The 40,845-nt window shown below is 64.3% G+C and carries 35 protein-coding genes and 1 pseudogene; 8 read left to right on the top strand and 28 right to left on the bottom strand.

What is annotated here, in order from left to right; all coding sequences use genetic code 11:
* Positions 1 to 125: 125 nt before the first annotated feature.
* The 6 genes from VGN46_RS08895 to VGN46_RS08870 all read right to left on the bottom strand — a co-directional run bounded on the left by VGN46_RS08895 (position 126) and on the right by VGN46_RS08870 (position 5,264).
* Positions 126 to 980, bottom strand: a complete 855-nt coding sequence (locus VGN46_RS08895) for a hypothetical protein (RefSeq protein ID WP_331642830.1) — start codon at positions 978 to 980, stop codon at positions 126 to 128.
* 275 nt (positions 981 to 1,255) lie between these two features.
* Positions 1,256 to 2,656 (bottom strand): acetate kinase, encoded by a 1,401-nt coding sequence (locus VGN46_RS08890; protein WP_331642829.1) that lies wholly within the window; start codon positions 2,654 to 2,656, stop codon positions 1,256 to 1,258.
* A gap of 3 nt (positions 2,657 to 2,659) precedes the next feature.
* Entirely contained in the window at positions 2,660 to 3,211 is a 552-nt protein-coding gene (locus tag VGN46_RS08885; protein WP_331642828.1) for a hypothetical protein, read from the bottom strand.
* Complete coding sequence (locus VGN46_RS08880; protein WP_331642827.1) at positions 3,208 to 3,891, bottom strand: C39 family peptidase; 684 nt, start codon at positions 3,889 to 3,891, stop codon at positions 3,208 to 3,210. Before VGN46_RS08880 ends, VGN46_RS08885 begins: the two co-directional genes overlap by 4 nt.
* Positions 3,891 to 4,256, bottom strand: a complete 366-nt coding sequence (locus tag VGN46_RS08875) for a hypothetical protein (protein ID WP_331642825.1) — start codon at positions 4,254 to 4,256, stop codon at positions 3,891 to 3,893. Before VGN46_RS08875 ends, VGN46_RS08880 begins: the two co-directional genes overlap by 1 nt.
* An 87-nt stretch (positions 4,257 to 4,343) precedes the next feature.
* The gene (locus VGN46_RS08870) at positions 4,344 to 5,264 is read right to left on the bottom strand and encodes a hypothetical protein (protein ID WP_331642823.1); all 921 of its coding nucleotides are present in this window, start codon (positions 5,262 to 5,264) and stop codon (positions 4,344 to 4,346) included.
* 322 nt (positions 5,265 to 5,586) lie between these two features.
* Between VGN46_RS08870 and VGN46_RS08865 the strand changes: the two genes are divergently transcribed.
* Positions 5,587 to 7,605: an NADPH-dependent 2,4-dienoyl-CoA reductase gene (locus tag VGN46_RS08865; RefSeq protein WP_331642822.1), complete on the top strand. Its 2,019-nt coding sequence runs from the start codon at positions 5,587 to 5,589 to the stop codon at positions 7,603 to 7,605.
* 186 nt (positions 7,606 to 7,791) lie between these two features.
* Here VGN46_RS08865 and prpC read toward each other — a convergent pair whose 3' ends face one another.
* The 4 genes from prpC to VGN46_RS08845 all read right to left on the bottom strand — a co-directional run bounded on the left by prpC (position 7,792) and on the right by VGN46_RS08845 (position 13,588).
* Positions 7,792 to 8,952, bottom strand: a complete 1,161-nt coding sequence (gene prpC / locus VGN46_RS08860) for a bifunctional 2-methylcitrate synthase/citrate synthase (protein ID WP_331642821.1) — start codon at positions 8,950 to 8,952, stop codon at positions 7,792 to 7,794.
* Between the two features lie 12 nt (positions 8,953 to 8,964).
* Positions 8,965 to 9,852: a methylisocitrate lyase gene (gene prpB / locus VGN46_RS08855; RefSeq protein WP_331642820.1), complete on the bottom strand. Its 888-nt coding sequence runs from the start codon at positions 9,850 to 9,852 to the stop codon at positions 8,965 to 8,967.
* Between the two features lie 155 nt (positions 9,853 to 10,007).
* Complete coding sequence (prpE, locus tag VGN46_RS08850; protein ID WP_331642818.1) at positions 10,008 to 11,912, bottom strand: propionate--CoA ligase; 1,905 nt, start codon at positions 11,910 to 11,912, stop codon at positions 10,008 to 10,010.
* Between the two features lie 68 nt (positions 11,913 to 11,980).
* Positions 11,981 to 13,588, bottom strand: coding sequence for an alpha/beta hydrolase (locus VGN46_RS08845; RefSeq protein WP_331642832.1), 1,608 nt, complete (start codon positions 13,586 to 13,588; stop codon positions 11,981 to 11,983).
* Positions 13,589 to 13,716: 128 nt separating this feature from the next.
* On the opposite strand from VGN46_RS08845, the gene VGN46_RS08840 reads away from it, so the two are divergent.
* Genes VGN46_RS08840 through VGN46_RS08830 form a run of 3 tightly spaced genes read left to right on the top strand, consistent with a single transcriptional unit; the run spans position 13,717 to position 16,359 of the window.
* Positions 13,717 to 14,541, top strand: coding sequence for a phosphatase PAP2 family protein (locus VGN46_RS08840; protein ID WP_331642815.1), 825 nt, complete (start codon positions 13,717 to 13,719; stop codon positions 14,539 to 14,541).
* Positions 14,542 to 14,581: 40 nt separating this feature from the next.
* Positions 14,582 to 15,529, top strand: coding sequence for a diacylglycerol/lipid kinase family protein (locus tag VGN46_RS08835; RefSeq protein ID WP_331642813.1), 948 nt, complete (start codon positions 14,582 to 14,584; stop codon positions 15,527 to 15,529).
* Entirely contained in the window at positions 15,526 to 16,359 is an 834-nt protein-coding gene (locus VGN46_RS08830) for a metallophosphoesterase family protein (protein ID WP_331642811.1), read from the top strand. The genes VGN46_RS08835 and VGN46_RS08830 overlap by 4 nt, the downstream gene beginning before the upstream one ends.
* Before the next feature lie 115 nt (positions 16,360 to 16,474).
* Here VGN46_RS08830 and VGN46_RS08825 read toward each other — a convergent pair whose 3' ends face one another.
* Entirely contained in the window at positions 16,475 to 18,034 is a 1,560-nt protein-coding gene (locus VGN46_RS08825; protein WP_331642809.1) for an oligopeptide:H+ symporter, read from the bottom strand.
* A 97-nt stretch (positions 18,035 to 18,131) separates the two neighbouring features.
* Between VGN46_RS08825 and VGN46_RS08820 the strand changes: the two genes are divergently transcribed.
* Positions 18,132 to 19,163 (top strand): oxidoreductase, encoded by a 1,032-nt coding sequence (locus VGN46_RS08820; protein WP_331642807.1) that lies wholly within the window; start codon positions 18,132 to 18,134, stop codon positions 19,161 to 19,163.
* A gap of 83 nt (positions 19,164 to 19,246) precedes the next feature.
* On the opposite strand, the gene VGN46_RS08815 is transcribed toward VGN46_RS08820, so the two are convergent.
* The 4 genes from VGN46_RS08815 to VGN46_RS08800 are packed head-to-tail and all read right to left on the bottom strand — an operon-like array spanning position 19,247 to position 21,641.
* Positions 19,247 to 20,107, bottom strand: coding sequence for a sulfurtransferase (locus VGN46_RS08815; protein WP_331642804.1), 861 nt, complete (start codon positions 20,105 to 20,107; stop codon positions 19,247 to 19,249).
* Positions 20,108 to 20,109: 2 nt separating this feature from the next.
* Positions 20,110 to 20,709, bottom strand: a complete 600-nt coding sequence (locus VGN46_RS08810; protein ID WP_331642802.1) for a CoA pyrophosphatase — start codon at positions 20,707 to 20,709, stop codon at positions 20,110 to 20,112.
* Complete coding sequence (locus VGN46_RS08805; RefSeq protein WP_331642800.1) at positions 20,709 to 20,900, bottom strand: DUF1289 domain-containing protein; 192 nt, start codon at positions 20,898 to 20,900, stop codon at positions 20,709 to 20,711. Before VGN46_RS08805 ends, VGN46_RS08810 begins: the two co-directional genes overlap by 1 nt.
* Before the next feature lie 27 nt (positions 20,901 to 20,927).
* The gene (locus tag VGN46_RS08800; protein ID WP_331642799.1) at positions 20,928 to 21,641 is read right to left on the bottom strand and encodes an FKBP-type peptidyl-prolyl cis-trans isomerase; all 714 of its coding nucleotides are present in this window, start codon (positions 21,639 to 21,641) and stop codon (positions 20,928 to 20,930) included.
* A 145-nt stretch (positions 21,642 to 21,786) separates the two neighbouring features.
* Between VGN46_RS08800 and VGN46_RS08795 the strand changes: the two genes are divergently transcribed.
* Positions 21,787 to 22,569, top strand: a complete 783-nt coding sequence (locus tag VGN46_RS08795) for an enoyl-CoA hydratase-related protein (RefSeq protein ID WP_331642796.1) — start codon at positions 21,787 to 21,789, stop codon at positions 22,567 to 22,569.
* 29 nt (positions 22,570 to 22,598) lie between these two features.
* Here the strand turns inward: VGN46_RS08795 and VGN46_RS08790 are convergent, their stop codons facing one another.
* From VGN46_RS08790 to VGN46_RS08770, 5 genes are all read right to left on the bottom strand, one after another.
* Positions 22,599 to 23,480 carry a DUF1684 domain-containing protein gene (locus tag VGN46_RS08790; protein ID WP_331642793.1) on the bottom strand — a complete coding sequence of 294 codons (882 nt, stop codon included), beginning with the start codon at positions 23,478 to 23,480 and terminating at the stop codon, positions 22,599 to 22,601.
* A gap of 75 nt (positions 23,481 to 23,555) precedes the next feature.
* Positions 23,556 to 25,409, bottom strand: coding sequence for a DNA mismatch repair endonuclease MutL (gene mutL, locus VGN46_RS08785; protein ID WP_331642791.1), 1,854 nt, complete (start codon positions 25,407 to 25,409; stop codon positions 23,556 to 23,558).
* Positions 25,410 to 25,479: 70 nt separating this feature from the next.
* The gene (locus VGN46_RS08780; RefSeq protein WP_331642789.1) at positions 25,480 to 27,114 is read right to left on the bottom strand and encodes an N-acetylmuramoyl-L-alanine amidase; all 1,635 of its coding nucleotides are present in this window, start codon (positions 27,112 to 27,114) and stop codon (positions 25,480 to 25,482) included.
* Positions 27,115 to 27,313: 199 nt separating this feature from the next.
* Positions 27,314 to 27,769, bottom strand: a complete 456-nt coding sequence (tsaE, locus tag VGN46_RS08775; RefSeq protein ID WP_331642787.1) for a tRNA (adenosine(37)-N6)-threonylcarbamoyltransferase complex ATPase subunit type 1 TsaE — start codon at positions 27,767 to 27,769, stop codon at positions 27,314 to 27,316.
* Positions 27,769 to 29,244 carry an NAD(P)H-hydrate dehydratase gene (locus VGN46_RS08770; protein WP_331642785.1) on the bottom strand — a complete coding sequence of 492 codons (1,476 nt, stop codon included), beginning with the start codon at positions 29,242 to 29,244 and terminating at the stop codon, positions 27,769 to 27,771. The genes tsaE and VGN46_RS08770 overlap by 1 nt, the downstream gene beginning before the upstream one ends.
* 36 nt (positions 29,245 to 29,280) lie before the next feature.
* Here VGN46_RS08770 and queG point away from each other — a divergent pair, with 36 nt between their 5' ends.
* Positions 29,281 to 30,345 carry a tRNA epoxyqueuosine(34) reductase QueG gene (gene queG / locus VGN46_RS08765; protein WP_331642783.1) on the top strand — a complete coding sequence of 355 codons (1,065 nt, stop codon included), beginning with the start codon at positions 29,281 to 29,283 and terminating at the stop codon, positions 30,343 to 30,345.
* A 29-nt stretch (positions 30,346 to 30,374) separates the two neighbouring features.
* Here queG and VGN46_RS08760 read toward each other — a convergent pair whose 3' ends face one another.
* Positions 30,375 to 31,820 carry an XVIPCD domain-containing protein gene (locus VGN46_RS08760; RefSeq protein ID WP_331642781.1) on the bottom strand — a complete coding sequence of 482 codons (1,446 nt, stop codon included), beginning with the start codon at positions 31,818 to 31,820 and terminating at the stop codon, positions 30,375 to 30,377.
* Positions 31,821 to 31,832: 12 nt separating this feature from the next.
* On the bottom strand, positions 31,833 to 32,432 hold the full coding sequence (locus VGN46_RS08755) for a hypothetical protein (RefSeq protein WP_331642779.1): 600 nt from the start codon (positions 32,430 to 32,432) through the stop codon (positions 31,833 to 31,835).
* 199 nt (positions 32,433 to 32,631) lie between these two features.
* On the opposite strand from VGN46_RS08755, the pseudogene VGN46_RS08750 reads away from it, so the two are divergent.
* Positions 32,632 to 34,157: pseudogene (locus tag VGN46_RS08750) on the top strand (acetyl-CoA hydrolase/transferase family protein).
* A 91-nt stretch (positions 34,158 to 34,248) separates the two neighbouring features.
* Here the strand turns inward: VGN46_RS08750 and VGN46_RS08745 are convergent.
* The 6 genes from VGN46_RS08745 to rpsD form a co-directional block, all read right to left on the bottom strand.
* Positions 34,249 to 35,844 (bottom strand): AAA family ATPase, encoded by a 1,596-nt coding sequence (locus tag VGN46_RS08745; RefSeq protein WP_331642777.1) that lies wholly within the window; start codon positions 35,842 to 35,844, stop codon positions 34,249 to 34,251.
* A 583-nt stretch (positions 35,845 to 36,427) separates the two neighbouring features.
* The gene (locus VGN46_RS08740; RefSeq protein ID WP_331642775.1) at positions 36,428 to 37,801 is read right to left on the bottom strand and encodes a class II 3-deoxy-7-phosphoheptulonate synthase; all 1,374 of its coding nucleotides are present in this window, start codon (positions 37,799 to 37,801) and stop codon (positions 36,428 to 36,430) included.
* Between the two features lie 11 nt (positions 37,802 to 37,812).
* Positions 37,813 to 38,349, bottom strand: coding sequence for a disulfide bond formation protein B (locus VGN46_RS08735; RefSeq protein WP_331642773.1), 537 nt, complete (start codon positions 38,347 to 38,349; stop codon positions 37,813 to 37,815).
* A gap of 221 nt (positions 38,350 to 38,570) precedes the next feature.
* Positions 38,571 to 38,957 carry a 50S ribosomal protein L17 gene (gene rplQ, locus VGN46_RS08730; RefSeq protein WP_331642771.1) on the bottom strand — a complete coding sequence of 129 codons (387 nt, stop codon included), beginning with the start codon at positions 38,955 to 38,957 and terminating at the stop codon, positions 38,571 to 38,573.
* A gap of 209 nt (positions 38,958 to 39,166) precedes the next feature.
* A complete protein-coding gene (locus tag VGN46_RS08725; protein ID WP_331642769.1) occupies positions 39,167 to 40,165 on the bottom strand; it encodes a DNA-directed RNA polymerase subunit alpha in 999 nt (332 codons plus the stop codon).
* Between the two features lie 16 nt (positions 40,166 to 40,181).
* Entirely contained in the window at positions 40,182 to 40,808 is a 627-nt protein-coding gene (gene rpsD, locus VGN46_RS08720) for a 30S ribosomal protein S4 (RefSeq protein WP_029213873.1), read from the bottom strand.
* Between the last annotated feature and the right edge of the window lie 37 nt (positions 40,809 to 40,845).

The following is a 40,845-nucleotide window of genomic DNA, read 5'->3' as shown; positions in this document are numbered from 1 at the left end:
CGCGATGGGGGCCGCCGCGAGCACCCATCGCGCGCACGCGCGCTCCTACAAAAAAAGGCCGCCCTTGGGCGGCCTTGGATTCCCCCGGCAAGGGCGGCAGGCAAGGCCTGCCGCCAACCGGCTGGTCAGAACCGGAAGCGCACGTAGGCAGCCGGTCCGTTGAGCTTCATGTCCAGGTCCAGATCGTACCGGCTCTTGTCCTGGTGCAGCTTGATCCGGGTGTAGGCGTATTCGGCACCGAAACCCACGTTCTGCCACGGGAACCATTCCAGGCCGATCGCCGTGTCGTAGATGTGCCCATTGAGCTGACCGCCATTCTTCTTCACGCCCGAGGCGTTGATATACATGCGCCACTGGTCGTTGAACGCGTGGCGCCAACCGAGCTGGAGGTTGGGCGCCCAGGCGTCGATATCGGTCGATGACCCCGCCGACTGGGTCTGGCCGAGCGCGGTGATCGACGCATCGATGCTGCCGCGAACCTTGTAGTACGCGGCACCCAGGCCGACACCGAACACGTCATTGCCGGTACCGAACCACCACTTGTAGGCGGCGCTGCCGAAGCTGAACTTCAGATCGCCCCTGGCGAACGCCGATGCGGTAATCGGCTGACCCAGCACATTGACCGACTCATTGAACGTCTTCGAGTGCGAACGATCGACTTCATACCAATCGAAAGCGAAGCCCTGATGCTCACCGATCAGGAAATCCAGGCGCACGCGCGGCACTGTCTTGTGCTTCTTGAAGTCCAGGTCGTCCTCGAGATTCACATCACCGTTGCTGTTCAGCAAACGAGTCTGCCCGCCGAGCGTGGTGTCGTTGGATGTGTAGTAGCCACCCACCCACACGCTGATGTTGTCGAGCGCGGGCGACTGCGATTTCTTCTCGCTGTCCTGCGCATGCGCAGCGGCACCGAAGAAGGCGAGCGACGCAAGGGCAAGTCCCGAGGTCACTTTGCCAAGCTGTTTTTTGCGAATGCGCATGTAAAAAATCCCTGCCAGTTTTTGAAAGTGATCGAACCCCCGGCAGAAATCTTAACGATGCGTTATGTATGTACCGCGTGCATAGGTCACGAGAACACGAACGTTCCCGCACCGCGTTCATGTGCGGTGCTGTAAGTGCATCGTGCCGTGAATGCGTCGTGAAAAGAGCATCGCCGACAGGATCGAACCCACCAGTCAAAAAGGCCAGGATTCGAGGATCCTGGCCTTTCCGTGCTCTCCCCTGGTGGGAGCGATCCTGTCGGCGATGCTCTTGCCTACAGGGTGATCGGTACGCGCACCGTCACTGTGGTATCCGGCGTGTCGCGTGTGACGCCCACGCCCAGGGTGATGTTCATCGTCTCCTTGTCGTTGAAGCGATATGAGCCACCGATGAGCAGCGAACCCAATGTCGAGCGCGCCGAACCCGGTAACGAATGACTGTTCTGCTGCGTGCGGCCGACGAACGCCTGGTCGTAGCCAATACTGATCGACGCCTTCTCGTTCAACGACAGACCCATACCGACGCTGATATCAGCGATGTCGCCCGCCTTGATGTCACCCAGGAACTGCTTGCCCGAACCAAGCACGTTACGACTTACGTCCTTGCGTTCGAAGTTGTGCAGGTAGCTGAAGTTGCCGAAGAAGACCACGGGGTCGGACGGATACAACCACGTCAGGCCCAACTGCGCCGAGTAGAAGCCCGAACCTGTCGGGCTACTCAGCGGCAGTCCCGTGCCGGTGACGTTCTGCAGGCAGCGGGTCACGCAATCGCTGGTCACTTCGAACGGATCCCTGCCCGTGCGTGACTTCGCACGGAACCAGCCGATGTAGTACGGCTTGTCTGCGCCGCCATCATTCAACTGGTAGCGCAAGGTGGCTTCGATATCACCAAGGCCCTTGCCACTCGTGGTGAACAGGTTGTCCTGCGCGGTACCCGTGAAGATCTCGCGACTGATCGTGTCGGTGTGCGTATCCACGTACGGGACGCGCACTTCGAGCTCCATGCGGTTGGTCAGGCCATAGCGGAAGGCTACCGCACCCGTCTGCGTCGTCGTCTTGACCTGTCGCACATCGACCAGGCCGATCAGGATCGCCGGGATCACCGTGTAACCGACCAGCGAGACGCGATCACTCGACGAATAGCCGTACTGATACGACGGCTCGACGATCAGCTTGTTGCGCGGCGTCAGCACGCCCGGCTGGTCGAAGATGGGCGCCACCTCGGGCGGCCGGTCGTCCTGTTCGGGGCGCTTACCGACGGGCTGCGTCGCCGCCACGGGTTGCGATACCGGGGCAACAGGCGCCCCAGGCGCGGGTGTTCCTGGCGGCACCTGGTCCTGCGTTGACGCCGCGCTCTGCGGCCCCGCGGCGGCAGGCACGCCGGTGGCGCGCGCTTCTTCCAGGGCCGTCATGCCGACCGCTTTGCGCAGATCGTTATAGGCGATTTCCTGCGAGTTGAGCTCGCGCTTCATCTGCTCCAGTTCGGCGAGCTGCTCCGCCATGCGGCTGCGCATCGCGTCGATCTTGCGACCCTGCGCTTCGATTTTCTCACGCAAGGCGGGATCAACGGTCGCGGACTCCTGCGCCAGGCACGCGCCGATCCACATGGGTAATACCGCGAACGACAATGCGCCCACGCATTTTTTTGCCTGCATCACCCTGCCATTGCGATACATGCGTTAGTTCCCCCGGAACTGGATCACCGCGTCCTTTATCGATTCGTCGATGCGCATGGTCTGCAACATCCGCGAGGTATTGACGGAAGCGTCGATCGTGGTGGTGGCCGTGATGGCCTGGTTATCCAGGGCGTTCTGCACGACCAGCCCCGGTGACGCGCCCGAGGGCAGGGTCACGCTTGAGAGGCTGGATGGTAGCGTGACCGCCTGGGTGTTGGTTGTCGTGCCAGCAGTGCCCGCCCCCGATGCGACGCCATTGACACCATTCGACACGAACGTGGTGCCCATGAAGTCGCGCATGGCGCTGGCCTGGTCCGCCGTGATCTTCGTGACATCGGGAATGTTGATCGACTGGCGAATCGCTTCCACGCCATTGATCATGACGGTGCGCTCCAGGCCAAGCGACGCCTGGAATGTCCCCACGTCGAAGCCACCGCGGATCGCATCCAGCCGCGCGTCCGGTACCGCATAGTTCACGGGAAAGTCGGCCGCATGCAGCGTTCCGCATGCGCCAAGGGTGACCGCCGCAGCGATCAGGAGTCGTCGGGTGCTCATATATCCCCCGGTCCGCGCTTGGGCATCACGATGGGTCCGAGGCCATTACGCTCGATGCCTTCGGAAATCGGTGCCGCGGGCGCGACTGCCCAGTCGCGCGGACTGTTGAAGATGGCGCGGTCGCGTTCGTTATGGATCACGAAGACGATGTGGCTCTTCCACATGTCATCGAAGCGCCGTTTGGACATGGACCGCGTACCTCGGGCGGGGTCGCCGATGAGGACGCGATCGTTCTTGTAGCCCTTCACTACGACGAAGTGATGGTAGCCACGCTCGTTGATCAGGACGATGGCAGGGATACCCTCCTCGTCCAGTTTCTCCAGCGGCACGGTAAAGCCATCGGCCTCGAAACCGCGGCTCGCCAGGAATCGCTTGATATCCAGCAACGAAAACCCTTCGTGCGCGATCTTGTTGCGATCGCCATTCGCATACATCACATCGAACGCTTGCTGCTCTTCGATCGGGTACGCGTACTGGTACGTGAGCAGGGTAGCGACGGCCGCGGAGCCGCAACTGAAATCGTACTTCTGGCGAATGGTGTTGCGAAACCTCGCTTCCTTCAGGCTCGTCAGCTTTATCGGATACGACACGCCCGGGCTGGTCTGCACCTCGGCCTTTCCTGCGATGGCGAAGGGACTCGCCACGACGAGGCAAACGGCAAGGGCGAAGGCGACTTTCATCACTGCATCCTTACCGTCACGATCGTGTTGTTCTGAATGAGGACGTTGTTACCTGAATTCTGGATGCCGGTGATGATGCCGGTACCACTCAGCGCAGAGTCGCCCATGTTGTTCGCGCCATTGCCTACACTGAAATTCGAGTTGTTACTGACGGTACCGTTCGATTCCTGGTTGGTGAGGTTGTTTTCCGTGACGTGCGTATCCGTGCCGCCCGTCATGTCCTGCAATTGATCCACCGGCGTGACCGAGCCGAAGGATGGCGGCGGCGGCTCGCCTGGAGGCGTGGCTTGCGCTGCCCCCGTCGCGAACGCCGTGGCTAGCAAAGCGAGCGCCACGTACGCGGTGTGGGGTCGGAACATCGACATGGGTGTTCTCCTGAGGCTGGGGATCCCCTTCGGGTGCCACGGGGCGCCACCTGGACGCCCCGTGGTTCCGTCGCTTCGTACTTGCTGTTACGGACCCACACTCAGGTTGGCCTGGACGTTCACGGCCTGCTGGATCAGCGAGTTCGCACCGGAGCTCTGTGCGAGGTTCAGCACGCCCGCCGCACCCGAGGCCGAGGCCGTCATGGTGTTGGACATGTTGAAGTCGCCCGTGCCGACGGTGTTCGTGCCGCCCGCGCCGCCCGCACCACCGGCACCGCCGGTGTTGGAGCCACCCGTGCCGCTACCGCCTGCGCCACCGGCGCCGCCCATACCGGCCGTTGCCGTCGCGGTCCCGCCTGCACCACCCGTAGCCGCACCGCCCGTCGAGGTCGGCGAGGAATCACCGGAGGTCGTTGCGCCGCCCGTGCTGGCGGATGCGCCGCCCGTGCTGGAGGTCGAGCCGCCCGTGGACGTATCGGCACCACGGCCGTTCGCACGCGAGTTCGCATTGCCGCGTCCGGCATTGCCGCCGTCGCCGTTGGTGTTGCCACCATCGGCATAGCTCATGCCGTACGAGCCGCCGTTGGAGCTGTCAGCGTCGCCGCCAACCGCGCCGTGAGCCGATGCGCGTCCACCGTGGCCGCCGTCACCGCCGCTTCCGCCGCGGCCATTGGCGCCCCAGGCGTCGCCGCCTGATCCACCACGCGCACCATTGGCATTGCCGGTGTTCGCGGCGATGTTGCCGAAGTTATAGGTCTCGTTACCTGAAACTTCACCGTTCAACGTAACGTTGTTGACCGCGTTGCTGGTACTGGTGTTGAAAGAGCTCGTGTTGGTGTCCGTTCGGCTATGCGTCGAGCTGTCGTTAAAGCTATCGGTATACGCTTTCGCTACCGAATGACGTTGTGCCGAGGGGCCTGCGCCTCCCGTCTGGGTATCGTCGGCCATGGCCGGCAGCGCGAATCCGATAGCGAAGCAGATCGCCGAAGCGATGAGGGTCTTACGCATGGGAGAGTCTCCTGTGAGCGAGCGACGTGAACCCCTGTTTTTTTCCGTACTCCGAAGGTCCTGCCAACGTCCGGGGTCACAGAAGGGAGCAATTAGCGTGCCTTCGGTCTTGCTAGCCGCGAGACCGCGCCGCAGCGGGGTTTGCGCGGTATTCGCAATCTGAATGGATCGATGCCGTTGTAAAGGGCTTGATACAGCCCGTAACGCCCGTGCGGCGGCCCAAAAGGGTCCTTGTCGCGGCAGCTTTTGCTGCGCCAGCCCTTGCCCTGCGGGCCATCAACACGGATGATTCGAACGATCGTTTGAACCGGAGCCGCCGCCCGTGTCCTACCCGCACCTCCTCGCCCCGCTCGACCTGGGATTCACCACCCTGCGCAACCGTGTGCTGATGGGCTCGATGCATACCGGGCTCGAGGACAAGGCCGCCGATTTCGACAAGCTCGCGGCGTACTTCGCCGAACGTGCCGCCGGAGGGGTCGGCCTGATCGTCACGGGCGGCATGGCTCCCAACTTGCGCGGCTGGCTGAAGCCCATGTCGGGGACCATGTCGATGCCCTGGCATGTCGCGCGGCACCGCAAGGTCACTCGGGCAGTCCACGCCGAGGGCGGTAAGATCTGCATGCAGATCCTCCATGCCGGCCGCTACAGCTACCACCCGTTCTCGGTCGCGCCCTCGGCGATCAAGTCGCCAATCACCCCGTTCTCCCCACGCGCGCTCAGCGCCGGCGGCGTCGAGCGCACCATCAACGCCTTCGTCCGCAGCGCGAAGCTCGCCCGCGAGGCAGGCTACGACGGTGTCGAGGTAATGGGTTCCGAGGGCTATCTGATCAACCAGTTCCTCACCACTCGCACCAACGCACGCACTGACACGTGGGGCGGCAGCGCGGAAAATCGCATGCGCTTTCCTATCGAGATCGTGCGGCGCATGCGCGAGACGGTCGGCCCCGACTTCATCATCATCTACCGCCTGTCCATGCTCGACCTGGTGGACAACGCGCAGCCGTGGGACGACATCGTCACCCTGGGCCAGAAGATCGAGGCCGCGGGCGCCACGATCATCAACACCGGCATCGGCTGGCACGAGGCGCGCGTTCCCACCATCGTTACCAGCGTGCCGCGCGGCGCCTTCACCTGGGTTACCCAGCGCATGAAGGGCAACGTGGGTATCCCGCTGGTCACGACGAACCGCATCAACATGCCGGATGTGGCCGAACGCATTCTTGCCCAGGGCGATGCCGACATGGTTTCGATGGCCCGCCCGCTGCTGGCTGATCCGCAATGGGTCAACAAGGCAAAGGCGAACCAGGCACAGACGATCAACACGTGCATCGCGTGCAACCAGGCCTGCCTGGACCATGTGTTCAAGAACCGGCTCGCCTCGTGCCTGGTGAACCCGCGCGCGTGCCACGAGACCGAACTGAAGATCCTCCCCGCCACCGCGAAAAAGCGCGTCGCCGTGGTGGGTGCCGGTCCCGCCGGCCTGGCCGCGGCGACGACACTGGCTGAACGAGGCCATACGGTCACCTTGTTCGATCGGGCTAGTGAGATCGGCGGCCAGTTCAACATGGCCAAGCGGATCCCGGGGAAGGAGGAGTTTCACGAGACGCTGCGTTACTTCGGACATCGGCTGGATGCCACGGGTGTCGAACAGCGGCTGGGCACTGACGTGTCGGTCGAATCACTGGCGGATAGCGGTTTCGATACCGTGTTGCTGGCGACCGGCGTTTTGCCTCGCGCACTCGGCATTGAAGGCGCGTCGCATCCGAAGGTGCTTTCGTACCTGGACGTACTGCACGGCAACCAGCCTGTCGGTGCGAAGGTGGCGATCATCGGCGCGGGCGGTATTGGTTTCGACGTCGCGGAATTCCTGACCGAAGCCGCCCCCTCCCCCACCACTGATGTCGCGCGCTGGTCGAAGGAATGGGGCGTGGATATGACCATGGCGACACCGGGCGGCCTGATGAAGGCTGCGCCTGAAGCGCCAGAACGCCAGGTGTGGTTGCTGCAGCGTTCGGAAGGCCGTCCCGGTGGTCGCCTGAACAAGACGTCGGGCTGGGTGCACCGCGCGACGCTGAAGAACAAGAAGGTGCAGATGTTCGGCGGCGTGTCGTACGAGCGCATTGATGACGAGGGCCTGCACGTGACGATGGATGGCAAGGCACACGTGCTGCCGGTCGACAACGTGATCGTCTGCGCCGGCCAGGAGCCGAACCGTGCGTTGCACGATGGGTTGCTCGCTCGCGGTGTCGACGTCCGCCTCATTGGCGGCGCCGATGTAGCCGCGGAGCTCGACGCGAAACGCGCGATCGACACGGCGACTCGTTTGGCCGCTGCGCTTTAGCAAGACGGCTTTTCCGGAAAATGCCCCTGGCGCCCACCCTCGCTACTCAGGCACGTTCTGTAGGAGCCCGCTTGCGGGCGATTCGGTGCGAGACAAGCTCCATCGCGCGCAAGCGCGCTCCTACAGGACCTTGCACAAAAAAGGCCGCGATGGCTCGCGGCCTTTTTCGCTACAACCCCAACGCGATCAGCGCTTCTCGATCGGAACGTACGTCTGGTCTTCCGGACCCGTGTAGTTCGCGCTCGGGCGGATGATCTTGCCATCCTGGCGCTGCTCGATCACGTGCGCGCTCCAGCCCGACGTACGCGCGATCACGAACAGCGGGGTGAACATCGCCGTCGGCACGCCCATCATGTGATACGCCGACGCCGAATACCAATCGAGATTCGGGAACATCTTCTTCTGCTCCCACATCAGCTTCTCGATCTTCTCCGACACCTCGAACAGACGCGGGTTGCCGCCATCGGTGCAAAGCTTCCGCGCGATCTCCTTGATGATCTCGTTACGCGGATCGGACACCGTATACACCGGGTGACCGAAACCAATGATGATTTCCTTACGCTCGACGCGAGCACGGATATCCGCCTCCGCCTCGGCCGCATCGCGGTAGCGCGCGATGATTTCCATCGCCACTTCGTTCGCACCACCATGCTTCGGGCCACGCAGCGCGCCGATCGCACCCGTGATGCACGAATACATATCCGAACCGGTACCGGCGATGACGCGCGCCGTGAACGTGCTCGCATTGAACTCATGCTCCGCGTACAGCACCAGTGAACGATCCAGCGAATGCGTATGCAGATCGCTCGGCTTCTTGCCGTGCAGCACATGCAGGAAGTGCCCGGCGATGGACTCGTCGTCGGTCTCCGTCTCGACGCGCTTGCCATTGTGGCTGAAGTGATACCAGTACAGCAGCATCGAACCGAAGCTGGCCATCAGGCGATCCGCGATATCGCGCGCGCCCGTGATGTTGTGATCATCCTTCTCCGGCAGCACGGTGCCGAGCACCGACGCGCCCGTGCGCATCACGTCCATCGGGTGCGTAGCCGCCGGCAGCAGTTCCAGCGCGCTCTTCACCGGCGCAGGCAGGCCGCGCAGGCGCTTGAGCTTGGCGCGGTAGGCGTTCAGCTCCATCCAGTTCGGCAGCACGCCGTGGACGAGAAGATAAGCGACTTCCTCGAACGAACCCTTCGCCGCCAGGTCATGGATGTCGTAGCCACGGTAATGCAGGTCGTTGCCGCTGCGGCCGACCGTGCAGAGCGCGGTGTTGCCCGCGGTGACGCCCGACAGGGCGACCGACTTCTTCGGCTTCGGGCCGGTCGGGGTGGTGGTTGCGGTATCGGTCATGCGTGACTCTCCTTAACCCTTCTGCGAGAACAGCGCGTCAAGACGACGCTCGTATTCGTGGTAGCCAATGCGGTCGTACAGCTCTTCGCGCGTCTGCATCGTATCGATGACGTTGCGCTGGTGGCCGTCGCGGCGAATGGCGGTATACACATTCTCGGCGGCCTTGTTCATGGCGCGGAAAGCGGAAAGCGGATACAGCACGATGCCGACGCCGACGCTGCCAAGCTCTTCGGTGCTGAACAGCGGCGTCTGGCCGAATTCGGTGATGTTGGCGAGCACCGGCACATCCAACGCATCGGTAAAGCGCTTATACGTCGGCAGGTCGTAAGCCGCCTCGGCGAAGATCGCATCGGCGCCGGCTTCGGCACAGGCGATGGCGCGCTCGATGGCGGCGTCGACACCGTCCACGGCGATGGCGTCGGTGCGGGCGATCAGGAAGAAGTCCGGATCGGTCTTCGCATCGGCGGCGGCCTTGACGCGGTCGGCCATTTCACCGGCGGTGACGATCTCCTTGCCCGGGCGATGACCGCAACGCTTCGCACCGACCTGGTCTTCGATGTGGCAGGCGGCCGCGCCGAACTTGATCAGGCTTTTGACCGTACGGGCGATATTGAACGCGCTGGGGCCGAAGCCGGTGTCGATATCGACCATCAACGGCAGGTCGCACACGTCGGTAATGCGACGGACGTCGGTCAGCACATCGTCCAGGGTGTTGATGCCCAGGTCGGGCAGGCCCAGGGAGCCCGCGGCCACGCCGCCGCCCGAGAGATAGATGGCGCGGAAACCGGCGCGCTTGGCCAGCAGGGCATGGTTGGCGTTGATCGCGCCGATGACCTGCAGGGGCTGTTCGGCCGCGAGGGCGGCCCGGAAGCGGCTGCCGGCCGAAGGGGGCAAGGGCATGGAAAGTCTCCGCGTAAAGACCGTTATTTTAGCGCGGCGTTGGCGTAAAGGATTGTTGCGGTGCGGTGGGGGCCGGGCCCATCGGCCCGGATCGCGCGCGAGCGCGCTCCTACACGGGAACGACCGGGTCTTTGTAGGAGCGCGCTTGCGCGCGATCAGCCCACCCGGTGGCCACAGTCGGGTCCTCGGGCGATAGCCTTGCGGATCTCCTCGAGGGCGTTGGGATCGTCCAGGGTGGATAGGTCGCCCGGATCGGTACCCTGCATCAAGGCCTGTAACGATCGGCGCAGCAGCTTGCCCGAGCGGGTCTTGGGCAGCGCGCCCACGACGTAGACGCAGCCGGGACGGGCCAGGGCGCCCAGCAGCTCAACCACGCGCCGCTCCATCGCTTTCGCGACATCACCCGGGTGGTCCGTAACACCCTGCTTCAACGTTGCAAACACCGCCGGCAACTGGCCCTTCAGCTCATCCGCGACACCGACCACGGCGACCTCGGCCACGGCGCCAAGCGTTGCAACCGATTCTTCGATCTCGCGCGTACCCAGGCGGTGGCCTGCCACGTTGATCACATCATCGGTGCGGCCGAGGATGAACAGGTAGCCATCCGCATCGCGTACGGCCCAGTCCAGCGAGCTATAGAGCAGTTCCTTGAAATGCCCGAAGTACCCGCGCTTGTAACGCTCATCGTCGCGCCAGATCGTGGTGAGGCAGCCCGGTGGCAGGGGCGGCTCGATCACAAGCACGCCCTTCTCCCCCGCCGGCTTATCCTCGCCGGTGGCGTCATCGATCACGCGCATGCGGTAGCCGAAGGTCGGAAAACCCGGCGAGCCTGGTTTTACCGGCTTCAGGTCGAGGCCGGGCATCAGCGACAACGCGGGCCAGCCGGTTTCCGTCTGCCAGTAATTGTCGATCACGGTCTTGCCGGTACCCCCTGACAACCAGTCGTAGGTCGGCTGGTCCAGCGGCTCGCCGGCGAGGAAGATCCACTTCAACGCGGAAAGGTCGTACGTTTTCAGCCACGCCTCATCCTGCTTTTTCAGGATACGGATACCCGTCGGCGACGAGAACAAGGTGCGCGCACCATACTGCTCGCACAACTTCCACCAGATGCCTGGATCAGGATTCGTGGGCGTACCCTCGTACAGGATGGCGGTGCATCCACCCAGCAGCGGGCCGTACACGTTGTAGGAATGGCCGACGGCCCAGCCGACATCGGAGGTACACAGGATCGTCTGCCCGGGCTGCAGATCGAAGATCGCGGTCATCGACAACGCCAGTGCCACGGCATAACCGCCGACATCGCGCTGCACGCCCTTGGGCTTGCCCGTGGTGCCCGAGGTATAGAGCAGATAGCTCGGTTCGTTGGATTCAAGCCAGGTCACCGGGACCACGTCGCCGAGATGCGCGTCACGACGCGCGGCATAGTCGATGTCACGCCCGTTCACGACCTGCATATCGGTATCGAGGCCACGGTTCACGACGAGCACGTGCGGTGGCGGTGATGTCGCTTCGCGCAGCGCGGCGTCGACCAGCGGCTTGTACGGAATCACCTTACCGCCGCGCATACCGGCGTCGGCACAGATGAGCAGCCTGGGCTCCGCATCATCGATGCGCAAAGCGAGGTTATGCGCGGCGAAACCGCCGAAGACAACCGAATGGATGGCGCCGATACGCGCGCATGCAAGCATGGCGAACACCGCCTCGGCGATGTTCGGGAGGTAGATGACGACGCGATCGCCCTTCCCCACACCCAGTTCCTGCAGCACGGCGGCAAGCGCGTTCACCTCGCGGTACAGCTCGGCGTAGGTGATTTCACGGGTGATCCCGGTCTCGGTGGAGACCGCGATGATCGCGTGCTGGTCGCCACGCACGGCCAGATGACGATCGACCGCGTTATGGCAAAGGTTGGTCATGCCGCCGACAAACCACTGGCGGAACGGCGGGTTGCTCTGGTCAAGGATGCGCCGGGGCGGGGTCTGCCATTCAATCAGCCTCGCCTGCTCGCCCCAGAAGGCCTCGGGATCATCGACCGATTGCCGCCAAGATTCCTCGTAACCCATATCCATGCCTCCTGCCACACCCATGTAGGAGCGCGCTCGCGCGCGATCCGCAGCGTAATGGTGCCCCCTTAATGCTTGCCCTGGCCGGGCCGTGCCTGCTCATACATCTCCCACGAAATCTTCTTCAGCAGTGCCTGGCGATCATCACCTTCAACATACAGGTCAAAATGCGTCTTGCCGGGGAGGAAGCGGATATCGTTCTTCGCGTGCAGGTCGTCCAGCGTGGCCTTCAGCAACTTGGCGGAACCATCCAGATAGAAGGTATCCGCGGTGCCGACGATCAGGTGGATCTTGCCATCGAGGTCGGGCTTCAGCGTGGGCCACTGCGTGCGCAGGCGCTGGGCGATGTCGTAATGGTCGCGCCAGTATGCGACCACGTTGGCATCCACCGCGCCCGTGTCGCGGTTGAACATCGGCATGGGCCGGCCATCGTTGCCGCGCGGGGAGAACACCCATTCGAACGACGCCAGCTGGCCGCCATACGCACCGAGCACACGCTCCAGGCGGGCGAAGGTCTCGAAGGTGGCGATCACTTCGCCCTTGTCGCGCACCAGCGGAATGGCGCTGCCGTCCGCGTGCTTGTAGGCGTTAGCATTGGCCGCGTAGAGATCGATGCCGGTGAAATCGTGGAAATCGCTCGGATCCGGCGAGGTCGACCATGTACCGCCGAAGATCTGCGGATAACGGGTCTGCAGCCACAGGGTGGCCCAGCCGCCGGATGAATGGCCGTTGAGGAAACGTCCGCTGGTCTTGCCATCCATGCGGTAGCGCGTCTCCAGCCACGGGATGTACTCGGTGGTGAGTGCCTGGCCCCACGGGCCATTGTTCACCGAGTCGGCAAACTCATGCGTGCCGGTAGGGCCGGATTCGTCGAGGAACACCCAGATCATCGGCGGCATCTCGTTCTTCGACATGGCATACCACACGTTGGCGATAGAGCCGGCGTAACGATCAAAGCCACCACCGAAACCGTGGGTGACGTAGACGACGGGATACTTTGCATTGCCCTTCTCGTACCCCGGCGGTGTGACCACCCACGCGCGCACCGACAGCGGACGGCCGGCAAATGCGGTGAGCGCCTTGCTCTCCAGGGTTTCCGCGTGGGCGTGCTTGCGCGCTTCCGGCAGCGCATCGCGCACGGCTTGCGGCACTGTCGGCGGCAGCTGCCACACGTCGCGCTCGGGCACGGTCCTGGTCAGCTTGAGAGTCGGCAAACTGCCACCCGCCGTGATTTTCACGGGCGTGACCTCGCTGATCAGATCGCCGGCATGGCGGCCGCTGTAGTTGTAGTCGTGGCCTACGTCGAGCACGGCCTGGAATAGATACTCGCCCGGGGGCAGGCTGGAAAAGCCCGCGGGGAACGCCTCGTTATCGGCGTCGAGATCTACCGACTGCCCAGGGGCGATCCAGCTGACGTCACGACCCGCTACCGAGACAGCCTTAGGCTGGAAGGGATTCGTATCGACGGCCTCGACCTTGCCATCCTTCGCGGCGGCCTTCGCCTTGTCGGCGGGCGCTGCGAATACAAGCAGCCGACCCGAGGTGCCCTTGTCGGTGGCGCCATCCAGGCTAACGCGGACGATGCGGTGCGCGAGCGGCGCGCTATCGGCATACGCGGCGGCGCCGCTGGCCAGGAGTGCGAGCGCGAGGACAGCGCGGACGGGCGTGTGCTTCATCGGGTGTTTCCCAGGTTCGGCCGCGGGCGCGGCGATGGGTCCGATCCTGCCATGCGGACCCAGGGGGAGGAAATGCCGGATGGCACGGCGATGGCTGACGGCCATGGCGACAATCCGTGGCAGCGGGCATGGCACCATGGCCCCTCGTTCCAAGACGCGAGGTACTGAACGACATGGATGCAGACTGGATCAGCCGGCACGCCTTGAGCTTGTGGGGCGTGCTGCTGGCACTGGCCCTGCTTGGCGCGGATGCCGCATGGCGCCGAGCCTTGCGCCGACGCGAGGGCAACGACGCCGCCGCCCGGGGGTTCCTTCGTCCGACCACAGCCATGGCGGTCGTGGTGGCGATGCTCGTCATTGCCTCGGTGATCGCGGTGGAGGTGCGCGAGCAGGCCGGCCTCACGATGTTCGATGCCAGCCTCGCCGCAGATCTGCGCGCGAACATGCCGCTACCGGTCCTCCACGCTGTCGCCTGGCTGACGCAGTTAGGCAACCCGACTGCCCTGGCGATCGTGACCTTGCTCGTGGCGGTGGTGCTCGCCGTGCGCCGGCACCTGCGCCTCGCCACGACATGGCTACTCGCACTGGTGGGTACGGCCTTGATCAATAGCGCGTTGAAGGCCTGGTTCCAGCGAGAACGGCCATTACACGATCACGGCTTCGTCATCGAACACAGCTACAGCTTTCCCAGTGGCCACGCGTCCGGCTCGATGGTGTTTTACGGCATGCTCGCATACGTGCTACTCGTGCTGTGCCCACCCCGCCTGCATCGCGCCGTGGTGATCGCGGCCGTGGCGATGATCACCCTGGTCGGGATCAGCCGCATCCTGCTCCAGGTGCACTATTTCAGTGATGTCATGGCCGGGTACGCCACGGGGTTGGCCTGGCTCACGCTATGCGTGGGCAGTGCTGAGTATTTTCGTATGCGTGCGGGCCGCGCCGCCGCCCAGTGATTTCATGCGGACAACACGCGGCCGATGGTCTCGTAAGCGCATGGCCAATGACCTACCCCTTGCTATCGTGATGAATGCCGGCTCTGGCCATGGCGATACCGAAGCCGCACGCGAGGTCATCCACAGCACGCTGGACACCGCGGGCCGGCCCCATCAGTTTTTCTTGATCGATGAGGACCACCCGATCGACGAGGTCGTCGCGGCCGCGACGGCGCATGCCAAACGCGAGGGCGGCGCCCTGGTCGCTTCCGGTGGCGACGGCACGATCAACGGTGTCGCTGCCGCCGCATGGCGTGAACAACTGCCCATGGGGGTGTTGCCCCAGGGCACGTTCAATTTTTTCGGTCGCACGCACAACATTTCCGCCGATCCCCGCGAGGCCACCCAAGGCCTTCTACGTGGCACGCCACGTAACGTTCAAGCCGGGATGGTGAATGACCGGCTGTTTCTGGTGAACGCGAGCCTGGGTCTCTATCCACAGGTGCTTGAAGACCGCGAGGCATGGAAGCAACGCTTCGGCCGGCACCGGCTGGTCGCGCTGTGGTCGGGTTTGGCGACGATGCTGCGCGGCTATCGACCGCTGCGGGTCGAAGTGAGCGATGGTAAGCGGACGCGCCCACTGCGCACGCCCACCCTGTTCGTCGGCAACAACGCGTTGCAGCTGGAGAAGATCGGCTTGCCGGAAGCCGCCGATGTGTTCCGCAACGATGGCACTCTGGCCGGCCTGGTGCTGAAGCCGATCGGCAGGTTGACCATGCTCGGACTGATCCTGCGCGGCGCACTGGGCAAGCTAGGCGACGCCGACAACGCGGTCAGTTTCCCTTTTCGCGAGATCACGGTGACGCCGAGGCATCACCGTGAACGCTTCAAGGTCGCCGTGGATGGCGAGATCGGCTGGCTCGATCCACCGATCGTCTTCCGCGCGGCCCCGCGCCCGCTGGTGCTGATCACCGACGGCGAGCGGCAACCGGGGGAGGACCCGGGTTGAGCGTACTCGTACAGATCTCCGATCCGCATTTCGGCACCGAACGGCCCGAGGTCGTCGATGCGTTGCGCCGGCTCATCACCACGATAGCGCCCGACCTGGTGATCCTGTCGGGCGACGTTACCCAGCGCGCGCGGCGACGTCAGTTCGATGCCGCGAAGCGCTTCGTCGACAGCTATGCGCGCCCGACCCTGGTGATCCCTGGCAACCACGATATCCCGCTGTTCAACCTCGTCGCTCGCGTGCTCAACCCGTTCGGTGCATACCGCCGGGTGTTTGGCGACGAGCTCGAGCCCGTGCATGCCGGTGTCGACGCGCTGGTGATTGGCGTGAATACCGTGCGGCCTCGCCGACACAAGGACGGTGAAGTGTCCGACGCACAGATCGCACGCGTCTGTACTCTGCTGCGCGAGGCCGATGAAGCGCAGTTGCGCATTGTCGTCACCCACCAGCCCGTGCATGTCATCCGCGAGAAAGACATCGCGAACCTGCTGATCAACCATGACGCGGCGATCCGCGCATGGGCGACGGCAGGCGCGGACCTTGTGCTGGGTGGGCATATCCACCTGCCCTATGTGCGGCCGTTGAACACCGAGACACGCAAGCTGGCCAGCGAACTCTGGTCGATACAGGCAGGTACCGCGACCTCGACACGCATTCGCGAGGGCATCAGCAATTCGGTGCATGTGATACGCCACGATCCATCGTCAGACCGTTCGGCCTGCCTCGTCGAACAATGGGATTTCGACGAAGGCCGCCTCGATTTCAAACCCGGCCCGATGACAACGATCCCCCTGGACCGCTACCGCAAGCCAAACGAAACCCCATGGTAGGAGCGCGCTTGCGCGCGATAGACCATGCCGCAAGCCCCACGCCCTTGTAGGAGCGCGCTTGCGCGCGATAGGGTCCGCCGCGAGCACCCATCGCGCGCAAGCGCGCTCCTACAGGTTATGTGGAGCGGTAGTAATCTACCTCGCGGTAACGCCGCGCGTAGAGGCCAAACGCCAGCGCCGCCACCGCGGCGAATCCCGCGAAGAAGAACATCTGGAACGCTGTTGTGCCCAGGCCCGTCTGTGCGATACCGGCCAGCACCGCCTCATTGCGTACGCCCGCGTTGGCCAGCAGCACCCAAAGGTTGCCGACGGTGACACTGAGCGTCCAGAAACTCATCAGGGTGCCCTTCATCGCCGGCGGCGCCTGGCTGTAGGCAAATTCCAGGCCGGTCGCCGAGACCAGCACCTCGCCCATGGTGAGGAACACAAACGGAAGGATCTGCCAGGCGATATGCACCGGGCTGCCCCCATCGAGCGCGAGCTGGAGTGCGCCCACCACGACCCAGGCGATCGCCGAAAAGACGATGCCTGCCGTCATCTTGCGCAACGCGGTGGGTTCAATCCCCGCACGGCGCAGTAACGGATACAACACAAGGTTGTTGAAGGGAATCAGCAGTAGCACCAACGCGGGGTTTACCGCCTGCATCTGCGCCGGATGCAGCCAGCCCGGTGCCTGCATGGCGCCTGCCTGGAGCACCCAGGTCGAGGCCTTCTGATCGAACAGCGACCAGAACGGCGTGACCAATGCGAACACCACCAGCACGCGCAGGACGACACCCACGCCTTTGATCGCCTCTTCCGGATGCCGGCCGCGCACGCGATCCAGTTGCAGGTGTGTGCCCACCACCATGCCGGCCAGGAGCAGCACCAGCGCGACGCAGAGCGTGGCAACGATACCGAGCACCGACATGAAAGCGAACGCGCCCACCGCGAGCACCAGCGACGCCAGTGCGACCACCAGACCCGGCCTGCCCTGCCCCGGCGCATGCGCCAGCAGCGCGCTCTTCACCACCTGGCCAAAACCGTGCGGGTCGTGCCGCGTGGGCGGCAGCATCACGTAGTGCTTGCGCCCCGACCAGAAGACCACGGTGGCTACCAACATCAACACGCCCGGCAAGCCGAATGCCACTTTCGCCCCATACTCGCGCAGGAAGAACGGCATCAGTAGTGAGGCCAGGAAGGAGCCTACGTTGATGATCCAGTAGAAGGCATCGAACACCACTTTCGCCAGCTTGCGGTTGCTCTCATCGAACTGGTCGCCGACGAAGGCGGCGACGCAGGGCTTGATCCCGCCAGCACCCAGTGCGATCAACGCCAGCCCCGTGTAGAAGCCCGGCACGCTGTGCTCGAACAGGGCCAGGCACAGGTGACCCACGCAATACACCAGGCTCAGCCACAACACCGTGCGGTACTTGCCCAGGAAACGGTCGGCCAGCCAGCCGCCCAGCAAGGGGAAGAAGTACACGCCGATGACGAAGGCGTGGAACACGTCTTTCGCCGCGCCCGGTCGCACGTCTTCCGGGAGATAGAGCAGCAACGAGGTGACCAGGAACGGCGTCAGGATGTTGCGCATCCCGTAGAAGCTGAAGCGCTCGCAGCCCTCATTGCCGATGATGAAGGGAATCTGGCGGGGCAGCCGGGCGCGCGGGTTGGCGTCGATCTCTAGAACACTCATGGACTTACCGGGTGGCATGCAACAAAGGGCACGATCCTAAACGAAACGCTGAACCCACCCGCGCTACCCTTGGGGTCTGTCCACGCCCGGAGCGCCCATGCACCCCATCCCCACCGGACTCATTGGCTACGGCACCGCAGGCGCTTTCTTCCATGCGCCCCTGATCGCGGCCGCCGAAGGCCTGCGCCTGGCCGCCATCGGCAGCCGCCGCGTCGAGGAGATTTCGCGCGACTTCCCCGAGGCACGGGCGTACGAAAATCCTCAAGACCTGATCAGCGACCCGACCATCCAACTGGTCGTGATCGCCTCCCCGAACGACACCCACGCCGCGCTCGCCCGCGCCGCGCTGGATGCCGGCAAGCACGTGGTGGTCGATAAACCGTTCACCCTGAACGCAGCGGAGGCTCAGGCCCTGATCGCCCTGGCCGCGGATAAGCGCCGGCTCATTTCGGTGTTCCAGAACCGGCGCTGGGATAACGACTTCCTGACCGTGCGCCGCCTTGTCGAGGACGGCCGCCTTGGTGAGGTCGTCTATTTCGAAGCACATTTCGATCGCTTCCGCCCTGAGATCAAACAGGGCTGGCGCGAGACCGAAGTGCCTGGCTCAGGCTTGCTCTACGACCTTGGCGCCCACCTGATCGACCAGGCGATCGTGCTGTTTGGCGTGCCGCGTGCGGTCACGGCGGACGTCACGCGCCAGCGTGCGGCTGCGAAAGTCGATGACTACTTTCATCTCGTCCTCGATTACGGCCACCGCCGCGCGGTGTTGCACGCCTCGGTGCTGGTGCGCGATCCCGGGCCGCGTTACCTCGTCCACGGCGATGGCGGCAGCTTCGTGAAATACGGCATCGATGGGCAGGAGGCCGCGCTGCGCGAAGGCAAGCGGCCTGGCGGTGCGGGCTGGGGTGAAGACGACCCGGCGTTGTTCGGCCGTTTCACCGATGCCGATGGCACCAGCACCACGATCGATACACTGCCCGGACGTTACACCGAGTATTACGAAGGCGTGGCAGCGGCGATTCGTGGTGAGGGTGAATTGCCGGTGTTGGCGCATGAGGCGCGGGATGTGATCCGGGTGATTGAGGCGGCGCAGATTTCGGCGCGGGAGCGGCGTACCGTTCCGTTGTAGACGGCATCGCGGGCAAGCGCGCTCCTACAACGACACGTCGCCCATGGTGGAGCGCGCTTGCGCGCGATGATGGTGACGCGGGATCAATGATCCCCGACAGCCACCGCTCGCGACCGATCCGAAACCCAGCCCGACCACGACGGCGCGTACAACCGCGACCCGCAAAGCCCCGCGTATTCCATGGCCAGCAGGTTATGACATGCGGTGACGCCCGAGCCGCACATATGCACGACATCCTCGGCGGGATGTGGCCCGATGATCGCCTCAAACGCCTTGTGCAGTTCCTCCGGCTGGCGGAAGAATCCATGCGTATCGAGGTTGTCGGCGAATGGCCGGTTGCGTGCCCCAGGTACGTGCCCGGCGACCGGATCCAGCGGCTCTACATCGCCGCGGTAACGTGGCGCGGCGCGCGCATCGAGCAGCACGAAGCGGCCGCTGGCGAGTTCGGTCGCGAGTTCTTCGGCCGAGACCGTGCCCGATGTGTCGAAGCATGCTTCCACGCGGGTCGGCGAGCGCTCTGGCACCACGGCGTCCACCGGCAACTTTGCCGCCAGCCATGCGGGCCAGCCGCCATCGAGCACGGCCACGTTATCCAGACCGGCAAGGCGCGCCAGCCACCAGAATCGCGCCGCAGCCAACGCACCGCCCGCGCCGTCGTAAGCGATGACCTGGACATCGGGCCGCCAGCCGATCCTCGAAAGAAAGCCCTCGAATGCCGCGCGTTCGGGCAGTGGATGGCGACCGCGGCCATTGGCCGGCGTCGCCATGTCGGCGAGTTCCCGATCGAGATCCGCGCGCACGGCGCCTGGGATATGCGACTCGGCATAATCGCGATCGCCCTTGCCTGCATCAGCGAGGTCAAAGCGGCAATCGACGAACAGCACTTCATGGGCAGGCAGATCCGCGGCGCTGGCCGCGTCGATCAAGGTGCGTGAAATCAGCATGGCTAGTGCCCCATCCGCTTCAACAGGTTGAACAGCATGGCCGCGGTGGCACCCCAGATGCGGTAGCCCGCGTGCAGGAACTCGACCATCTCGCGATTGTGCCCGCGGAAATCCATGCGGTAACGGCGCAGGTTCGCTGGGTCGGTAAAGAAGGCGAACGGCACTTCAAACACCTCGGCCACCTCACCCGGATCGGGCTTGAGCGGCGCATCGGCGGCGATCCGGGCCACCACGGGGGTGACGATGAAACCGCTGATGGTCTCCATGGCCTCGAGGTAACCGAGCGGTGTGACGAATCGTTCGTCCAGGCCGATTTCTTCACGGCTCTCACGTAGCGCGGTGGCCACCACATCCGCATCGTCCGCTTCCACGCGGCCCCCGGGGAAGGCAACCTGCCCCGCGTGTTGCTGCAAGGTGTCGGTGCGCAGGGTAAATAGCACGTTCTGTTCGCGATCATCGCGTATGCCGATGAGCACCGCGGCGCGGCGGCGCGGTGTATCGCCAATCAGGCGCGCCATGTCGTCGTGGTTCCAACCGTGCGGCCCCGGGGGCGCCTCAAGGGGAAGCAATGCACCATGCAGCCTCGCGAGCAGCTCGTCCATCAGCCGGCCTGCCGGTGCGGGAGCACTTCGTCCATGATCCAGAGCTTCTGCTCGTCGCTAAGCGTGCGCCACGCGGCGATTTCGCCACCGGTGCGCAGGCAGCCTTCGCACAGGCCGCGCGCATCCAGCCGGCATACACCGGTACAGGGCGTCAGGGGCAGGCTCGTGGCAGTAGGGGGAACGATGGCCATATCAGCGGCCATTCTAGCGCGGGTGGCTTACTGGCGGATGTCGACCAGTTCGATCTCAAACACTAAAGCCTCGTTGGGCCCGATCCGCGGCAGCTCGCCACGCTCGCCGTAGGCCAGCTGCGGTGGGATCACCACCTTCCATTTGTCACCTACATGCATACGCGGGATCACATCTTGCCAGCCGGCGATGACCCGGTTGACGGTGAAGGTGACCGGCTTGCCATGGGCGTACGAGCTATCGAACTCGGTGCCGTCGATCAACGCCCCGCGATAATTGACCACGACCGTACTGGTGACCTGGGCCTGTGCGCCACGGCCACGCGCGAGTACGTTGTACTGGATGCCCGAGGGCAGCGTGACCACGCCAGGCTTCGATTTGTTCTTCGCCAGGAAATCGGCGCTGCGCTCGGCGTTGGCCGTGGCGACGCGGCGGAATGCCACCACGGAATCGCGCTGTACTTTCGCGTCGAAGTTCACCAGTTGCTGTTGCATGACGTCGATGGACACGCCCGGGGGGCGCTTGGCGTAACCATCCTGCAGGGCCTTCACCAGGATCGCGATATCCACATCCGGCTGGGCGCTGTTCGCGAACTGCGTACCGATCTGGTAGCCGATGGCGTACGACAGCTTCGTCTTGTCGATGGCCGGCGCGCCAGCGGCCGGCGCGGGTGGCGCCGACTGGGCGAAGGCCGTGCCGCAGCACAAGGCCGTGGCGATGACTAACAGACGCGAGGGTGACATCCCGTTCTCCGTGGACCCGGATTCCGGGCACGCGTGGAGGATAGTCCATCGACGCCGCCCCGTGCCCGTTAGGAGTGAGACGCCATTCGGGGGGCAAGAGTTCCCCTGCTACCATCCGCGGTCTTCCCCCACGCCGGAACTGACCATGGCCTTCCGCACCCTTGCCACCGCCGACCGCGGCGCGGTCCGCACGATCACCATCAACCGCCCCGACAAGCTCAATGCGCTCAACCGCGAGACCATCGGCGAGCTGACCCTGGCCTTCCGCCAGGCCCAGCAGGACGACGCCGTGCGCGTGGTGGTGCTGGCAGGCACGGGCGAGAAGGCCTTCGTGGCGGGCGCGGACATTGCTGAGATGACCGGCCTGACGCCCGTGCAGGCGCAGACGTTCTCGCATGCCGGGCAGGTCCTGATGCGGACGATCGAGGGCCTCGGCAAACCCGTCGTGGCGAAAATCCAGGGCTACGCGCTGGGCGGCGGCATGGAGCTCGCCATGGCCTGCCACCTGCGCGTGGCGAGCGAGAAAGCGAAGTTCGGCCAGCCAGAGATCGGCCTCGGCCTGATCCCGGGCTTTGGCGGTACCCAGCGCCTCACCCGCCTGACCGGCCGGGGCGTCGCGCTGGAGTTGTGCCTGCTCGGCCAGCAAATCGATGCCGCCCGCGCTGAACGCCTGGGTATCGTCACCCGCGTAGTCGCTGCTGAAGAACTCGACGCCAGCGTGGACGCCATCGCCGACCAGCTCGCTGTCGCCGCGCCGCTCGCGCTGAAGGGCATCCTCGACGCGGTGATCGAAGGCGGTGAGTGCGCAATCGACCAGGGCCTGGCGTTTGAAACGCAGGGCTTCGCGATCGCGTTCTCAACCGAGGATATGCGTGAGGGGACCGCGGCATTCCTCGAACGTCGCAAGCCGACGTTCCACGGGCGGTAACGGCTCAACCGCGCCGACGAAGCGGGGCCTTACGGATGCCCGCGATAATTCTTCTCGCCGGCGGTGATGCGCACATCCAACCGGTTCTCCGGTGGGGCGAGTGGGCATGTCGCATACGGTGTGAACGCGCATGGCGGGTTGCGAGCTTCGTTGAAATCGAGCACCAGCTTGCCGTCCTTCGCGAGCGGCGTGTCCAGGAAACGCGCTGCGCCGTAGGTTTCCTTGCCGCTGGTCCGATCGGCAAACACGAAGAACAACGAATCGGGTTCTTCCTGGATCGGATACAGCTCAAAAGTATGGCCCTCCCGCGTGAAGACCGCCTTGCCAGGCACCTTCTCCTTGTCGATCGTCCCCAGGACCGAGCCGATCTCCAGCTCGTGCGGCGGATCGAACGGCACCCAGTCAGCGACTACGCGCCACGACGGATCCATGGGGAAGTAATCCAGGCCAAGGAAGTGCGTGCGGGTTTCCGCATTCTCATCCTTCACCCGCAGCGCCTTGCGGCCGTCGCGCGCGATAACGAAGAAATGCGCGGAACCAAAGCGAACTTCGGTGGGCTTGTGCCCCGGCGTGTCATCCACCAGGGTCGCCCGCTCGACCTCACGGCCATCGACCAGCGCACCACTGTGCTTCGCCAGCTCAATGGTGGCATCGCCACTATCGTCCAGGGTAATCGTGCCGAGATGCACGGGGCCCGCCTTGAGCACGATGTCGTTATCAGCAGCACTACCGATCCGGTTGGCGCCTGGCTGCAACCACTCCAGCCCGATCAGGCTTAGCCAGCCATCCGGCGCGGTGAGCGTGGCCAGGCGCTCGGCGCGGACCTTCTGCACCGAAGCGGTCTCGTCGGCGGCGATAGCGCTACCCGTGACCATGGCGACGGCGGATGCGAGGGCGAACATACGGATCATAGAAACCTCAGTATTTATATCCCTGTAGGAGCGCGCGTGCGCGCGATCGCGCGCAAGCGCGCTCCTACAGGGTGATTAGCGGCCGCGGAGGAAGAGTTTGTCTAGCTCGGCGAGCGAGAGTTGCACCCACGTGGGGCGACCGTGATTGCACTGGCCGCTGCGTTCGGTGGCTTCCATTTCGCGTAGCAGCGCGTTCATTTCTGGCACGCCCAGACGACGGCCGGCACGCACCGAGCCGTGGCAGGCCATGGTCGAGAGCAACTCGTTCTCTAGTTCTTCAAGCCGGCGTGAACTGCCGTGCTGCGCGAGCTCACCCAGCACATCGCGGGTAAGCTGCGCGACATCGGCTCCCTCGAGTAGTGAAGGAATTCGGCGAACGACCACGCCGGATGGGCCGCTGCGCGAGAGCTCCAGGCCCCACTCGGCGAGCGCCTCGGCATGCTCTTCCGCCGCGGCGGCTTCCTTGGCACTGACCGCGATCGACAGCGGTACCAGCATCATCTGCGAGCGCAGGTTCGCGGTAACGCGGCCGTTCTTGAGCTTCTCGTAGGTGATGCGCTCATGCGCCGCGTGCATGTCGACCAGCACGAGGCCATGCGCATTTTCCGCGAGCACGTAGATGTTCTTCAGCTGCGCAATGGCGTAGCCCAGCGGCGGAACGTCATCGCCCTGCGCCGGATCCTGCGCGAGCGTAGGCGACCACGATGCGGAGGGACGCGGTGCGAAGCTGACAGGCGTGGCGTTGGCCGAGCCCATGAGCGTCGCGTAGCCGGCGAGCGGCTCCTCGCGCACGCCAAGATTCAACCGCGACTGGCTCGCCGATTGCGGCCATGCGGGCATGGAGGAAGCCATCGGCTGCGACGCGCGACGTTCATAACCCCCTGCGGCCTCGGCGGCGACCGGCAAGGGCGATTCCTGCGGTGCGGCGCCGGCGCGTGTCTGCGAAAGTGCTTCGTGCAAGGTACGAAACAGGAAATCGTGGATCAGGCGCTGCTCGCGGAAACGCACCTCGTTTTTCGCCGGATGCACGTTGACATCCACGCCAGCCGGATCGAGTTCGAGGAACAGGACGAACACCGGGTGGCGCCCGTGGAACAGCACATCCGCGTAAGCCTGGCGAACGGCATGCGCGACGATGCGATCGCGGACCATGCGTCCATTGACGTAGAAGTATTGCTGGTCGGCTGATGAACGCGACGCCGTAGGCAAGCCTACCCAACCCGAGAGGCGAAGGCCCGCGGCTTCATGTTCCACGCGCAGTGCCTGGCCGGGAAATTCGGGACCGAGTACCTCGGCGACGCGCGCTAGCGCCGCATGCTCGTCACGCGCGGGCTTGAGCAGGCGCACCGGTTTGCCGTTGTGGGTCAGGCGGATGTCGACGCCTTCGCGCGCCAGCGCGAGCGACTTCAACAGATCATCGATATGTGCGAACTCCGTGCGCTCGGCGCGGAGAAACTTGCGCCGGGCCGGCACGTTGTAGAAGAGGTCGCGTACCTCGATCGTCGTGCCGGGTGGATGCTGCGCTGGACGTGCGTCGGTGTACTTGCCGCCATCGACTTCGATCCGCCACGCGGCTTCCTGGCCAGCATGCCGCGAGGTCAGCGAGAAGCGCGCCACCGACGATACCGATGCGAGCGCTTCACCCCGGAAGCCCATGCTCGCCACATGTTCGAGGTCGTCGAAACTGGCGATCTTGCTGGTCGCGTGCGAGGCCACGGCGAGCGACAGTTCCTCGCGCGGGATACCGCCACCATCGTCGCGGACACGGATCAGCCGGACCCCGCCCTGCTCAATATCCACCTCGATGCGACGGGCGCCGGCATCGATGCTGTTCTCCACGAGTTCCTTCACCACCGAGGCGGGGCGCTCGATGACTTCACCCGCCGCGATCTGGTTGATCAGCTCGGGCGGAAGGGGACGGATGGGCATGGGTTTGGCCTGACTGCACTTTCAGGCCAAGAGGATAGCCGATGGGGGCGGGTGGCGGTGCCGCCAGCGATCAGCCCGAGGGGATGACCATGACGCTGCCGACGCGCACCGTGTTGTCGTTCATCTTGTTCGCCAGCTTCAGCGAGCCTACCGAGACGCCGTACTGCTGGGCGATGCCGGTCAGCGTCTCGCCCCTACCCACACGGTGCAGGTCACGGATGTTGTCATCCGCGCGGCCGCTGGCGGCTTTCTTCGCCGGGACATCGGCCTTGGCCACGACCTTCGACGGCTTCGCCGTGGCGACCGGGGCCTTGGTGGGCGTCCGCGCGGCCGGCTTCGCGTCAGCGCCGTTATCGTCTGCGTCGGCCGGCTCGACGGGCGCCGGTGTGGACGCCACGTAGGTGCCGTTGCGGCGTGCAGCCTGGGCGGCGAACCACGTACCCGGCGGCGGCATCGATTCAAAATAGTTACGCACGCCACCGAGTACGGCGCTAGCCAGTTCCTCGCGGTGGCTTTCGCTACGCAGGCGCGTCTCTTCGGATGGATTGGTGATGAAGGCGGTTTCGACCAGGATCGAAGGCACGTCGGGCGAACGCAGCACGACGAAGTTGGCGCGCTCGACGTAACCGCGGTGGGTTGGACCCAGGCGGCCCAGGGCCTTCAATACGTTGCCGGCGATCTGCTCGGACGCCTGCATGGCATAGCCCTGCTGCAGATCGAGCAGCACGGCGGCGAGCGAGTCGTCCTTGTCGTCCAGCGATACGCCGCCGACCAGGTCAGCTCGGTTTTCGCGATCGGCCAGCCAGCGCGAGGCTTCGGAGGTCTTGCCGCGCGGCGAAAGCACCCACACAGACGAGCCCTTCGCATCGCTGTTCTTGAACGCATCCGCGTGGATCGAGACGAACATGTCCGCGTTGTGCTCGCGGGCGATCTGGTAACGGCGCTTCAATGGGATGAAGTAATCGCCATTGCGGGTCAGCACGGCCTGCATGCCTGGCTGGCGATTGATCTGGTCGGCGAGCTCGCGCGCCACCATCAGGGTGACATCCTTCTCGCGCAGGCCGGTAGCGCCCCTGGCGCCGGGATCTTCGCCGCCGTGGCCGGCGTCGATCGCCACCACGACCTTACGCGAGCCGGCCATGGGCGGCGTGCCGGCAGGGATGGTCTTCCCACTGGCGGCGGCCTTGCCGCGGCTCTTTGAGCTCACGGCAGCCACAGGCGGCTCTGCCGGAGCATCGGCCACGGCCTTCGCGATGGAAGGTGTGTCGTCGTCGCCCGGGGCGTTATCACCCGGATCGGTCTGCCCGCCGGGGTAAAGATCGAGCACAAGCCGGTAACCGTAATCCCCGGCGGGCTTCAGCAGGAAACTCTTCGGTTTGGCCTTGGGGTCGATCGTGGCGGTCACGCGGGCGGCGGCGCCCTGCTTGCCCGAACTCATCGACTTGAACAGGCCCTGCCCGCCCGGCGCCGAGAAATCAGGCGCCACGGCACTGCCGGCGATATCCAGCACCACGCTGCCCGGGGTATCGCCCTGGGACATCTTGTAGGTGGCTGGACCGGAAAGGTCGAAGACGACGCGCGTGTACTCAGGCCCTGCCCAGACGCGGGCGGCCTTCACATCAGCCGCGTTCGAGACGACAGGCGCCAGCGTCGCGACCGCGGTCACGCACGCAAGAAGCCCTAGTTTGCTAGTGATTCCCCTCATATAGCCCGGATTGAACTCCATGCGCCCGCGGATTGCAAGATTTTTTCCCTTGCTAATCCATAACCTGCGAACACTTCGTCAACGTCCGTACAGGAATGCGCTGCAAGCCCTGAGAAATATCGCGAGATCTTGCGTCCCGCGTAGGAGCGGGCTTGCGCGAGCGGGCTTGCGGCAAGACCGATCGCGCGCAAGCGCGCTCCTACGGGGGGGCGGTCGCTTCGAGAATGCGGCGGCCTGCGGGGGTGTGGGCTTTGAAGCACACCGCGCGGCCGGTGCCTTCATGGCGGAAGCTGAGTTCCAGGTCTACCGGCGGTAGTGCGCCGATGCCTCGCTCCGGCCATTCCACCAGGACGATCGCGCCGGGCTCGGCCAGGCTGTCCAGGCCGAGCCATTCCAGCTCGCCGGGATCGGCGATGCGGTAGAGGTCGAGGTGAAACGCGCGGCGTTCGCCGATCTCGTAGCCTTCGACCAGGCTGTAAGTCGGGCTTTTCACACGCTCGCCAACACCGAGCGCCTGCAGGAAGGCCCGCGCGAAGGTCGTCTTGCCGGCGCCAAGGTCGCCGTGAAGGAAGGCGACGAGGCCACCCGGCAGCGTCTGGGCCAACCGGCGGCCGAGCGCGATGGTGGCGGCCTCGTCGGGCAAGGTCAGTTCCATCAGGCCTCCAGCCCGTTGACGAGCCGGCGCAGCGGCTCGAGGAGGTCGCCAGCGAGAAGCCCACGCTCGCCGTGGCGTGCGGCGACATCCGCGGCCCGGGCGTGCAGGCTCACGCCAAGGCATGCGGCCGCAAAGGGATCGCAGCCCTGCCCCAGCAGGCCGGCGATGATGCCGGTCAGGGTATCGCCCATGCCGCCGCTGGCCATGCCGGGGTTGCCCCAGGGGCAGACGGCGACATCACCTTCGGGTGACGCAATAAGGCTGCCGTTGCCCTTGAGCACCACGACCGCTTCAAAGCGCCGCGCGAGCGTTCGCACGGCGGCGTAGCGATCCGCCTGTACCTCGGCGGTCGACACGCCGAGCAGGCGGCCGGCTTCGCCGGGGTGCGGGGTGAGGACGATGCGCGCGGGCAAAACCCGGGGCTCGGCATGCAAGAGGTTCAGGCCGTCGGCATCGAGCACCGTGGGCTTGCCCGCGTCGAGCGCGGTGGTCCACAGGGCATGGCCCCAGGCCGCCTGGCCCAGGCCCGGGCCCAGCGCCACGACGGTCGCCTTGTCGAGCATCGGCTGGAGGGTTTGCGGACCATCCACGGCATGCGCCATGAGTTCGGGGCGCGCCGCATTCATCGCCAGCACGTTTTGCTCGCGCGTGGCGACGCTTACCAGGCCCGCGCCGGTGCGTGCCGCGGCCTCCGCCGCCATTCGCACCGCACCGCCGGTGCCATGGTCGCCGCCGATCGCCAGCACGTGGCCGTTGCTGCCCTTGTGCGAATCGCGCGGGCGCGGCGGCAGGCCCTGCGGGGTGAGCAACGTGGCGTCGGCGGGCTCCAGAAGGCTCTCCGGCAAACCCAGCGAATGCAGCACGATCTCGCCGGCAAGTTCGGCCAGGTGGGTATGCATGCCGCGCTTGTGCACGATGAAGGTGGCGGTTGCCGTCGCCCGCACGGCGACGCCCGGGCAGGCGCCCGTATCCGCCGACAAGCCCGAGGGGATGTCCAGCGCGAACACCGGCACATCCGCAGCGTTGATCGCTTCGATAGCGCGCCTCGCCTCGCCTTCTGGCGCACGGTTCAGGCCGGTGCCGTAAATGGCATCGACGATCACATCCGGGCTGGCCAGCGATTCGTCGTCATCGGCCACGGTGAGGATCCCGCCGGCGTCGAGGAATGCCTGACGCGCCTCGGCGGCATCGCCGCCATCCCCTGGCTCCCCCAGCGCCACCAGATCGACCTGCAGGCCCGCTGCCAGGGCATCACGCCCCACCAGATAGCCATCACCACCGTTGTTGCCAGCACCGCAGACGATGCGCAACCTCCCCGCCTCCGGCCAGCGCCGGCGAAGCTGGGCGAACGCGGCCGCCGCCGCTCGCGACATCAGCTCAAAGCCGGGGATGCCCAGCTCATCGGTCGCGCGGCGGTCGATCGCGCGGGCCTGCGCGGAGGTGAACAGGGCGGTATCGCGGTGTGGGACGCTCATCCTGAGGATTATAGGTGGGCCAAGTAGAATGGGCGCATGCCCGTCTCCACCGACATCGATTACGCCGCCCTCGCCAGCGATATCAAACGCTGGGCGCGCGAGCTTGGCTTCGCCGACGCGGGCATCGCGGGCACCGAGCTCGGCTACGATGAGGCCTACCTCGAGCGCTGGCTGGACGACGGCCACCACGGCGAAATGGACTACATGGCCCGTCACGGCACCCGGCGCAGCCGGCCCGCGGAGCTGGAGCCCGGCACCCTTCGCGTCATATCGGTGCGCATGGACTACATCCCGCCAGGCACTGCGAATGCCTGGGATGTCATCAACGATGGCGAAAAGGCGTACATCGCCCGCTATGCACTGGGCCGTGACTACCACAAGGTCATGCGCAATCGCCTGCAGAAGCTGGCGTCGCGGATCACTGAGCGAATCGGCGAGTTTTCATACCGCGCCTATGTCGACTCCGCGCCCGTCCTGGAAAAAGCCCTCGCCCGCAACGCAGGCCTCGGCTGGATCGGCAAGCACACGGTGGTTATCAACAAACGCGTCGGCTCGTACTTCTTCCTCGGCGAGCTCTATACCGACCTGCCGCTGCCCGTGGACGAACCCGCAACGGCGCACTGTGGCAGCTGCCGTAAATGCATCGATATCTGCCCGACGCGGGCGATCGTCGCGCCGTACCGGCTCGATGCGCGTCGCTGCATCTCGTACCTCACGATCGAACTGAAGGGCAGCATTCCCGAAGAATTCCGCGCGCCGATGGGCAACCGGGTGTTTGGTTGCGACGACTGCCAGCTGATTTGCCCGTGGAACAAGTTCGCGCAGGACGCGACCGAGCCGGACTTCGCGCCACGGCATAGCCTGGACGGGCCGAAGCTGGTGGAGCTGTTCGCCTGGAGCGAGGACGAATTCCTTGCCCGCACCGAGGGCATGGCGATTCGCCGGACCGGGTATGAAGGCTGGCTGCGCAACCTGGCGGTGGGCCTCGGGAACGCGCCCACCACGGATGAGGTGGTGGACGCCCTGCGCGAGCGAGCCGATAGCGACTCGGCCGTGGTGCGTGAGCACGTGGCGTGGGCGCTAGGCCGCCACGGCCACTGACGGGAGGCTGGAGGCCCCCGGCCGCCTGCTCAGGGGCCAGGCATCGAATGCGACATGGCCGGCGACTGGGGCGCCGCTGGCTGCTGTTGCACCGCCTGTTGCTGCGACGCGGCCTGCTGTTGGGCAGTGTGCTGGTGGTTAGCCTGCTGCGCGCGCTCCGCGACGGCCTGCCATGCCGCGCTGCTTTGCTCGATCGGCGTGTTAACGGCCTGCTGCGTGGTGGCCTCCGCGATGCGTTTGTGTGGCGAATCCAGCGGGCCTTCCACGGCGTACGCCTTGGACGCATCCGCGTTGAGTACCACGTGATCGACTGACTTCAGGCCCTGCTCCCGTGCCGCAACGGTCAACGCGCCCGCAAGGTTCTCGCTCTGCCGGTCGGGCGCCCTGCCATGCTGCGCATCGAGCCGATGCACGGCACCCTGCGTTTGCCTGAACAGCGCGTGGTCCGGGTGGTCCGCGTGATCCAGCGTGACGGGCGCCGAACCCGGCGTCATTGGCTGGTAGACATGCGAGGTGGCCGAATCGCGGAAGTTACGTTGCGTTGGCGGCTGCGTGCTGGTGTCGAGATAAGGCATGGCATTTTTATTCGCGCCAAGGTCAATACCGTTCTGCGCCATGACATCCGGGTTCAGGTGGAGTCCCTTCAGGTCGAGGGCCATGGGCGCCTGCCCATTCCCGTAATGGCGCTCGTACTGCACGGCCACGCCCGTCGCCCAGGCGCCGTAGTAGTTCGCGTACGACGAATTGCCGTTATGCCCCAGGGTCGATGACCGGTCGAAGTAGTTCTTGCCCATGCCTTCGATGTTGGCCGGCGTGGACGGCATGCTGAGGTCGGCGTTCACCGTGAGGTTGGAACGCATGTTGTACGTCGCGGGCAACTGGCTGCGATCGACGTGGATGAAATCATCCATGCGTCCCGGGTTGCGCTTGTAGATGTCTTCGAGCGTGGGGGCGGGCGCGTGGTTCTTCTGTGCTTCGAGGCGCGCCGCGCTGACCGTTGCGTTCCATCCGGAGATCTCGGCACCCGCCTCGTCACGGCGGCTTGCGGCGATCACGTCACCCACGGGCTTCGTGTAGTCGTGGGGTGTCGTCTTCGATTGCGCCACGGCCTGCAGGTCATGGGTGAACTGCGAATTCGCCTTAGCGATGTCGGCCGCATTGAAGCCGTGCTGCAGCTCGTGGCCGAGCACGAAGGTGGCTTCCGACGCATCGTATTTGCCGCCTGAGGGCGTCGAAAGACTGGTGAGCGGCAAACGCATTTCATGCGCGCCGGCGTTGTACTCGCCGCCCGCATGCGGGTTGTTCAGCGCAACGATGCGCCGCAGGTGACCGGCATCGACGGCACGGTTCACCTCATCGACCAGCGCCAGCGAGGCGTTGATCGTATCGGTCAGGTTCTTCAGCTGGTCGGGTGTGACGCCAGGTTCTTTTCCGAATGCCTGGAGGACTGCGTCGGCTTTCGCATTGAGTGGCATGGCCAGCCCTCCTTAGCGCACCAGGACCATCTGCACGCAGGCGCCGGCGGCGTCCGCACCCTCGGTGACTAGGGGATAGACCTCGACATGCTGCCCCGGGCGGTCGAACGCATCGTAGGTCCAGCGGCCGTGCTCACCGTGGGCGCTCTGGCGCTTGAAGCCCATGCGTTCCAGTTCCCCTGTGAAGTGGCCGAAATCAGGCGTGCAGATCGGCGTCGCAGCTGGCCGGTCTTCACCCACCGGGGAGAAGATCAGGTCGACACGCGGCCCCACCGCACCCACCTGCTGCCGCTCGACGCTGAAGGCCCAGCCGCCGGTCAGTGGCTGCGCATAACCGAAGTGATCCGTGCTGAGGCGCTTGATGGGCAGGCCCAGGCGCTCGCCCATCGCTTCCGGCGTGAGTTCCGCCACGGACGGCGTCGTGCGGATGAGTTCCAGCATGCCGTGCATGGCCTGTTCGGCGGTGACGTGGGCGGCGGACGCGTTCATGCGGGGTGTCTCCTTCGCTTCGGTAGCGTGCGTTAGCGGGGCCGAGGCGGCCAGTAAGGTGGCGAGGGCCAGCCGCGCGGGGTGGCCGTACAAACCGGGGTGACGCAAGCGTTGCCGGGGCATCGCGACTCCTTCCATGGCCGCCAGGTCGCGGCACGCCCGAGCGTAGCAAAAGGTTCGCCGCGATTCCGGCACGGTGTCGCGCTTCGTTCAGTCCCGGCCACGCCCTGCGGCACGTTGCCATACCACCATGGTCGGATGGGCCGCGCCGCAGTGGGGCTGGGGAAATTGGCAGTCCCCTCCCGCAGCACCGGCGCTCCCCATGTCTTCCGATCGCATCCGCTCCTCCCTCCTGCGCGACCGCGTGGTCAGCGCGGAGGCTGCCGCCGCCTTCATCCAGCCCGGCGAGACCGTGGCCATGAGCGGCTTCACGGGTTCGGGGTCTCCGAAAGCCGTGCCGCTGGCGCTGGCCCGCCGCATCGAGGATGCGCACGTGGCCGGGCAGGATTTCCGGATCCGGCTGATGACCGGCGCCTCCACCGCGCCCGAGCTCGACGGCGCCCTCGCCAAGGCCGACGGCATCGCGCTGCGCATACCGTTCCAGACCGATCCGGATGCCCGCCAGCGGATCAACGCGGGCACGCTCGATTACATCGACATCCACCTGAGCCACGTGGCACAGCACGTGTGGTTTGGCTTCTACGGCGACATCGATACCACCGTGGTCGAAGTCGCCGGTATTCGCGAGGATGGCTCGCTGATCCCGTCCACCTCAATCGGCAATAACAAGACGTGGCTGGCCTCGCGAAGAAGGTGATCATCGAGGTCAACGACTGGCAGCCGGAAGGCATCGACGGCATGCACGACGTTTACTACGGCACTGCCCTGCCCCCGCAGCGCGAGCCGATTCCACTGCTGCAGGCGGATGACCGCATCGGCGAGACGTCGTTTCGCGTCGACCCCGACAAGGTCGTCGCCGTGGTGCGAACGCACGGCCCCGATCGCAACAGCCCCTTCGCACCGGTTGACGATACGAGCGAGCGCATTGCCTCGCACCTGATCGAGTTCCTGCAGCATGAGGTGAAGAAGGCCCGGCTGCCGGCGAACCTGCTGCCGCTGCAATCGGGCGTAGGCAATATTCCCAATGCCGTGCTCGCGGGCCTCGCGGGCCTCGCGGAAAGTGGCTTCCGGGACCTGGCTGCGTTCACCGAGGTGATCCAGGATGGCATGCTCGACATGCTGCGCGACGGCGTACTGCGCGTGGCGTCGTGTACCGGGTTCGCGTTGAGCCCGGCGGCGAACGAGGAGTTCAAGCGCAACATCGCGTTCTACCGCGAGCGGATCATCATGCGCACGCAGGAGATCTCGAACCATCCGGAACTGGTACGTCGGCTTGGCTGCATCGCGATGAACGGCATGATCGAAGCCGATCTGTACGGTAACGTGAACTCTACGCACGTGATGGGCAGCAAGATCATGAACGGCATCGGCGGCTCGGGCGATCTCGCACGCAACAGCTTCCTGTCGATTTTCCTCAGCCCGAGCACGGCGAAGAACGGCAGCATCTCGGCACTGGTGCCGATGGTCAGCCACGTGGACCACACCGAGCACGATGTGTCGATCATCGTGACCGAGCACGGTCTGGCCGACCTGCGCGGCCTGCCGCCGCGACATCGCGCACGGCAGATCCTGGATCACTGCGTCGACCCGTCGTACCGAGCCCAGCTCGAGGACTACTTCGATCGGGCTTCGCTGGCGAGCTTCGGCAAGCACACGCCGCATTTGCTGCCCGAGGCGCTGTCGTGGCACCAGCGGTGGCTGGATTCGGGGACGGCGGTGATCTCGTAGCACCAAGCGATTGTTGCGAGCATAAAGGATGCCTTTGATCGTCGATTATCTACGACGCATAGGACAGGTAGAAGCAAGGAATTGGAGACTTTCAGATGCCGAATATATCCATACGCAGCGTCGCATAAACGGCTGTACCAGGCCTAATTAACTTTGCCAAAGTGTTTCGGGCGAATGCCGCGGCGTCGTTACCCACCTGCGCGAGAGAAAGTATCCGCTTGGCAGCGTTATATACCGTGCCTGCGACCTTCTTGACATCGTCTGACGGATGCCCTTGGCTCACCACCCCTGCAATCGCATTTACCTTAGCTGCGATCAATTCGCCTGCCATCTCGGGCTTTCCCACAGAATTGCAGAGCGCTGTCAATATCTCGTCATCGTAGAGATAGACTTCGAGATGCCGTCGACTCAAAACGCGTACACCCTTCTCCTTGAACTCGCCGACGTCATCTTGAGAATGGTCATCCAAATCGATCAGGCGGGTAATTTTTATACCGGATGCCACTTTCGGCAAAACAGTCGCCAGACCGATGAAATCACCCTGCACCTCCTTCGAGTTGCCTGCAGAAATGAAAGTGGTATCAGGCATGTCATCGCCAAAGATAGTCTCGTAAATACGGGCATCGTGCTCGGAGTTTTTTCCTGGCATCGATCCTCGTGGGTTTCCTTCACAGATTACAACCCGCTTAGGTGCCACAAGCGAAGTGAGATCGTCGAGTGCAACGTGCATCACCCCCTCCCAAAAGGATCGTGTGGGCTTGCTCGTGGAAAGCGTAATTGCTTGATCAAAATCGTGGCCGCTGAAATCTATAAAGGCAACAGACGTCGGATCGGCATCGTACATTTCTCGCGCCTTACGCATCATCCCAATCGAATGCGAAGCAATCCAAAGCTGAGAATTCCCAGGAAGGAGTCCAACCAGCTCACCGAGCAGCGACCCTTGCAGACGCGTATTCATGTGCATCTCAGGCTCATCGATACAATAGATCGCGTCCGCATAGCTAGGCCCCTTAACCACGAGATCGAGGATCAAGTCGAAAGAGGCTTTCTCGCCTCCGGAAAGATTCTTATAGTCGAACCCTTTTGATGCGCCTTTGTCGAACTGAAAGGAACCATCGGCGAGAGGATTGCCGATCCCGACGAAGGCTAGGTCGGGGAAAAGTCGCTGAAGTGGTAGACGAATCTCTCCGATCAACTTCTCGCGGTAGTCGCCCATCGTGGTCGCGGATGCCTCGTTGACGAACACATCCTCCATTGCCCTCGAAGCTAGACGCTGGTAGTTAATATTTACCGTAGCATCAGACTCAATCAGCCTATATAGGTTGACACTGTCAAGAATTGCTCCCTGCCGTGACAGGGAGCTGATCGTGAATTCAGCGTCGTTTCTGTACGCGCTGCGTACGTAGAGGTTTCCTCGGGAGAACCCGCTGCCGGTGTCTGTGGCAATGGAGATTCTGGAACCAAGGTCGAGGGCCTCCGCCTGGGGCCGATCATAGTACTTGGCGTCGCCGTTCCAGCCGTACGATGTGTTCATGCGGTATTTCAGTAAGAGTGCGTCGAAGAACGAGGATTTCCCTGAGCCGTTCGGCCCCGCCAGGACAACCAATTTTGCTGTCGCTGGAATATCTCGAACTGATAAATCGGAGAATCTGCGGAACTGCTTGATGTATATATCCGTTAAGCGCACGGTCGTCCCCTGCCTTTGCAATGTGTTCAGGAATTAGAGCAAGTGCACTGTCGTTTGGAAAGGCAGTAGGAGGACACAGCAGCGACGGCCCATAGCCGCCACTATTGGTCGATGCCGTGCACCGCCTCATACACGCCATCCGTCGTTGAAGACCAAAAGGGCATATATCGCGCATCCATTCGTGAGCACGCGTTGATAGCCTCTGCTGCGTGGGATTTGCAGAAAACGCCCCGTCACCTCGCTGCATCCTGTACGAGCGCGCCTGCGCGCAATGCTCTCAAATCACGAAACCTCAACGCGACCGGGAGGCCTTGGTGCACACCCTCGAGGCGAGTTCGGCACAAGATAGCGGCCATAGGCCAAGTCAGCACATTTATGCCCAGGCGCACTCTGATACGAACGCGGGGGACTGTCTGAGCAGCGAGGATGCGGACGGAGGTCTCTACTTTCCGGAGACGCTCGAGCGCGAGGCAGCGTGAGCCGCTTGAAACATGCATTCGCCAAGCGAATGAACCGATTGGATAGCGCGATTCGGAAGGCGAGCCTTCCAAAAGGAAGCGGCGCCGAAGCGCCGTCTCCTGTTTTACGCCATGCCGCCCGATTTGCGGACGATGAGCATGGCCAGTTCGAGTGACTGCTCGTAGTTCAGGCGTGGATCCACCATGGACTTGTACGCGCGGTCGAGATCCTGCTCGACCAGGCCACGGGCGCCACCAAGGCATTCCGTGACGTTCTCGCCCGTCAGCTCCAGATGCACGCCGCCCAGGCGCGTACCCGCGGCAGCGTGGATATCGAACGCCTGGTCCAGCTCGCCGGCGATATTCAAGAAGCGGCGGGTCTTGTAACCGTTGCTCGTGCTCTCGGTATTGCCGTGCATCGGATCGGCCACCCATAGCACACGGCGGCCATCACGTTTCACCGCTTCAAGCAGCGGCTGCAGTTGGGTAGCGATCTTGTCGTTGCCCATGCGGTGGATCAGGGTCAGGCGGCCCGGTTCATCGTTCGGGTTGAGCACATCGATCAGGCGCAGCAGATCATCCGGCTGCACGGTCGGGCCCACCTTCACGGCGATCGGGTTGCGGATGCCCCGGAAGTACTCCGTATGGGCGCCATCGAGCGCCGCCGTGCGCATACCGATCCACGGGAAATGCGTGGACAGGTTGAACCAGCCATCCTGTCGCGGCACCTGGCGCGTCAGCGCCTCTTCGTAGTGCAGCAACAAGGCTTCGTGTGACGTGTAGAAATCGACACGGGAGTAGCTGGAAATAGACTGCCCTGCCAGCGTTTCCATGAAGCGCAGGGAATCGCCAATGCTGGCGACCATGTCCTTGTACTCGGCAGCCAGTGGCGAATGCTCGACCCAGGCGAGGTCCCAATACTCAGGATGATGCAGATCGGCGAAGCCGCCATCGATCAGCGCCCGCACGAAGTTCATGGTCATGGCCGAACGCGCATGGGCCTTGATCAGTCGCTGCGGATCGGCACGACGCGCCTCGGGGGTGAACGCCGGGCTGTTCACCAGGTCGCCACGAAATGCAGGCAGCGTCACGCCATCACGCGTCTCCGTATCCGCCGAGCGAGGCTTGGCGTACTGGCCGGCAAAGCGCCCGACACGCAGCACCGGCTTCTTCAGGCCATGGACGAGCACGAGGCTCATCTGCAGAAGCACCTTGAGACGGTTCGAGATGATCGGGCTGGTGCAGTCAGCAAAGCTCTCGGCGCAATCGCCACCTTGCAGAAGGAACCGCTCGCCCACCTGGGCTTCGGCAATGCGCTGTTTCAGCGCATTGATTTCCCACGAGGTGACCAGCGGCGGCAACTCGCCCAACTGGCCGAGCGCCGTCCGGAGCTCGCCCTGGTCTTCATAGGTCGGCTGCTGCAGCGCGGTCCGCGAACGCCAGGTGCCCGGCGCCCAGTCGGCGGCAGGAGGAAGAACGGCTTTGAGGGAATGCGGCATGACGGCGGGGCCTACGTAGAAGCGCTGGGGATGGCGCGGGAAGACAAGGAACGGTTGGAGCTGCGCAGGGCCAGCCAGGCCCATACGGTGAGGACGATGAACCACAGAAGGGTCCAGGCCGGCATAGGCAGGCCAAGGATGGGTTCGATCTTGGCGCACTCCCCGGAGCCGGTGAATGCGAGTTTGAGCATTTTCAGGAACGGGAAGGCGTCAAAGAGATAGCCGAGCCCGGGACCGCAGGCGGGCACCTGGTCGGCAGGGAGGCTCTGCAGCCACAGGTGGCGGCCGGCAGTAGCGATGCCCCAGGCGCCGCCCAGGGTAATCAGCACGGCGTACACGGTGCGCGCGCCGCGCTTCAGCGGGCCGTGCAAAGCGCCCAGCAGGAAAAACAGGCCCATCACGCAGACCGCGATGCGCTGGAAGATGCAAAGCGGGCACGGATCGAGATGCATCTGGTATTGCGCGTATAGCGCAAAGCCCATGAGGCCAGCGCAGACGAGGAAACCAGCGAGATAGCGCGAACGGTACGACCAGGCGAGAGGATTCATTCGGGGATGGTGCGGTGCGGGGACACCCACGTTAACCCGATGTGCACACGTTTGTCAGCAGGTTCAGGAAGTTTCGTTTGTAACCACGTCAAGGACTTAGCGGTGAGGCTACGCTGATCGCGCGCAAGCGTGCTCCTACAGGGGCCTGCCGCACCGGGAAATAAAAAACCCCGGCAGGTTGCCCGGCCGGGGTTTCAGGTTTTGCTTAACGCGAGGAACGCTTATTCAGCGTCGACCGCTTCGCCGCCCACCGGGCGATCGACCAGCTCGACGTACGCCATCGGGGCGTTGTCGCCCGGGCGGAAGCCGCACTTGAGGATGCGCAGGTAGCCGCCGGGACGCTCGCGGTAACGCGGGCCAAGCTCAACGAAGAGCTTGCCCACCGCCTGCTTGTCGCGCAGACGCGCGAAGGCAAGGCGGCGGTTGGCAACGCCATCGGTCTTCGCGAGCGTGATGAGCGGCTCGGCGACGCGACGGAGTTCCTTGGCCTTGGGAAGGGTGGTGCGGATCAGCTCGTGCTTGAACAGCGACGAAGCCATGTTCTTGAACATCGCTTCGCGGTGGCTGCTCGTGCGGTTGAGCTTGCGACCGGATTTCTGGTGGCGCATGGCGTTTACTCTCTAAGGTCTGTTGTTATGAAAAGGCGGCCAGGAGGGCCGGCTTCCCGCGGTTGCCCGCTATTCGAGGCTGTCAAAACGCCCCGTTATAAGAGCACGGCCTCTATGGACCGCTTTCGTTCACCGGCGGAAGTGCGCATGGCATCCGGCGGGTCTTGCAAAGGATCGGGGCGATCGAAAACCGATCGCCCCGTAATGCATCAGCCCAACTGCATGCCGTGGGACAAGCCCGGCGGCGGCCAGTTTTCGAGCTTCATGCCGAGGGCCAGACCGCGGCCACCCAGCACATCCTTGATCTCGGTCAGCGACTTCTTGCCGAGGTTCGGGGTCTTGAGCAGCTCCACTTCGGTCTTCTGAACCAGATCGCCGATGTAATAAATGCTCTCTGCCTTGAGGCAGTTGGCCGAACGGACCGTCAGTTCGAGGTCGTCGATCGGACGGAGCAGCAGCGGATCGAAACCGCCCTTCTCCGCCTTGGTCGAATCGGACTCGCGGCGCGAGAAATCGCCGAAAACCGACAGCTGGTCGTTGATGATTTCAGCCGCCTTGCGGACGGCGTCTTCAGCACCGATGGTGCCGTTCGTTTCGATATCCAGCACGAGCTTATCGAGGTTGGTGCGCTGCTCGACACGAGCCGCGTCCACTTCGTAAGCCACGCGCAGAACCGGCGCGAACGACGCGTCGAGCTGCAGACGGCCGATCGGGCGCGTCTCGTCATCCGGATGCTGGCGCGCGCTGGCGGGCTGGTAGCCAATGCCCTTACGCACCTTCAAACGCATGTTCAGGGCCACATCCTTGGTGAGGTGGCAGATCACATGGTCCGGGTTGACGATTTCGACGGTGTGATCGACGGCGATATCGCCGGCCGTGACCACGCCCTTGCCCTTCTTCGACAGCGTCAGGGTGACTTCGTCACCGCTGTGCTGGCGAATCGCAACGTCCTTGAGGTTCAGGAGAACTTCAATGACGTCTTCCTGGAGGCCTTCCAGAGTGGTGTATTCGTGCAGCACGCCGTCGATTTCGACTTCGACGATGGCGCTGCCCGGAATCGAGGAGAGCAGCACGCGGCGCAGCGCGTTGCCCAGGGTATGGCCAAAACCACGCTCGAGCGGCTCTACCACCACCTTAGCGCGGTTGGCGCCAAGCTGCTCGACGCTGAGGCCACGAGGCCGCAGCACACTAGTTGACGATACTGCCATGCAAGGCTCCGGTGGATTACTTCGAGTAAAGCTCGACGATCAGGGCTTCGTTGATATCGGCCGGCAGATCACCACGATCAGGGACGGCCTTGAACGTGCCTGCGAACTTCTTGCTGTCGACCTCAACCCACGACGGACGAAGGTCCATGGTGTCGTAGATCGTCGCCGCTTCCTGCACACGCAACTGGGTGCGGGCCTTTTCAGTCAGCGAAACCTCATCGCCCGGACGGACGTGGTACGAGGGGACGTTGACCTTCTTGCCGTTGACCGTCACCGACTTATGGGCGACGAGCTGGCGGGCCTGGGCGCGGGTGACCGCGAAACCCATGCGATAGACGACGTTGTCGAGACGGCTTTCCAGGAGGCGAAGCAGGTTTTCACCCGTGTTGCCCTTCTGGGTCGAAGCCTTGGTGTAGTAGTTGCTGAACTGACGCTCAAGCACGCCATAGATGCGCTTGACCTTCTGCTTCTCGCGCAACTGGACGGCGTAGTCGGACAGACGGGCGCGCTTGTTAGCGCCATGCTGACCGGGCTTGTTTTCGAGCTTGCACTTGGAATCAAGCGCGCGGGCCGGGCTCTTCAGACCGAGGTCGGCACCTTCACGACGCGCAAGTTTGCAGGTAGCTCCACGATAACGGGCCATGGGTATGCTCCTTAGACGCGACGCTTCTTGGGGGGAC

Origin of the sequence: Luteibacter sp., from assembly GCF_036500425.1 — a bacterium.
GTDB lineage: Bacteria > Pseudomonadota > Gammaproteobacteria > Xanthomonadales > Rhodanobacteraceae > Luteibacter.
Note: the sequence above shows the minus strand (reverse complement) of the source record. Positions and strands in the feature narration are given on the sequence as shown.

What these genes read in the sequence shown, in the direction of transcription:
- VGN46_RS08895 (WP_331642830.1), bottom strand. Translation starts at nt 980, where the DNA reads ATGCGCATTCGCAAAAAACAGCTTGGCAAAGTGACCTCGGGACTTGCC.
- VGN46_RS08890 (WP_331642829.1), bottom strand. Translation starts at nt 2,656, where the DNA reads ATGTATCGCAATGGCAGGGTGATGCAGGCAAAAAAATGCGTGGGCGCA.
- VGN46_RS08885 (WP_331642828.1), bottom strand. Translation starts at nt 3,211, where the DNA reads ATGAGCACCCGACGACTCCTGATCGCTGCGGCGGTCACCCTTGGCGCA.
- VGN46_RS08880 (WP_331642827.1), bottom strand. Translation starts at nt 3,891, where the DNA reads ATGAAAGTCGCCTTCGCCCTTGCCGTTTGCCTCGTCGTGGCGAGTCCC.
- VGN46_RS08875 (WP_331642825.1), bottom strand. Translation starts at nt 4,256, where the DNA reads ATGTCGATGTTCCGACCCCACACCGCGTACGTGGCGCTCGCTTTGCTA.
- VGN46_RS08870 (WP_331642823.1), bottom strand. Translation starts at nt 5,264, where the DNA reads ATGCGTAAGACCCTCATCGCTTCGGCGATCTGCTTCGCTATCGGATTC.
- prpC (WP_331642821.1), bottom strand. Translation starts at nt 8,952, where the DNA reads ATGACCGATACCGCAACCACCACCCCGACCGGCCCGAAGCCGAAGAAG.
- prpB (WP_331642820.1), bottom strand. Translation starts at nt 9,852, where the DNA reads ATGCCCTTGCCCCCTTCGGCCGGCAGCCGCTTCCGGGCCGCCCTCGCG.
- prpE (WP_331642818.1), bottom strand. Translation starts at nt 11,912, where the DNA reads ATGGGTTACGAGGAATCTTGGCGGCAATCGGTCGATGATCCCGAGGCC.
- VGN46_RS08845 (WP_331642832.1), bottom strand. Translation starts at nt 13,588, where the DNA reads ATGAAGCACACGCCCGTCCGCGCTGTCCTCGCGCTCGCACTCCTGGCC.
- VGN46_RS08840 (WP_331642815.1), top strand. Translation starts at nt 13,717, where the DNA reads ATGGCACCATGGCCCCTCGTTCCAAGACGCGAGGTACTGAACGACATG.
- VGN46_RS08835 (WP_331642813.1), top strand. Translation starts at nt 14,582, where the DNA reads ATGGCCAATGACCTACCCCTTGCTATCGTGATGAATGCCGGCTCTGGC.
- VGN46_RS08825 (WP_331642809.1), bottom strand. Translation starts at nt 18,034, where the DNA reads ATGAGTGTTCTAGAGATCGACGCCAACCCGCGCGCCCGGCTGCCCCGC.
- VGN46_RS08820 (WP_331642807.1), top strand. Translation starts at nt 18,132, where the DNA reads ATGCACCCCATCCCCACCGGACTCATTGGCTACGGCACCGCAGGCGCT.
- VGN46_RS08815 (WP_331642804.1), bottom strand. Translation starts at nt 20,107, where the DNA reads ATGCTGATTTCACGCACCTTGATCGACGCGGCCAGCGCCGCGGATCTG.
- VGN46_RS08810 (WP_331642802.1), bottom strand. Translation starts at nt 20,709, where the DNA reads ATGGACGAGCTGCTCGCGAGGCTGCATGGTGCATTGCTTCCCCTTGAG.
- VGN46_RS08805 (WP_331642800.1), bottom strand. Translation starts at nt 20,900, where the DNA reads ATGGCCATCGTTCCCCCTACTGCCACGAGCCTGCCCCTGACGCCCTGT.
- VGN46_RS08800 (WP_331642799.1), bottom strand. Translation starts at nt 21,641, where the DNA reads ATGTCACCCTCGCGTCTGTTAGTCATCGCCACGGCCTTGTGCTGCGGC.
- VGN46_RS08795 (WP_331642796.1), top strand. Translation starts at nt 21,787, where the DNA reads ATGGCCTTCCGCACCCTTGCCACCGCCGACCGCGGCGCGGTCCGCACG.
- VGN46_RS08790 (WP_331642793.1), bottom strand. Translation starts at nt 23,480, where the DNA reads ATGATCCGTATGTTCGCCCTCGCATCCGCCGTCGCCATGGTCACGGGT.
- mutL (WP_331642791.1), bottom strand. Translation starts at nt 25,409, where the DNA reads ATGCCCATCCGTCCCCTTCCGCCCGAGCTGATCAACCAGATCGCGGCG.
- VGN46_RS08780 (WP_331642789.1), bottom strand. Translation starts at nt 27,114, where the DNA reads ATGAGGGGAATCACTAGCAAACTAGGGCTTCTTGCGTGCGTGACCGCG.
- tsaE (WP_331642787.1), bottom strand. Translation starts at nt 27,769, where the DNA reads ATGGAACTGACCTTGCCCGACGAGGCCGCCACCATCGCGCTCGGCCGC.
- VGN46_RS08770 (WP_331642785.1), bottom strand. Translation starts at nt 29,244, where the DNA reads ATGAGCGTCCCACACCGCGATACCGCCCTGTTCACCTCCGCGCAGGCC.
- queG (WP_331642783.1), top strand. Translation starts at nt 29,281, where the DNA reads ATGCCCGTCTCCACCGACATCGATTACGCCGCCCTCGCCAGCGATATC.
- VGN46_RS08760 (WP_331642781.1), bottom strand. Translation starts at nt 31,820, where the DNA reads ATGCCACTCAATGCGAAAGCCGACGCAGTCCTCCAGGCATTCGGAAAA.
- VGN46_RS08755 (WP_331642779.1), bottom strand. Translation starts at nt 32,432, where the DNA reads ATGCCCCGGCAACGCTTGCGTCACCCCGGTTTGTACGGCCACCCCGCG.
- VGN46_RS08740 (WP_331642775.1), bottom strand. Translation starts at nt 37,801, where the DNA reads ATGCCGCATTCCCTCAAAGCCGTTCTTCCTCCTGCCGCCGACTGGGCG.
- VGN46_RS08735 (WP_331642773.1), bottom strand. Translation starts at nt 38,349, where the DNA reads ATGAATCCTCTCGCCTGGTCGTACCGTTCGCGCTATCTCGCTGGTTTC.
- rplQ (WP_331642771.1), bottom strand. Translation starts at nt 38,957, where the DNA reads ATGCGCCACCAGAAATCCGGTCGCAAGCTCAACCGCACGAGCAGCCAC.
- VGN46_RS08725 (WP_331642769.1), bottom strand. Translation starts at nt 40,165, where the DNA reads ATGGCAGTATCGTCAACTAGTGTGCTGCGGCCTCGTGGCCTCAGCGTC.
- rpsD (WP_029213873.1), bottom strand. Translation starts at nt 40,808, where the DNA reads ATGGCCCGTTATCGTGGAGCTACCTGCAAACTTGCGCGTCGTGAAGGT.